A 47,719-nucleotide genomic window follows, 5' to 3' on the forward strand; every position below is an offset into this window, starting at 1 on the left:
GATATTGTGGATATGAATTGGGGTGCGACAAGTTCTACTATAAACGCATTACTCGCGTGAAATGTAGGGGTTTGAAATTACAAACCTAACTTTGTAACTTAGTGATGGGAACGAGGAAACCATGTATTCCGAAACCATCCCGACAATACTCCTGCGTGCGTTGTAATAGACAGATTACAAGGTGCGAAGCACAGGTGGAGTCGGCAGAACGAAGGCTGTAGCCACTCGAAAGAGAAGGTATGCCAACGGATATGCCGGACGGCTGAAAAACTGACTATGGTGAGAATGTCTATAAAGGACTGACGAACTGCTGAATGTACGGGCCTAGATGAAAGAACATATGGAAACATATGTGCTAACAATATGTTAGTGTGGGTGGCGACGAGTACAAATCCCAGTTAGGAAACTCGCTATACCGGACTATGGCGGTATCCAGCCCACAGGTTCATAAGCAGCACCTAAGGTCAGAATGCATAGCTAAAGTTACAAGGTACTTGGAAAGCAAGGAACGTCGTAAAATGGGCTGTCATCCCTAGACGGTTGCTATAAGATTTAGTCTGAAAGGCATTTATCCTTGTGAGGGTAGGGGCACGACCTGTGAACTTCCTGTAATGGGAAAGGAGGAACAGCCCCGAGTCTATTTAAACAAACATTCATTTTCCAAAAGTGAATTGCACCGATCAGGTAGGAATGTGGGAAACATCTTTCCAGAAAGGAGAGATGCCACAGTGCAAACACTACGATATTGGGACTACTATGGCATGACGGAGACCTTTACAGAATTATACGATAGGGCTTCTCGCAAGGAATCATTCTCAAATCTTTACGATATCATCACTACAAGAGAAAATATCCTGTTAGCCCATCGAACAATTAAATCCAACAAAGGCTCTAAAACTGCCGGCACAGATGGCAAAACAATCGATGACATTAAGGTGCTGACTGACGGGGAAATCGTGTCATTCATACAGCAAAAACTATTGAATTATCAACCTAAGAAAGTTAGACGAGTACTTATTCCCAAACCAAATGGTAAACAGAGACCGCTTGGTATTCCATGCATTATCGACCGAGTTATCCAACAATGCTTTAAGCAGGTTCTTGAACCTATCGCAGAAGCTCACTTCTACAAGCATAGTTATGGGTTTAGACCATTGCGTTCAACTCATCACGCATTAGCAAGAGTGCAGACTCTTATTAATAAGGGGACTTTACACTATGTAGTTGATGTAGATATAACTGGTTTCTTTGATAATGTGAATCACGCATTGCTCATAAAGCAGTTATGGAATATGGGGATACAAGATAGAAAAGTCTTGCGTATCATCAGTAAAATGATGAAGGCTGAAATCGAGGGAGAAGGTATTCCCCCTAAAGGGACACCGCAAGGAGGTATCTTATCTCCTCTGTTATCCAACATTGTGCTGAATGATCTTGATCAATGGATAGCTGGACAATGGGAGAACTTCAAAACAAATCATCAATATAGCCATAACTACGTGAAATATATACCTCTTAGAAAAACAGGTTTAAAAGAAGGTTTCATCGTACGTTACGCTGATGATTTTAAAGTTCTTTGTCGTAACTGGAAAACAGCTCAAAAGTGGTATCATGCCGTAAGACTTTACCTAAAAGATCGTCTTAAACTTGATATTTCGCCAGAAAAATCACAAATCGTAAACTTGAGAAAACGAAAATCTGAGTTCCTTGGTTTTACGATCTGGGCAGCGAAAAAAGGAAAGCGTCGGGTAGCGTACACAGGGATTAATCATAAAAAGAAATTACAGATTAAAGAAGAGGCTAAAAAACGGATTAGACACATTCAAAAGATGCCTATAGCCCTGAACGCCTATCTTTTCAATAGTTTTGTTTTAGGAATACATAATTACTTTAGCAGAGCAACCCATGTTAGTTCTGATTTCTCAGAACTTGCCTACGATCTGCGTGCTTTCATTTTTAATCGTCTTAAAGGCAAAAGATATGAACGTCCTGTAAGACCGCCACCGACCTATTCAAAATTTTATAAGAGCACTTATAGAACATTCAAAATAGGCGGTGTGTATCTATATCCCTTGGCAGATATAAAAACGGTAAACAATTTCAACTTTAGTCCAAACCTAACACCGTTCACGTACGAAGGTAGGGAACTGATACACAAGAAACTGAGACCAGATGTACAAACAGAGATAACTAAACTAATGAAGTCTCATATTCTTGGTCGAAGTTTAGAATATATGGATAATCGGATAAGCAGATACAGCATGAGAATGGGCAGGTGCGAAATAACAGGAACATTCTTATGCGCAGAGGATGTTCACTGCCATCACTATCTTCCGATTTATCTTAATGGAGACGACAAATTCAATAATTTGCGTATCCTTCACAAAGACGTTCACAGACTGATTCATGCAACCCATGCAGAGACGATTGCAACACTCATATCCAGACTGGATTTGACTGAAAGCATGGTCAATACAATCAATCAATATCGGAATATGTGTAACTTGGAACCTATGAATTAATAGTTTAAATAGATGGAGCGCCGTATGAGGTGAAAGTCTCACGTACGGTGCGGAGTGGGGGAACAGCTGGAGATTACTTCAAAAGCTTACCTATCACTACAGCTTGCTTTCCGTCAGCAGAAAAAGAGCAAAGCGCATACAGGTCGCTATTATTGGGTAGGGACGCGTAATATTGATGGATACGTAAGAGGGAATGAATCACGTTACACGCTGCCAATCAAGCGAGGGAGCCATCCGAATGATGGCTTCAAAAATGTAACCGTCAAGCCAGGCTATCATTTTAAGTTTGATCTCATGACGAAGGGCAATATGTTTGGACCTAACGATTCCATTCGCATTACACCAACGTTTGAGTTCGTGAGTCGTGATGGCAAGCGTCGTCAAGACGTGGATTTGTATTACCACGCGCCAGATCGAAACTTTGTAAGGGTAGGCTCTTCATTTGATACGATTGAGCGGGAAATTACTTTAAATGAAAGGCTCCGCAATCTTCATCCGCTGCAAATCGAACAGACGGGACGTGCTTTTTATCAGTTATATCGTCATCAGCTTTCTCAAGGTGAGCAGGTATTTATGCAGCAATGGTTAAGGCAGGTCGATCGTCCAACGAAAACGGGTGGATTTAGTCATATGAAGATACCAGGTGAGCTCCGCTTATTCAGAGGGCCGACTCAGTTACCGAATGGCGTAAATCCATATCGGGCCTATGCTGCTGAACAACAATGGTATGGTGAGTTTGGCATTCCATCGAAAATATACGTTGTACAGAAAGGATTTCCACTGCACCGACAATTTTCGTTTAGAGAAGATGCTTCATTTTTCTTGAAAGACGGCTATATTATTGTAAATTTCAATGTGGAAACCATTCGTGAAGGGCGGATGAATGACCCGCATCTGCAGTACATACATGCTCCATTATCGAATCAATGGCGGCGGGAAGGTTTCGTGCATAGCGTCACTGATCCATATGGTGCCACATTCCATCTAAAGGATGGCGATATTCTACTCTACGACGCAGCTCAGTCCTCGCGTGATGATTATCGTGTTAGGGGTACTCATTAATGGGGATCTCTAACCAGCAGTCACTTTTTGTTTTAAAAAGTTAAACTTTTATGCTAGGCAGTGCCTGTTAACTGTCACTCTTGAGTAAGCTGCATACAATAGCAGAATGTGCATATATAGGAACGTGTACATGCGTTATTGCATGTACACGGATATATGCATATAAGGAGATGATGGCGTGAGAGTTCGAAGCCGTGGCAAGGGACGACGTTCACCGTTAATCGGAGTTGTATTATTGTTTATGCTGATCGTATGGCCATCTTATCAAATTTATAATTTACTGCATGCAAATCAAAAATCAGTAGCAGTTGAGCGTCTGTTGTATGAAGCTGCGTATTTAAATGTACAGATGCTGGAGGGGGCTATGAGAGAAGCTCAAGCTTCCTTGACGGCTTCGGGTTGGAATGAGTGGAAGACGAATGCGTACGCTGCCCAGTATGTACATGAACGGTTGCGACAAGCTACTGGGGAGGATCGTGTACCAGAACTAGTTGTCTTCGAAAAAATGGTGGACTTGATCACCGTCGTTCAAATTAATGGAGATCGTCAATTGAAGGAGCAGGAGCGTAAACAAATTGCTGATGCAGCTGCAGCTATGCCAACATTTGTGGAACGGTATGGTCAATTTATGACAGAACAAGGGAAAGTGCTGTCATCTAAAGCGGAAGAATTGGAAGCATTAGCGTCACAAATACTTTTGGAAGTGTCGGAATCAGACACAGAAATGTCGAATCCAGAACCAGATAAAGGACATGAATAGCAGGTATAGGGTAAAGATTGTCGTGGAAACGTAAACAATGGAATCATTTTCAAACATTCTTCATATTTAGCGCTATAGTTAGGCAGGAACTATGCTATAATCATTATGATTTCAACTATGTTCTAAATACGTGTAAAGCAGGTGAATACCCCATGCATCTTGTTGTCGTCGGAATGAACTACCGAACGGCGCCTGTCGAAATTCGAGAGAAATTCGCGATACCGGAGTCACAATTACAAGAGGCTGTTCAACAGCTCAGATATACGAAGAGTGTTCTGGAATGTGTAGTTGTATCCACGTGCAACCGTATGGAGATGTATGTTGTGGTGGATCGGCTTCATATGTGCGGTCATTTTATCCGCAGTTTCATGGAGCAGTGGTTTGGATTACCTAGACAGCAATTTACGCCTTATTTATATATATATGAAGATGATCAGGCTGTGGAGCATTTGTTCCGTGTTACATCAGGACTTGATTCTATGATCGTAGGAGAGACTCAGATCCTCGGTCAAGTTAAGCATGCGTTCTTGTTTGCGCAGGAGCAAGGTACAACCGGAACATGCTTTAATTATTTGTTCAAGCAGGCGGTTACATTCGCTAAACGCGTCCAGTCTGAGACCAATATAAACGACAATGTTGTGTCGGTTAGCTATGCAGCTGTAGAGCTTGGTAAACGTATATATGGCTCCTTCAAAGGGAAAAATGTACTAATTATCGGAGCAGGGGAAATGAGTGAGTTGACGGCGAAGCATCTGCACAGCAACGGTGCTGCTCGCGTTATGGTTGCCAACCGAACGAGAGAGCGGGCAGAAGAACTAGCAGGGCAATTTAATGGTACTGCTGGCACACTTCAAGATATGGAGCGCTTCCTATTAGAGGCTGATGTCGTTATCAGTTCAACAGGGGCTGCAGGATATGTTTTGAATGCTTCTGATGTTGATAAAGTGCTTAAACAGCGTCGTTCACGACCATTGTTCTTGATCGATATAGCCGTGCCAAGGGATCTTGATCCTGCGATCAGTGACTTACCGAACGTGTTCTTGTATGACATCGATGACTTGGAAGGTATCGTTCAGAGCAATATGGAGATACGTAAGCGTGAAGGCGAGAAGATAGAATCACTTATTGCAGCTGAGATGGATCAATACCATCAGTGGCAGAAGATGCTTGGTGTTACTCCACTTATTCGCTCACTGCAATTCAAAGCAGAGAAGATTCATCAGGAGACATTGGACAGCATGTTCAATAAGCTGCCGGAATTGTCTGAACATGAAGCCAAAGTGATTCGTCGTCTTACGAAGAGTATGCTCAATCAAATGATGCATGATCCGATTCTTCAGATCAAAGAGCTTGCTGCGCAGAAGAAGAGTGAGGAAGCATTACAGTTATTTACCCAATTATTTGCTCTTGAAGACAATGTGTCACACCCGGGTAAGGAACCTAACACTTCTTCTTCAGCTAAATCATTGAATCGCAATCGTACGGATCAGCGTGAATCTGCAGATGATCCTGAGCGTGTCACATCTGGATTGTCATGGGCAGCCGTCACATGGTAAGCGATGGAAGACGGGGGGCGACAGGCTGCAATGATTACAAGTAATTGGATTTACGATGCGATCATTTACACATATGCCCTGAGCCTTCTGTTTTATTTCTCTGACTTCGTTGATATTAATCGGAGAGCGAAGCGGATGGGCACAGGGCTTCTTATATTTGTTTGGGTGCTGCAAACGATATTTCTTGTGATTCGGATGATTAACCATCGGGACGTACCGATATTTACAACCTTTGAATTCATGTTTTTATTTTCATGGATACTCGTTACCGCTTCCTTAGTTATAAGTCGATTTTTTCATATTGAATTTATCGTCTTCTTCGTAAATTTAATTGGCTTTGCTTTACTTATTGTTAACATGCTGAATGATCCTACATCTTCTACTGCTTTATTGGAGTGGGAAATGATGGGCAATATTTTATCGCTGCATATCTTTTTGGCGGCATGTGGCTTTGCAGCACTAACGGTAAGCGGTATTTATGCGGGGATGTACATATTCCTCCATCATCGACTCAAGTCTCGCAAATGGTCGAATGCTGTTCGACGACTGCCGAGCTTGGAGCGAATGCAGCGTTCATCGTTAACCGCATCTGTCATCGGTGTACCACTATTTCTATTATCTCTTTCCGTAGCTGTAGTGTCTGTGATGTTGGGTGAGCGGCATGAGCTTCTCCTTGATATTAAAGTATGGTTTACACTATTCTCACTAGGATTGTACAGCTATTATTTCTATAAGCGTCACAGAGGAAAAATGACTGGGCTTCACATTGCTTGGTTGAATCTTATCTGCTACGGTACGATGTTGTTGAATTACGCACTGAATAGCTTGTCAGGATTTCATCGCTGGATGGGAGTGTGACAGATGGGCCAGCCGCTTGAGTACCCGCAATATGCAATTATGTTAAACATGAAAGAGAAACGTAGTGTCGTCGTTGGAGGCGGCATCGTTGCGACGCGTAAGGTGAAGCAGTTGCTGGATAGCGGCGCCGAAGTTATGGTTGTCAGCCCTACGCTGACGCCAGCACTTCGGCGTTTGTTGCAAGAAGGGGCGATTTGCGTGCAACTGCGTGACTATGAACGTATAGATTTGCATGATGCCATGCTCGTATTTGCCGCAACCGATGATGAAAGTGTGAATTTGCAAATTGCTGAGGATGCGCGAGCAATACGTGGACTAGTTAACGTTGCTCATGCTCCCCATCTATCTGATTTTACGAATCCAGGTGTTCTCAGGTATGGTCCTATTCAAATAAATGTATCCACAGGTGGAGCGAGCCCGACTTTAACAAGGCATATTGTCGACAAAGTTGATCGTATCATTGATGATCGTCTTGGCATACTTGCTGAGTGCTTGCTCGAGTCAAGATTGGCAGCACAGCGCACAATTGCCAACGAGACTTTTCGTCATGAAATGTTAAGACGATTTGGAGATGTATGTTGGGAAGCGTGGGAGCGGCAGCAGCCTTTTCCAGAATGGGAGACTTGGTTTCATGAAACATTTCCGCTGCGAACGGCAAGCGAGGAGGAATAGACGACATGAGAGTAATTAGAGTAGGCACAAGACAAAGCGCATTGGCACTTACACAGACAGGACATGTCATATCGGCATTGGAACGCATTTGCCGTGAAGAAGGGCTTCCTTATACATTTGAGACACATAAGATCGTTACGAAAGGCGATCAAATTCTCGACGTTACACTATCCAAAGTTGGCGGTAAAGGCTTGTTCGTCAAGGAGATTGAGCAGGCGCTGTTTGATGATCATATAGATATGGCTGTACATAGTATGAAAGATATGCCGTATGCATTGCCTGAAGGGCTTTGTATCGGTGCGGTGCCGAAACGAGAGGATCCGAGAGATTGTCTTATTATGAAAGAAGGGACAAGCTTAGCTGACTTGCCGCACGGTGCAAAAGTGGGGACGAGTAGTTTACGTCGTTCCTGCCAGCTGCAAGGGAACCGTCCTGATTTGAACATCGAGTCTTTGCGAGGCAATATTGATACGCGACTGAAGAAGTTGGAGAGTGAAGGCTTCGATGCGATCGTGTTAGCTGCGGCGGGACTGCATCGCATGGAGTGGCAATCCAAGATTACGGCGTATTTACCAACAGACGTATGTATACCAGCTGTTGGACAAGGGGCGCTTGCTATCGAGTGTCGTAGTGAAGATGAAGATTTGCTGCGGCTATTGCGCCATTATCATTGTGAGGATACGTCGCTCACGGTTCGCGCTGAACGAGCATTTCTAGGTAGGTTAAATGGTGGGTGCCAAGTTCCTATCGGAGCTTATGCGACTCAAGATGATGCAGGAGTGCTTACGCTGGTCGGACTCGTTGGAACACCTGACGGAGAAATGATGTTGAGCGATACGTTGACAGGGACGGACGCTGAGGCGTTGGGTGTTGCTGTCGCTGAGCGTTTATTAGAACGAGGAGCTGAACCAATACTGGCACGTTGGAAAGGTTGATCACTGTGGGAGAGCACGGGAAACGTAGCGGGAAAGTGTACTTAGTAGGTGCAGGGCCAGGAGATGCAGGATTAATTACAGTCAAAGGAATGCGCTGCCTGCAAGAAGCGGATGTTATCGTATATGATCGTTTGGCTAGTCCACGTTTGCTTCAAATGAGCAGGCACGATGCACGTCGAATTTATGTAGGTAAGCTGCCTGATCGCCATGCGATGAAGCAGCCTGAAATTAACCAACTGCTCGTAACACTGGCGCAAGAAGGGCTTAATGTGTGTCGACTTAAGGGAGGGGATCCTTGTGTATTCGGACGTGCGGCGGAAGAGGCTGCACTGTTGAAAGTACATGGCATTTCATATGAAGTCGTTCCAGGTGTTACTTCAGCTGTAGCTGTGCCAGCCTATGCAGGTATTCCAGTTACACATCGTGACTGGGCGTCCTCTTTCTGTGTCATAACAGGTCACGAGACTCCTGATAAACTGGAGGCTCGTGTGGAGTGGGAGAAGCTTTCAGCTGCGGCCGATACACTATTGTTCCTGATGGGGGTTGCCAACATTAGCACGATTGCGGAGCAGCTTATGCGCTGCGGTCGTTCTGGTGATACACCAGTTGCTTTAATACGTTGGGGAACTCGCTCTGAGCAAGCAACGATTGTTGCTACTTTAGCAACAGTGGTCGATGAAGTTGAGCGAACTGGCTTTAGTTCCCCGGCTATCATAGTTGTGGGTGATGTCGTGCGTGTACGTGAACAAATGGCATGGGTTGAGCAGCTGCCGCTATTCGGACAGCGTATTCTCGTTACTCGTGCTCGTGAGCAATCCCAATCGTTTGTGCGCATGATTGAAGAAGCAGGGGGAGAGCCTTATGAGCTTCCTGTCATTCAAACGATCATGCCTACTACGGAAGCAGATAACCAATTGATCGAGCAAACGATGACACGATTGAGCGATTATCAATGGCTCGTGCTTACAAGTGAAAATGGGGTTCGCTACTGGATGGAGCATATGAAACGTACTCGTACCGATATGCGCCAATTAGCGCATGCGCGTATTGTGGCAGTAGGTCCCAAAACGGCAGAAGTAATGTCTGACTTCGGAATCGTACCTGATTTGGTTGCAGAGCAGTTTAGCCAAGAAGGTGTGTGGGATGTAATGCAGCCTCTAATCCAAAAAGGGGAGAGAGTATTGCTTGCACGCGGGGATTTAGCTAGAACATGGTTGGCAGAGCAGCTTCGTGAAGCTGGCGTTCATACCGATGAACTGACCACTTACCAAACCATTTTGCCTCAATATGAGGATGCTCATATTTTAGAGATGTTTGAAGAAGGCGGTATACAAATCGTACCTTTTACAAGCGCTTCGACAGTAACGAACTTGCTTCGGATGATGAAGCAATTGGGAGCTGAAGACCCAGTTCAACTTGTCAACCGTGCTCGTATTGTGTGCATAGGAAATGTTACTGCGGAGACAGCACGTGAAGCTGGTATTCGTGTAGATGCCGTGGCGCAGTCCTCTACAACGGATGGAGTGTTAGATACGATTGTGTCGCTTGTTAGTGAAGGTTGCCAACATACGACGGCCGTGAATTCGTAACGATGTTATTTTCCATATTTAATATAGATCTAAGTGCAAGGTGTAGTTTATAAGCATTTAAGAGGAGGAACACATCATGGCTTATCCCACAGTACGCCTTCGCCGTTTGCGCAAAACGGCAGGCATTCGTAGTCTTGTTCGTGAAACGATATTGACGGTTGATGATTTCATTATGCCGATATTTGTAACGCACGGTGAAGGGATTAAGAGCCCAATTGGTTCCATGCCAGGGGTATATCATTTTTCATTGGACAAGCTGGATGAAGAAGCAGATGCGATCGTTGAGCTTGGCTTGAAGTCTGTCATCGTCTTTGGTGTGCCAAGTGAGAAAGATGAAGTCGGCAGTTCTGGATATGATAGCAATGGTATCGTGCAACAGGCGATTCGTCGCTTGAAAGCGAGACATCCTGAGCTGGTTGTTATCGCAGATACTTGTTTATGTCAGTTTACGGATCATGGTCATTGCGGAATGGTGCATGTTCATGAAGTGAATGGACAAACGATTGGAGAAGTAGATAATGATGCTTCTTTGGCTCTACTAGCGAAAACGGCTGTATCTCAAGTTGAAGCTGGGGCTGACATCATTGCTCCTTCAAATATGATGGATGGATTCGTAGCGGCAATTCGTCAAGGCTTGGATGAAGCGGGTTACACGGATGTGCCGATCATGTCATATTCGGTGAAATATGCATCTGCTTTCTATGGTCCGTTCCGTGATGCAGCTCATTCTACTCCACAGTTTGGAGATCGCAAGACGTATCAAATGGACCCGGCTAATGCCCGCGAAGCTTTGCGTGAGGCAGAGGCAGATGTGGCAGAAGGCGCTGACATGTTGATGGTGAAGCCAGCACTTGCTTACATGGATATTATACGCACATTGAAAGAGCAGTACGACTTGCCGGTTGTTGCTTACAACGTTAGTGGTGAATACTCCATGGTGAAGGCTGCGGCGCTGCAAGGCTGGATCGATGAGCGTGCTGTCGTATCAGAGATGCTGTTGGGCATGAAGCGTGCAGGAGCGGATCTTATTATTACGTATTTTGCTAAAGATATGGCAAGTTGGTTGAAATCATAAGACGACGGGAGTGGATAGTATGGCAGTTAATGTGCAACCGCGCCGTGACGAACAATCACGAGCCGTATTTGAACAGTCGAAGCAATATATTCCGGGCGGTGTAAACAGTCCTGTACGTGCATTCAAGTCAGTTGGACTAACGCCGATGGTGATGGAGCGTGGGGAAGGATCCCGCGTATTTGATATCGATGGGAATTCATTTATTGATTATGTAGGTTCATGGGGGCCTCTTATTCTTGGCCATGCCCACCCAGAAGTCATTGAGGCTATTCAGCGCACAGCTGCGAAAGGAACGAGCTTCGGGGCACCAACTGAGCTAGAGTTGCTAATGGCGAAGACCGTATGCGAGCGAGTTCCATCTGTAGATATTGTACGTATGGTCAACTCCGGAACAGAAGCGACCATGAGTGCCATTCGATTGGCGCGTGGCGTAACGAAGCGCAGCAAAATTGTTAAGTTTGAAGGTTCTTATCATGGGCATGCTGACAGCTTGCTAATTAAGGCAGGCTCTGGTGTTGCAACATTGGGTTTGCCAGATAGCCCTGGTGTTCCTGAAAGTATCGCAGCGAATACAATTACAGTGCCATATAACGATATGGAATCTGTTAAGCTCGCTTTTGAAAAATTCGGAGAAGAGATTGCTTGCATCATCGTAGAGCCTATTGCAGGGAATATGGGAGTAGTTCCACCTCAGCCAGGCTTCTTGGAAGGATTGCGCGAGATTACGACGCGATATGGCAGCTTGCTTATTTTTGATGAAGTAATGACTGGCTTCCGCGTTCACTATCAATGCGCTCAAGGACGTTTTGGCATTTTGCCTGACTTGACTTGCTTTGGTAAAGTCATTGGCGGTGGTCTTCCTGTTGGTGCGTATGGCGGCCGTAGAGATCTAATGGAGCAAGTTGCTCCAGTTGGTCCAATTTATCAAGCGGGTACTTTGAGTGGTAATCCACTGGCAATGGCAGCAGGTTATACAACTTTGTCTTTATTGACGCCAGACGTATATGAGCAGCTAGAGACGAAGTCTGCTCGCTTGCAAGCTGGATTAGAACAGAATGCAAAAGAACTTGGCTTGCCGATTGTCATTAATCGTGTTGGATCTATGGTGTGTCCTTTCTTTACGGATCAGCCGGTTATTAACTATGACACAGCGAAGCAATCTGACTTGAACATGTTTAATCGCTATTTCGGTGCGCTGCTTGATAGAGGGATAAGTGTAGCTCCTTCTCAATTCGAGGGGATGTTCGTGTCGGCTGTGCATACGGATGAAGATATAGATTACACGATTGAGGCGCAATATGATGCCTTGAAAGCAATCGTTGGATAAGGAAGAAATCGATGCAGCAGTATTGGGCAAGACGAGGTGAATGGCTGGAGATGACGCCTGGCCGTTCCTTGATTCGTCAAGAACAACAATTAGAAGACTGGTTGAGGCACACCTTAGGTGTGCCTCAACATTTATTATCGGCTTGGAAGCATTCAGAGGGTTTAAAAGTAGCTGGTGACCGTTTGCGGATGCGTGTATTTGCTGACGAGCCATGCGACTACGAAGCTGCTGATGGACCAGCAGAAATTTTGTATGAGGATGATGCATGTTTAGTCGCTTATAAGCCAGCGGGTATGGCTGTTCATCCGACGACCCCAGAGCAGCATGCTGCAAGACAAACGCTTGCGCATGCAGTTGCATGCCATTACGCTTGGACGGGTATTGAGGCAAGGATAAGGCATATTCATCGATTAGATACCGATACGTCCGGTCCTGTCTTATATGCCAAAACGGCGCTTTCTCATGCAATCTTGGATGAAGCGATGCGGCATAAAGCAATAGACAGGCAGTATGCAGCAGTCGTCCAAGGAAAGGTAGCTTCTTTGCAAGGAACTATTGATGCTCCAATCGGAAAAGACCGTCATCATCGCGGTCGGCGTCGAGTAACGGATAACGGTGATCATGCGGTCACTCATTATGAAGTAGTTAGGCGTACCGACTCGCTGAGCCTTGTTCGTTGTACATTGGAAACAGGACGTACTCATCAAATTCGCGTTCACATGAGTCACATTGGTCATCCATTGGCAGGTGATGTTTTATATGGAGGTGGAGCGCAGCATATCCGGCGTCAAGCGCTGCATGGTGAACTTCTTAAATTCCATCACCCATTTGGTGGCGACTATATTCAAGTTCAAGCTCCTATGCCGTCGGACATGGCGCATTTGTGTCAAAAAATATAGTCATGCTCTTCCCATTCCGCCCATATGATTAAAGTAGGGAACGGAGTCTGACCTGTTCGTGCGTGCCAAGCGTCTCATGCAGCAGATGCGGCATAACAGGACATGGAACGGACGACAGGATCAACCGCGGAAGGAGGAGCAGACTGTGTATGATGAAACGTATGGTTTAAGATTTGATATTTACGAGCGCGTACACTTATCAGATGAAGTTGTTGGTATTGATCAGCTCGAAGAGGTGGAGTTGACTCCGCATATTCAAATTATTCCGTCTGGCGAGCAAGTTACCGTAAGAGGGAGCCTGCTGCTATCCGGAGCTTATGTCGGCATAACGGAAAATGAACACAATCAATCGTTGGAGCATTGGATTCCTGTAGAAATTACGCTCCCGCTCAGTCGTGTTCGCAGCTTGGAGGAAATTCATGTAGACATTGAGCATTTTGATGTGGATTTGCTTTCCACTCGATCATTAAACATTACGGGAGTTCTTTCTCTAAAAGGCATCTATTTAGACAATCAAGAGGTGCCCGCATGGCAGCAGGAACAATTTACAGTTGAATATGAATCAACAAGGAAAGCAAGTGATGAACCAGAGTGGTTGCGAGATTATGGCCAACCTGCCCAGCAATCTCAGCAGGATAATAACCTAACATCAGACATCTCTTCCTATAATTACGATGGGGAAATTGCTGCAATCTCGTCGTTCGAGCAAGATTCCGCATCTTCAGCGCCTTCGCCTTATTCAGAATCGGTCACATCTGGAGAAAATCCGTCGCAATGGGTAGATGACAGCAGTATTAATCCAACGGCAGCTAACTGGTCTTGGTCAGGACAGGGAGGCGGCATTCAAGCGGGGAGTTCTGCTGCCCAGCAGAGAGAACAGCCATCTGAATTGAACCCTGTAACAGGGTCGGAATCGACCTGGACCTGGGATCAGTCTCCATGGGGAAATACCTCTGTAGCAACTCAGGATCAGGCAGCGAGTCAGCATGAAGCTAACTATGGCATTCATGATGCAGCATATACAGAGGAAGCTGCGAGAGAGCAGGAGTCTGAGCAAGCTGCACTTGAAGAGCTGATTGTGTCCAGTGGTAGTGAGCAGTCGGAGTTACATACGAGCTCGCAATTGGACAATGAATTGGAAGAACGAGATCTGGTTGAGGCAGAAGAGCAGCTCCATCCTGAGAAAAAAGAGATGAAAGTGGCTATTGGCAGCAGTAGTCCAAGTTCGAATGGAGAAGTGTCGCAAGGATTAGGATTCAGCACGCTGCTGCATTCGAGCAAGCAAGCGCGTGATAAAGAGCGAGAAGTAGAAGAGCGTCAAGCCAAGGAAGAGGCTGCTCAGCTGGCTCAAAAAACATCAGGTGATGATGTACACTGGCAGTCATTGTTCTTGAACCAACTGCATGAGGAATCCAGTTTCCGCAAAGTCCGTTTATGTATTGTACAACGGCAGGATACGTTAGATTCCATCGCTGAGCGATATCAGCTGAATGCAAGGGAGATCGCGTTGTACAATCGACTCCCAGAAGCAATCGTAACGGAAGGTCAAGTTATTTATATCCCATCCTAAATTGCTGTACAGGGACTTATGCACGAGTCGGCTTAGGTTATAATCTGTACGATATGCACACAAAAAAGCCTCCAATCACTCATGGGATTGATCCCATGAAGTGGTTGGAGGTTTTTCCGTGTTCAATATACATCGAGTAAAAAGCCAACATAGATGAGAAATAAACTAAAGAGCAAAAATACATCTAGCCCTGTCGGTAGTATGAGCGTTCGTACAAATTGTAAGCAAATGAGAGGAAATAAGCAGCTTCTTACGGAATATCGAACTTTACACCACCAACGTTCCATATTTAACATTTTGAGTACCCCCTTAAAATGAGTGTTCAAAAGGGAGTTTTTGAACAACCCGTATAGTACATGTTATGAAAGAGTAAAAACAGGATATGACTATAGATAATCGATTATGGTACAACTATTGACTCGCTTATCGTGTCGAAGTAAAATAAAGGGTAAATGTTTGATACATTCTAACGTTCCATTAACATAAGCGAAATAAAACATTGAGCGGGAAGAGTAAACGACAGAAGCCTTTCAGAGAGCAGTGAATTACGGTGGAAGAACTGCAAGGAACCTAACGTTGAAGTCGCCCGGGAGTTGTCTATTTGAACGCGATGGTTATAAAGCTGCGCTCATTTTTTCTATACAGATGAGTTGGCGAGCCCAGTAGCAAGTTGCGCTAGAATAGAACGGTAGCAGCCGTTATGTGCGAATGAAGTGCCGCATAAGCACGATCTGGATCATACTGACCTTTCATAGTTGAGGGATAGAGTGTGTAAATGATGAGATCGATGCATGTATTTATGCGGAATGAAGGTGGTACCACGGAAGTTAACCTTTCGTCCTTTTTAGGCGAAGGGTTTTTTTTGTGTCTTTATGCCATTCGCCCGTTAATTGGAATACGTCAGATTCATTATGATAGTAATCAATGCAGTATCACATATTTGGAGGGATTATGTATGTCTGAAGCAAACGAACAGTTATCTATGCCTACAACGTATGATCCGAAGGCAGCAGAGCAGAAATGGTATGACTACTGGATGAAAGGCGGCTACTTCCAAGCAGGCCGTCTACCCGATGCAGAGCCTTATACAATTGTAATTCCGCCGCCAAACGTTACTGGTATGCTTCATATCGGTCATGGGCTTGACTTTACGCTGCAAGATATTTTGATTCGTACGAAGCGTATGCAAGGGTACGATGCATTGTGGCTTCCAGGTTCTGATCATGCTGGTATCGCGACGCAGACGAAAGTAGAGCAGCAATTACGTGAAGAAGGATTATCTCGTTATGACCTTGGTCGCGAGAAGTTCCTAGAGAAAGTATGGGATTGGAAACATCTCTATGCGGATAACATCCGTAATCAGTGGAAGAAGATGGGTCTATCCTTGGATTACTCCCGTGAGCGTTTCACATTGGACGAAGGTTTGTCTGATGCAGTACGTGAAGTGTTTGTTAAGTTGTATGAAAAAGGTCTTATTTACCGCGGTAAATATATTATTAACTGGGATCCAGCGGCGCGTACAGCGTTGTCGGATATCGAGGTTGAATATAAAGAGGTACAAGGTAACTTGTATCATCTAAAATATCCACTTGCGGACGGAAGTGGTTCTATTACGGTAGCCACAACTCGTCCAGAGACGATGCTAGGTGATACAGCGGTAGCTGTGCATCCTAAAGATGAACGCTACAAAGACATGATTGGCAAAATGATCTTGCTTCCAATCGTCAACCGTGAAATCCCAATCGTAGCGGATGATTACGTTGATAAGGAATTCGGAAGCGGTGCGGTTAAGATTACACCAGCTCATGATCCGAATGACTTCGAGATCGGTCTGCGCCACGACTTGCCACAAATTATCGTAATGGATGAGTCTGGTGTTATGAATGATCAAGCAGGTCCTTATGAGAGCTTGGATCGTTTCGAATGCCGCAAACAAATCGTCAAAGATTTGCAAGAGCAAGGCGTGCTCATTCGCATTGAAGAGCATGTGCATCAAGTTGGTCACAGTGAGCGCAGTGGCGCTGTTGTTGAACCTTACTTGTCCACACAGTGGTTCGTTAAGATGAAGCCATTGGCAGAGCGTGCGATTGAGGCGCAGAAATCTGGCAAAGGTATTAACTTTGTACCGGATCGATTCGAGAAAATTTATTTGCACTGGATCGAAAATATACGTGACTGGTGTATTTCCCGTCAGTTGTGGTGGGGACATCGTATTCCAGCATGGTTCTGCGAAGAGTGTAACCATATGCACGTTGCCCGTGAAGAAGTTCATGCATGTGAAAAGTGCAGCAGCACGAAGTTGAGACAAGATGAGGACGTATTGGACACATGGTTCAGCTCCGGGTTGTGGCCATTTTCCACATTGGGCTGGCCTGATGCGAACAGCGAAGACTTCAAACGTTACTATCCTACGAATGTTCTTGTTACAGGTTACGATATCATTTACTTCTGGGTAGCGCGTATGATCTTTACGGCGCTTGAATTTACAGATCAGACGCCATTCAAAGATGTGCTTATTCATGGTTTGGTGCGCGATTCTGAAGGACGTAAAATGTCCAAGTCGCTTGGCAATGGTGTAGATCCGCTTGAAGTTATTGAGCGTTATGGCGCTGATGCGATGCGTTACATGATCTCTACAAGCAGCACGCCTGGTCAGGATTTGCGTTTCCGTTGGGAACGTGTAGAGCAAGCTCGTAACTTTGCGAATAAAATTTGGAATGCTTCGCGCTTTGCGCTTATGAATCTAGAAGGCTTTACGTATGATGACATCGATATTAGCGGTGAGCTTGGAACAGCGGATCGTTGGATCTTGCATCGCATGAACGAGACTTCTCGTGAGATTACTCGTCTAATTGATGCATACGAGTTTGGTGAAACAGGACGATTGCTGTACAACTTCATCTGGGATGATCTTTGTGATTGGTATATCGAATTTGCGAAGATTAGCCTATATGGTCAAGATGCAGCTCAGAAGAAAAAGACACAATCCGTGCTTGCTTATGTACTCGATCGTACAATGCGCATGATCCATCCGTTCATGCCTTACATTTCAGAAGAAATTTGGCAGCACCTTCCGCATGAAGGCGAGACAGTTACGCTTGCTGCTTGGCCGAAATACGACAGTGCACTTGAAGCGCCAGAGGCTGTTCAAGAAATGACGCTATTGATGGATATGATTCGTGCTGTACGTAATATCCGTGCTGAAGTAAATGTACCGATGAGCAAAAAAGTAGAGCTAGTTGTTAAGCCTGCTGATGAGCGTACCTATAACAGCATTAAACGTAACCTTGAATATGTAGAGCGTTTCTGTGGTACATCCAACCTGACGGTAAAATTGGATTGTGCTGCTCCAGATAAAGCAATGAGTGCAATTGTAACAGGAGTAGAGATGTACTTGCCGCTTGCTGGGCTTATTGATATCGAACAAGAGATTGCACGTCTGAACAAAGAGCGCGAGCATCTTAACAAAGAAGTTGAGCGTGTGGAGAAGAAGCTTGCGAACCAAGGATTTATGGCTAAAGCTCCTGCAAACGTTGTAGAAGAAGAGCGAGCTAAAATGGAAGACTATCGCGAGAAGCGTGATAAAGTAATTGCTCGTATTCAAGAACTGCAAGAAGTATAAGCAGCAGTAACAATTGCAGTGAAGGATTAGGGATGAATATAGAGTCGAACCAAAAATTTACTCAACGTATTCAAGTCCAGCTTAAGCGATCCGATATAATCGATAGCCAGCCGAGTTCTATTGTAAATAGGACTCGGCTGCCACATGACATATGAATAAGGGATGGGAACAATGTCTGCAACAAGTGAAGCTGAAGTGTTTACACCATTTGAACGAGTGGAGCAAGCCGTAGATTGGATTAATTCTTTGATCCCAGTAGGGATTCGCCCAGGACTTGAACGCATTGAATCCATGATGGAACAGCTAGGTCAGCCGCAACGAAGACTGAAGTTCATTCATGTGGCAGGAACGAACGGGAAAGGTTCTACCTGTGCGTTGCTGACAAGTGTATTGCTTAAAGCTGGTTACGATGTGGGTACGTTCACATCTCCTTATATTGAGAAGTTTACGAACCGCTTCAAATATAATAATGAAGATATTCCAGATGAGACGTTAGTGTCGATTGTCAATCAGCTGCGACCTATTGTCGAAGAGATGGCTGCAACACCGCTCGGATCACCGACCATGTTCGAAGTGTCTACAGCGGTTGCGATCGTATATTATGCCACAGTTGCTTACCCAGATGTAGTTGTATGGGAAACGGGGCTCGGTGGTCGATTAGATGTGACGAATATTGTTACCCCTATCGTATCAGTAATTACAAACGTTGGTCACGATCACATGGATATTCTCGGCGATTCGTTGGAGAAGATCGCTAGTGAGAAGGCAGGCATTATTAAACCTGGTGTACCTGTAATAACAGCAGTTGAGCAGCCGGAAGCATTGGCCATTATCCGCCAAACTGCTGCAGAGCGTCGCAGTACGCTTTATACGATGAATGAGCAATTTAAATATTCTTCCGTGCATTCGATTGAAAATGAGCAGACCTTTGCGTTTACAGGCCCGTTTCGCAATTTGGAGCATGTATCCATTACAATGAATGGAGCGCATCAATTGAAAAACGCTTCTGTCGCGTTAATGGTCGTTGAAGTGCTTCGTCAATATATGGCTTTCATTGTCGACGATGAGCCTTTGTTAGAAGGATTAAATCGCGCCGCTTGGCCAGGACGTCTTGAAATGGTCAGTCTTGAGCCTCGTATTTTACTCGATGGAGCGCATAATCCAGAGGGAGCAGAGACACTTGCTCAAGCATTGAAGGACACGTACCGATACAAGAAGTGTCATATTATGATGGGAATGCTTTCTACTAAGCATCATCGTGATGTACTGCGTCATATACTACCTTTAGCGACTACGCTAATTGTGACTGAGCCTGACTTCCGTAAGAAGCAGGATGCGGAGGCGTTGGCAGGTTTGGCTCGTGAAATGCTGCAGCAGGAGAGCAATAAGCCTGAAATAATTGTTGAGCCAGATTGGCATAAGGCTCTGGAACGCCTAAAAGGAATGACGGCAAAGGACGATCTGGCCGTCGTGACAGGAACTTTATATTTGATCTCAGATGTACGCTCGTACATTCTATATAACAAAGAATCTGAAAAAGGCTGGTGAGTGTGTTTGAAGACAATGGAGCATATCCATTTTATCGGCATTGGGGGCTACGGCATGAGTGCCATTGCTCGAGTAATGCTGGAAATGGGATACACGGTCACCGGATCGGATGTTGCTAAGCAAGAGCTTACAGATAAGTTAGAGAAAAAGGGAGCTGCGATTCATATCGGCCATGACGAACGTTATGTGCAAGGGGCAGATGTGGTCGTATATTCTACGGCTTGTCCAAAAGATAATGTTGAGCGTGTAGCGGCTAAAGAACGGAATATCCCTGTTATACATCGCTCGGAAATGCTGGCGCGCTTGTTGAATGCCAAAAAAGGCATTGCGGTTGCAGGTGCTCATGGCAAAACGACGACGTCTTCTATGATCGCACTAGTGTTGGAGCGCTGTGGTGTTGATCCTACTTTTATCATTGGTGGAGAAGTTACCAACCTCGGCACGAATGCGAAGGCAGGTAGTAGCGATTACGTTGTGGCAGAGGCAGATGAAAGCGATGGTACGTTCCTGGCTTATTACCCGAATATTGCTGTAGTGACCAATATTGAGGCGGATCACTTAGAGAACTACGGCGGGGATTTTGAGCGCTTGAAGCAAGCGTATGTTCAATTTTTGAGCCAAGTAGAGGCATCTGGAGCGGCTGTATTATGCTCAGATGATCCTATCGTTAAAGAAATGATCCCAGCAGTTCGATCCAATATTGTTACTTATGGAGTAGAGCAAGGTGCTGACTATCAAGCGGTAGATATCGAAGCTGACGATCGCCAAATGTTCTTTACTGTTAAACGTGGAGAGCAAGTGCTAGGTCGCGTGGAGTTGTCTGTACCTGGTCAACACAATGTGTTGAACGCGATGGCTACACTCGTTGTATGTATGCAAGCTGGCGTGCCGTTCGAAGAGGCTGCTGCTGCGATAACTGAATTTACAGGGGCAAAGCGCCGTTATCAAATAATCGGTCAAGCAAATGATATTACCGTCGTTGATGACTACGCACATCATCCGACTGAAATTGAAGCGACGCTGTTGGCTGCTAAAGCTTCAGGTAAGCGCATTGTTGCTGTATTCCAGCCACAACGTTATTCTCGAACGTATTTCTTGTTCGATCAATTCAGCCGTGCTTTTGGTGGAGCTGATGAGGTTATTATCACAGATATTTATTCTCCTGCTGGAGAGAAGCAGATCGAAGGAGTTAATTCTTCGAAACTTACAGAAAATATCCGTGAACTATCCAACTCTAATGTTCATTACATTCCTACGAAGGAAGAAGTGGTTCAGCATTTGCAACAATCCGTTAAGCCTGGCGACATCGTATTAACGATGGGAGCAGGGGATATTTGGCGAGTAGCTGTCCAACTGGCTGATTTTATTAAACAAAGCAAGTAGCACGTCCTCATAAAGTTGATAACTGCGTCATTTTCTTACGAGAAAGTGGCGCAGTTTTTTGATTCATTAATGATCCGTAGAGGTGTAACATGCTGCAATGGCTGCGCAATAGAATTGAACTGTGGAAAGACTATCCGCTGCATGATGGTTATGTAGTAGGTGGTCGTTATCGGATTGAGCATTGTATTGGTATGGGGAGTTATGGTATTACCTATAAAGCGAAAGACCTAGAAACAGATAAGGTCTACCTACTTAAGCAGCACAAGCCTAGTAAAGGGAAACTTGGGGCTAAGTTGTTAAAGAAAGAAGCAAAGCATTTGAATTTGATTCAACATTCTCATATTCCAAGGTGTATTCATACGTGGGAGGAGAAAGGGAGAAGCTTCCTCGTCATGGACTTCATAGAAGGTTCTAATGTAGAGCAACTGCTGGACGGTGGGCACTCCACCTTCTCTGAATTGGAGGCGCTGGAAGTTATTAAGCGTATTGCGGCACTTATTGCAGATGTTCATCGAGCAGGCTTGGTTCATATGGACGTTCGTATTCCAAATGTTCTAATACAGGGTGGGGAAGTGTATTTGATAGACTTTGGCCTTTCTCGTCAGTATAGTGAATGGCCGGTAAATTCCGATCAACAAGACAATGTTGACAGTATCTCTCTATTGTTTGCTGCTGGAAATAGTCAAGGGGATAATTTTAAACAAAGAATGAGACGCATACATCCAAGTAGTGACTGGTATGCACTTGGGCATTTTCTCCTATTTTTACTTTACTCCACCTATGAGGCTGATGAAGAGCAAGAGGAGCGATGCTGGACAGAAGAGTTGGACATGCATGCAGAGACAAAGGCATTGCTACAGATGCTGTTGATCGCATCCGATACTTTTGATGATACGGCATACTTGGTACAAATTGAAAAATCATATGCTGCTATTAAATCATCCTATTCATAGCAACTTTTTAGCTAATAAGTGCATATTAGATATAGGATATGAAAACACCGCCAGAAATCATTCTAGCGGTGTTTTCTATACGAGAAGCTAAGCGCTTGCTCATAAATGGAATGAGTTTAGATGATAAGTCTAGTTCTCCTAGCGCTGGCAACGTACACGGTCTGTTCTTGCTGCTAACTAGAAAAGTAGCTGCTGAAGCTTCTGGAGCTCTTCTTATAGTGCTTATGACCGTACTTGTGAGATTTATGCGTGTGAGTTGGTGTGTAATACTTGCGCTTTTTGTAGGCAGAGCTGCTGCTGTAATACACACGATGAGACGATTTCTTGCCCATTAAGGAGTAAAGAAAGCGTTTGATCATTTGTTTAATCACAATAAGTACCTCCTCTAAGATGGTAGGGTCGTTATTCTTTACGTTTATCTTTATGAAATACTACGTGCTGAAGAACAGTCCGTTTCTTTATTTTATACGAACCTTGTACAGTTGTCTCTAACTCTATCTATTTTTACTAGATTGCTGCGTTGGTCGTTCTATTTCATATCAATCTATCATATATCTTGAAGTAACAACGACTTGAAGAAGGATGGTGGAGAGGATGGAACGGTCAAGTAAGATGACATTCCGTTTTAGCGAGCATTCTAATGATCAGTCTAATGATCAATCTAGTGGACAGCCTGTTACGGATAATGATATACAGTTTTTAGACAAGCAAGGTTCGCAATCAGGAGTGGAATGGAGTGAGTGGATTTCTTTTCCCAAAGAAGAGGGGAAATCTACTTATGTGCCAGTCGTAGTGGAAAAAGAGAAGGATGACGAACAAGAGGAAGATAAAGAAATCGAACAGTTGGAACGCATCATTCGAGATAGTGGCCAAGATACGAAAGTTATAGATATTCAGCTAGAACCATCTCTTCCTGACCCTGCGGGTCACTCTTCTACGACGGAAGGAGATTGGGTGTGGTCTTCGGCTATGGCAACTTCAGGACATGTATCTGTATCTGACCAAATTGAGCATAGCCAACCGCGGTCCAGCTCCGACGATCAAGTGGATGAAATAACGATTGATCATTGGCAAGCTTCTCATCGTACTCGTACCTCTGCTTGGAAGCTAATTGCCTCTATTGCGGGTGCGATTGCAACTGGAGCAACATTTGGATTCATTGCATTGTCTTTATTTACAGGAGAAGTGCGAGTGCCTGAAGTGAATCCAGCTATTCCTGCTATGGGAGCCTTGGAGGAGCAAAGTGCGAATAGGGCTGGTTCGAATGATGCTAATGAAGCATCTAAGCTGTCTGAGGAGATTACAAACGGTGCAACAGCTAGTGGAGGTACATCAGTAGCGGTCAACATCCCTGCAAGGTCGGTTTACGTGCTTCAATATGGGGTATTTAAACAAGCAGAAGGTGCAAAAGCTGCTGCTGCGGAGTTAAATGAGCTTGGTTTGGCTGGAGTAGATGTACAGCTTGGTGGAGAAGGGCAGCACAGAGTATATGCTGCTGTAGCTAGCAAGCGAGAGGAAGCTATGCTGTTAAGCGATGCGATGAAGAACAAGCAACTGCAAATGTATGTGAGCAGCATCGAGCGTGCAGAGCTGAAACAGCTTGCCTTTACTGGTGATGGAAAACAGATCGAGGGGTTCATCCGGTCTTCGGATGCTGTACAAGACTGGTTGTTGACCCAGTCCGTAACCGCTATTCAAGCAACGGGTCTATCTTCTGGAAAGGCTAATGCTTTCGATAAGGCCGCCATGGATAAACTTCGAAACGAACACTTGAAATGGACGCAAGCTGGAGAGCTGATTCAGAAAGGTCAGAACGTTGAGGCAGAAAAGACGTGGATCAAGATGGTCCAAGCTATGAACACAGCGATCAGTGCGGTGAATGAGTATAATAAGTACGCAGCTTCGTCACAGCTATGGAATATACAACAATCGTTGATCCAATATTCTTTACTAGAACAACAGTGGCTTAAGCAGCTTCAAGCCTGATATACTTATAGAGAATTCGAGTTGTTTAAAAGAATGTTGATCGGATTCGAAAGACAGGATAAGATGGGTAAGACTGGTCGTTTGTCAACTGGCAGAAGAGAACGTATAATAAAGAAAGGTGTCAAAAAATGGAGAACACATTAGACAATCCTCATGACTATCCACTTCTCGTACTTGCATCGACATCTCCGCGCAGGCAAGAGCTTATACATACGCTCCAATTGCCTGTTGAGATTGAGCCGAGTAATGAGGACGAGACAGTAGACATCCATTGGGCACCATATGAGACGGTTGAGCAATTAGCGTTGCGCAAGGCATCTTCTGTTGCACGAGCGCGCCGTGCTCGCGGTGAGGGCGGCCTCGTAATAGGTGCGGATACAATCGTCGTCTTGAGAGATACGATTCTAGGGAAGCCTGAGAATGAAGCGGATGCATTCCGCATGTTGTCTTCACTTCAGAACGAAGTGCATGAAGTGTACACCGGAGTTGCTATTATCGACACATTGACAGGTGTAGAACACGTTCAGCACCGTAAGACAGCCGTATGGATGAGACCGCTGAAGCCAGAGCAGATAACTCGTTATATCGCATCAGGAGAACCGATGGACAAGGCAGGTTCGTACGGCATTCAAGGATTAGGTGCTGCATTCGTTGATCGCATTGAAGGATGTTACTTCAACGTTGTCGGTTTGCCGATTTCTTTGCTTGCTGATATGTTGAAGGTGTACGGCATCGAGAAGCCTTAAAGTAGCAGGAAGATCACGCTCAAATAGGTGCTGCTGGCATAATGTGATGCAAAGTAATTGAACATGAAATGCTGACACATGTTGTGAGCGGAGGAGGAAAACAATTGTCCCAAGCACCTATGCTTCGTGACCTTCCCCTCGAAGACCGACCTAGAGAGCGCATGATACGATCGGGGGCTGAGGCGTTAAGTCACGCCGAGCTGTTAGCTATTTTACTTCGTACAGGAACACGCGATGAATCAGCGTTATTGTTGGCTCAGCGCATATTGAATCGAACAGGAAGTCTGAGTCGCCTTGGGGATATGTCTGTGCATGAACTTACGCAAATACGAGGGATTGGGCCTGCGAAGGCGGTTCAACTTAGAGCTAGCTTGGAACTGGGCCGTCGTATGGCACAAACACGTTCAACAGAAGACCCCTTTATCAGACGACCACAAGATGCTGCTGATATGGTTATGGAGACGATGCGGCATTATAAACGAGAGCATTTTATGTGTCTATACTTAAATACGAAGAATAGAGTGTTAGCTCAAGAGACGATATCAATTGGAACACTTGACGCTTCACTCGTTCATCCACGCGAAGTATTTCGCGCTGCAATGAAGTATGGGTGTGCCTCTATCATATGCTTGCATAACCATCCGAGCGGAGATCCTACACCTAGCCAAGAGGACATCCTTGTTACCCGCAGACTGATGGAAGCGGGGGAACTTATTGGCATTGAGGTGCTGGATCATCTTGTCATCGGAGATAATCGCTATGTAAGTTTGAAGGAACAGGGGTACATGTAATATAATAGGTAAGATTGAAGGAACTATAAAGGAGATTTGACAGCATGTTTGGTGGTTTTACGAAAGATTTAGGGATTGATTTGGGAACTGCAAATACACTCGTATACGTACGTGGAAAAGGTGTAGTCGTACGCGAGCCATCTGTTGTCGCCATTCGTACTGACTCCAAAACGATTGAAGCAGTAGGTGAAGCAGCGAAGAAGATGATTGGTCGTACACCGGGTAATATTCGTGCGATCCGTCCGATGAAAGACGGCGTAATCGCTGATTTTGATACAACTGCAACAATGATTAAATATTTTATTCGTCAAGCTCAGAAGCAGCGTTCGCTGTTTCCGCGCCATCCTAACGTAATGGTATGTGTGCCATCTGGCATTACGGCTGTAGAACAACGCGCGGTTGAAGATGCAACGAAGCAAGCTGGTGCGCGTGAAGCTTACACAATTGAAGAGCCATTTGCAGCAGCAATCGGTGCAGATCTTCCAGTATGGGAGCCTACGGGCAGCATGGTTGTTGATATCGGTGGTGGTACAACTGAAGTTGCTGTCATTTCCCTTGGCGGTATCGTGACAAGCCGTTCCGTGCGTGTAGCTGGTGACGAGATGGATGAAGCAATCATTCAATATATTAAGCGTCAATACAATCTTATGATTGGTGAGCGTACGGCTGAACAATTGAAAATGGATATTGGTTCTGCTATGCCGACAGAAGAGAAAGATTCTATCGAGATTCGCGGACGTGATTTGCTGACTGGTTTGCCAAAGACTTTGTCTATTACAGGTGAAGAGATTACAGAAGCGCTTTCCGATACAGTTAGCTCCATTATTGAGGCAGTGAAGGTAACACTTGAGAAGTGTCCACCAGAACTTGCAGCAGATATTATGGACCGTGGTATCGTACTTACAGGTGGTGGAGCATTGCTTCGCAACTTGGACAAGCTGCTTGCACGTGAGACAGGCATGCCAGTAATTGTGGCAGAGAATCCACTTGATTGTGTAGCTATCGGTACTGGGCGCGCATTGGATAACATTCATCTTTTCAAATCGCGCAGCAGCTCGGCACTTCGTTCTAAGCGATAAGCAGAGGTTAGTTCCGCGTGAGGGGTCCGGGTCAAATGTTATTTGGCTCGGACCTCTATGTGCATGAACAAGGTAACGAAACGGCATTACGATGAGAAGGTGTTAACACTGTTTAAGCTATTGGGTAATAAGCGATTGTTTATTTTGATGCTCGGACTTATTTTATTTATTGCATTAATGGGCTTTTCCTTGGGGAATAGAGGGAAGCTGACATGGGCGGAGAAGTTCGTTCACGATACGTCGTCATTTGTACAGCAGTTGTTTTATCGCCCGACTGCGGCTGTATCTGCATTTTTTGAAAATGTAAGCAATCTGAGTGAAACTTATGAAGAGAACGAACGCTTGAAAACTGCTTATGCCCATTATATTCGTGATAAAGCAGAATACAATCGCGTAAAGGCAGATAATGAGCGTTACAAGAAGCTATTGGAATTCACAGAACATCAGAAGGCTCAAAATCGCCCGTACGAATACCGAATTGCCCAAGTGACAGGGCTTAATGTGGCTGACCCTTTTAATCAGTCGCTTAACATTAATTTGGGCAGCAAAAACGGTGTTCAAAAGGGAATGCCTGTTATCGCAGTTGAAGGTGTTGTCGGTGTTATTAGCCATGTTTCTGAGTTCTCGTCCTCTGTACAATTGCTAACGAATATCGATGAGAAATCAAGAGCAATTGCAGTAACGGTGCAAGGCAAAGAAAATAAGTCCTTCGGTATGATAGAATCCTATGATCATAGCAACAATACGTTTCTTATGACACGTATCGAGGAAAATGATCCTTTAGATGAAGGCGATGTCATCGTTTCTTCTGGACTTGGTGGCAAGTTCCCAGCCGGTCTTATTATCGGAAAAGTAATAAAGCGTCAGGTTGGAGACATTGGATTGACACATACGGCAGTAATTGAACCAGCAGCTACGTATCAGGATTGGCGTGAACTGTTCGTTGTGATTCCACCGAATAAGGAGAATGGCAGTCAGGAGAATGGACAATGAATCGAAATTGGATGATTCTTTTTCTGTTAATTCTCTTCTTTATTGAAGGATCGGTAGTCCCGCATCTCATACCAGACGGTTGGTATGGACGTGTCGTCGTCCAATTCGTATTCGTGGTGGTGCTGTTTCACGGTGTGTATGCACATCGACATACGGCGCTCTTAATGGGACTTGGCTTTGGATTATTGCACGATATCGTATATTATGGTCAAATCATTGGGCCGCATTCTTTTACGATGGGACTGTTAGGTTATCTAGCTGGCACTATGTTTAACGTACGACATAAGACGATGGTTATGATGCTATTCGTTGTACTTATAGGGAGCTTCTTATATCAAACGATTATTTATGGTATATATACGCTGTTTAGCTTGAGTCATTTCACCTATCAGCAAGCACTGCTGGATTATATAATTCCAAGCATGTTTGTTCAGCTTATATTTGCGCTTATTGTTTATGTGCCGCTGCGAAAATGGTTCGACATGATTCAGGGTAACAATAAGAAAGATTCGGAAGAAGCATAGAGAGCCGTCTCGGACACTAGCTCTGAGGCGGCTTTTGCCCTTTATATGTGGGGGTATGCTAATCGCAATATGCGATGGCGATTAGAGGTTTTTACTTGGTCATGCAGGACTTCTCTCGTTCATCACGAAATAGAATCTTGTTGGGAGGGACGAACGATGACGACCAAGTCACTAATAACGATAAAAGGCGTAAAAGACGGTCTCGTGTTCCTGCTTGACGATCAATGTGAATTCACAGACTTGTTGCGTGATTTGCGTGACAAGCTTGAGCATACACCTCATTTTTTCAACGGACCAATTGTGTATGTCGATGTCAAGCTGGGGGCTCGCTCGATCACAGAAGAGCAAAAGTCGGAAATATTGGACATATTGAAAATGAAGGGGAATTTGCTCATTCGCTCCTTGCAATCAGATGACAAAGTAGAGAAGCAGCCTGATTATCAGGTACATACGTTGACTGGTATTGTTAGATCTGGTCAAGTGCTCCGTCATCAAGGAAATCTGTTATTTCTAGGCGATGTCAATCCCGGGGGAATGATTATATGTACTGGGGACATTTACGTGTGCGGCGCTCTTCGAGGTACGGTGCATGCTGGGGCAGAAGGCGACCATAATGCGATTATAACCGCTTCTTTATTTTCGCCTACACAGCTTCGCATCGCTGATGTCATTAGCCGCCCTCCAGATGAATGGGGTGTGACGCAGACGCAAATGGAAGTTGCTTATGTGGATAATGGACAAATGCAAATTGACAAAATCACCAATCTTCAGCGAATTCGACAGGACCTCAAAATGTTCAAAGGAGTGTAGTTGCATGGGAGAGGCAATTGTCGTTACATCAGGAAAAGGGGGCGTTGGTAAGACGACGACGTCTGCCAATCTTGGAACTGCCCTGGCGCTGTTAGGGAAAAAAGTATGTATGGTCGATACCGATATCGGTCTTCGCAATTTAGATGTTGTAATGGGACTGGAAAATCGGATTATTTATGATATTTGTGATGTGGCTGAAGGGCGTTGTCGCTTGAATCAAGCTCTTGTCAAAGACAAGCGCTTTGAAGAGTTGTATATGCTGCCAGCTGCTCAAACGAAAGACAAGCATGCCGTATCTCCAGAACAAATTAAAGATATTATTTTGGAGTTGAAGAAAGACTTCGAGTATATCATTATTGATTGTCCGGCAGGTATAGAACAAGGTTTCAAAAATGCTATTGCAGGTGCTGATCGTGCAATCGTTGTCACGACACCTGAAAATGCGGCCGTGAGAGATGCAGACCGAATTATCGGTTTGCTGGAGAGTGCGAGCTTGTCTGCGCCGCGTCTCGTTGTTAATCGTATACGTCCGAACATGGTTCGGAGTGGTGATATGCTTGATATCGAAGATATTTTGCAAGTGTTGAATATTGAACTCATTGGAATTGTTCCTGATGATGAACACGTCATTAAGGCAGCGAACATGGGCGAACCGACAGTGATGAATCCGGATTCTAAAGCATCATTGGCGTATCGTAATATTGCTCGACGCATACTTGGCGATACTGTGCCGTTAATGCCTATGGACCAGAAGAAGAGCGTGCTTACTCGCATGAAGAAGTTTCTCGGAATGGGATGATTGACTGTTGCTGAATAAACTGAAGCGCATCGATTGGATGATTGTTGCTATTTTAGTTGTTTTCGCGGTAATAAGTCCGTTTATTGTTTATAGCGCATCCATTGATGCGCCTAGAGTTTCTGGTGAGGATCTTGGATTCAAGACAGTTGTCTTCTTTGTTTTAGGATTTATCGTGATGTTCGCAGTAACATTGCTTGACTATCGTCTATTGCTCAGAACATGGGTGGTATCGTTTGGAATCACGGTATTGCTATTAATTGGGATCTATTTTTTTGGTGTTGAAAAGAATGGTGCAAAAGGGTGGTATCAACTAGGGAGTCAAACCTTTCAGCCTGCTGAGTTGGCCAAGATCGCACTGATCATTGCGCTCGCTCAATTACTAGGCAAGCGTGAAGGAGAGCCGTTAGGGTTTATAAAGGATCTTCTTCCGATAGGACTTGTGATGCTGATCCCGTTTGGACTTGTAGTAGCTCAGCCTGACTTGGGAAATGCGCTAATCTTTATCGTTATATTTATAGGTATGCTGTGGATTGGCGGTATGAAATATCGGCATATGTTAATTGGTACAGCGATTGTAGGGACTTTAGCTGCTGTCGTAATTGTACTTTTTACACAATTCAACCCTCAAGTGAAGACATTCTTTGTGGATACATTGAGCCAAAAGCATTGGTATGACAGAATAAATACGTTTATAAATCCAGAAGAAGCCACTCCAGATGAATCCCATCAATCGAAATACGCGCTTATTGCTATAGGTTCTGGTGGTCTGTCTGGAGATGGGTACTTGCAAGGGGAGTTAAAAAGTCGTAATTTTATTCCTTATACGTATTCGGACGCTGTTTTTGTTGTCATAGGAGAAGAATTCGGCTTCCAAGGTGGAGCGTTGCTGCTATTATTGTATTTCTTCCTTATTTATCGGATGATATTAATCGCGTTTCAATGTTATGACTTGCGGGGATCCTATATAATCATTGGTATTGTTTCCATGTTTGTATTTCAAATCTTCCAGAATGTTGGAATGATGATCGGTCTTATGCCGATCACAGGAATTACGCTTCCGTTTATTAGTTACGGAGGTACATCTCTTATTTTAAATATGATAAGTATGGGTGTAGTACTCAGTGTTAGGATTCATCAAGAAAAGTATCAGCTTGATCCTGATTGAGTAGGGTGAAGGATGATTGAAGAAGTTTTGGAATAGGATGATTGACTGTTGTTGAATAAATTGAAGCGCATCGATTGGATGATTGTTGCGATACTAGGTGTTTTTGCGGTAATAAGCCCTTTTATTGTATACAGCTCCACAGTTGGAACAAAGTTTGAACCAGCTAATTTTGAAATAAAGACAATCGTATTCTACGCAATCGGATTCGTAGTCATGTTTGCCGTTACCTTATTTGACTATCGTTTGCTGCTTAAGGGCTGGATCATATGGATGGTTATCACGGTTCTTCTTCTTATAGGTCTCTATTTTTTTGCTGACGTCACTATGGGGGCAAAAGGATGGTATAAATTTGGAGGACTATCATTCCAGCCAGCTGAATTAGCCAAAATTGTATTGATTCTCTCTTTGGCACAGCTGCTCGGCAAGCGTGAAGGTGAGCCGCTCGGATTTGTTAAAGATTTACTCCCGATTGCTTGTGTAATGGTCATTCCATTCGGTCTTATTGTAGCTCAGCCTGATTTAGGGAATGCGATGATATTGATCGTTATCTTTATTGGGATGCTGTGGATAGGTGGCATGAAGTATCGGCATATGTTTGTTGGAACAGCGATTGTCGGTGCTCTCATTGCAATCGTAGTTGTGTTGTTTACGCAATTCGGTCCGCAAGTTGAGAGTTTCTTCAAAGATACGCTCGGTCAAAATCACTGGTATGAACGTATTAATACATTTATCAATCCAGAGTCAGCGAGTAAAGACGAATCCCATCAATCGAGATATGCATTAATTGCTATTGGTTCCGGTGGTTTAACTGGTGATGGGTATTTACAAGGAGAGCTGAAAAGTCGTAACTTTATTCCGCTTACCTATTCTGATGCTATCTTCGTCGTTATTGGTGAGGAATTTGGCTTTCAGGGAGGGGCCTTGCTGTTACTGCTCTATTTCTTCCTTATTTATCGTATGATTCTCATTGCTTTCCAGTGTTATGATTTGAGGGGATCGTACATTATTATTGGTATAGTCTCCATGTTTGTATTTCAAATCTTCCAAAATATTGGGATGATGATCGGTCTTATGCCGATTACAGGAATTACACTGCCGTTTATTAGTTACGGTGGAACGTCGCTCATTTTGAATATGGTCTGTATTGGCTTAGTGTTGAGCGTGCGGATTCATCAAGAGAAATACCAATTAGATGAATAATGTCGAGTCACATCATTATGTAAGTCATGTTTACTTATCCACCTCGTGATTCTAGCAAGGAAGCGTTACGTTCCCTTGTTAGGCAGCGAGGTGTTTTTTTGTATTGTATTAGCTTTCTAATTTGAATTGTTACAAGGGCTTGTTCATATCAATATCCTGCTCATCATACATATGTAGCATATGAATAATTTGAGTAGGGAAGGGATACGGATGAAGGATGATATTCGTCGCCGCCGAGAAGCGCGCATTAAGGAACTGACACTACGGGATATTCAGGGCCATAACATGAGCGGGGATACGAAGGAGTCTGTCCCTTCGTCGGTGATTGCACCGCCGTCCTATTACCATTACAGCAGTCCTGCACAGGACAAGGGTGTTGCGCTAACTGTTGAGTACAATGAGCGCGACCCGGAGCAAGTATGGAGAGATGCTAAGCAGGCATGGGCAGGACGCTATGGTTGGAAAGAAAGCGAGCGAACGAACGGTTCCTCAACCTTTATGAGAACCTTTTTCATACAGCTTGGTTGTACGATCGTGCTGTGTGTGGCTGTGACAGGCTTGATGAAGTGGAAACCCCCTTTTTTAGACAGTACAAGGAGCTATGTCGCTTCAGCTATGTCAGAGAATATGGATTTCCAATCAATAGCAGTGTGGGTGGAAGCAACATTTGGGGGTTCTCCCGCGTTTATACCTATATGGAAAGATCACACACCAGCAGCTAAAGAAGCTCAGGCTAAGCTTGGTTTTCAAATACCGATGGCGGGAAATGTTATACAGCCATTTGCTCTTAGCTTGCAAGGAATTGAGTTGCGAGCGGAGGAAGGCGGAGCGAATGTAGCAAGTGTAGCTGTGGGTCGGGTGGTACGAGTGATTGAAGATCCGCAAGCTGGGTCATCGATTGTTATTCAGCATGCGAATCAATATATGTCTTACTATGAACGATTAGAAGAATGCTTCGTGAAGAAGGATGATTGGGTAGAGGCAGGGCAGGAGATTGGCCGTATGCCGAACATGTCATCATCAGGCACGATTTCAGGATTATTTTTTGCGCTTAAGAAAGATGGGCAGTTTGTGGATCCAGCGGAAGTGATGAGCTTTGATTAGGTGGAAGGGGACGACCTATTCCTTACACCCGCTGTTGATTATGCTGCTGGCTCTGTCTGCAATTACCGGTCATTTGTTGGAACTGTTGACGTTAGTTGTCATTGTAGCGGTTCATGAAGCGGGGCATGTCATTGCGGCGAAGTGCTTCGGCTGGTCTATCGTTGACGTAAAGCTGCTGCCTTTTGGTGGAGTAGCTGAGACGGAGGATGGGGCATTGTCACCTTCGTGGCAAGAGATCATTGTAGCTGCTGCGGGGCCTTTGCAAAATGTACTTATGATCGGATTGTCACTGTGGTTTCAATATATGGGGTGGTGGAGCGAATCTTGGTCCACTTATTTTATTGAGGCCAATCTTATCATTGGCGGCTTCAACTTACTACCAATCCCACCACTTGATGGTGGGCGGATATTGCAGGCTCTATGTGCCTATGGACTCAGTTATCATTTTACACTCCGGTTAGGGGCTTGGATTGGTATTGTAGGTAGTGTTTTGCTTGGTTTGTTCGCGTTACTGCCATTGTTAGAGCAATCGGCCATTAATATGAATTTGCTGGTGCTCGGATTATTTTTACTGTGGACAAACATAATGGAATGCAGGCATGTTCCGTATCGATTTTTTCGGTTTCTCGTACACCGTGCCAAGCGACTTCGTGAATGGGAAATGAGCACGCATATAGGAAGGCCGATAGTTGCATCGTCAGAGCGTGGTCTTGTAGATATCATGCAGCGCTTTCGCAGAAACAGCTATCATATGATATACGTGATTGACGAGCATGGCCGTATTCAACGAGTAATACCAGAGCAGCAATTAATAGATGCTTTTTTTCAACATTGGCAGGACGAATCGTAGTCATGTGCGCTAGTACGCAGGTAGTGTGCTGTAGTTGCAGCACAATTCAAAATGTGAAGAATGTCTAGGTGAGAAACTTACGAGCGAATAGTCGAAAACTAGGGGTACGTTTGAATGGAATTATATAATTTTTTAGATCGAGTTATGCACCGACATGTTCATCGTTTCTCGCTTCATGTTACAATAAGAGGTGACGCGCTTGAGTAGAGGTGAAGCTATGAAACGAATGATCGTTCACTGTGGAGAACAGTCAACTCAGATGGCATTGCTAGAAGATGGCCGTCTGGTAGAGTTTGCAGTAGAGCGTGCAGCGGGTGTTAGGCTCGTTGGAAGCTTTTACAAAGGCCGCGTTGTTAATGTTCTTCCGGGTATGCAGGCAGCTTTTGTAGATATTGGGCAGAAGAAGAACGCTTTTTTATATGTTGATGATTGTTTGCATCCGCATTTAGAGAAGCAGCCGAAGGAGAAGCCTCCTATAACGAGCTTGCTGCGTGTAGGGCAAGAATTAATTGTACAAGTGATGAAAGAGCCTTTTGGTGGGAAAGGTGCTCGTGTTACGAAGCATTATTCATTGCCGGGGCGCCACTTAGTCTTTATGCCACAAGCAGACTATATTGGTGTATCAAAGAAGATTGAGCGGGAATCAGAACGCAATCGACTGAAGCAACTTGCTGAAGCGCTTCGAGCAAATGAAGAAGGTATCATTATTCGAACCGTGTCACATGGGGAGTCGGTTGAAAGTCTCGCTCAAGATATGGAAACGTTACGTCAGCAATGGAAAGCGATTGAGCAAGCAGCTTCTGCTGTAAGTGCACCCGCTCTTCTCCATCAGGATGTATCGATGGCTGAACGAATGATACGGGACGCGTTCACTCACAATGTAGATGAGCTTGTAATCGACGATCGAAAGCAAGCGGAGTTAATAAAGTCATTCGTATGTACGTTTGATGCTGAGTTGGTTAAGCGTGTAATGGTCTACCAAGACCGCGAACCGATTTTTCGCAAATTCCATATTGAAGGTCAGCTAGATAAGACGTTCCAACGAAAAACGTGGCTCCAAAGCGGTGGATATCTTGTATGGGATCAAACAGAAGCTTTGACGGTAGTAGACGTGAACACGGGTAAATATACGGGCACAAGCGATCTTGAGGACACCGTATTTTTTACAAATATGGAGGCGGCAGAAGAGATTGCCCGCCTGATTCGCTTAAGAGATATTGGTGGCATTATTATTGTTGACTTTATTGATATGGATTCAGACGATAATCGTAAGCGTGTACTTGAGCAATTGGAACGAACGATTCGGAAGGATCGTACCAAATGTTTAGTCGTTGGTTGGACAAAGCTTGGCTTGCTTGAGATTACTCGTAAAAAAGTACGAGAGCAAGTAATGAGCCGCTTATATACACCTTGTCCGACTTGTGAGGGTACAGGCAAAAGGGTTCCGGAATTTCAGCAATTGTGACTAATGATTGGGTATAGGAATGTAAATGTAATCGCACGTTGATTTTTGAGTGCGTGTATGTTAGAATCATCAGGTATGTGTCTAGTATTCGTTTCTGCACACATGCTGTAACCGCACGGAACAGGTCATAAGTATGGTTTACTCCATCACCTGGTATGGCGAGTCTGAGACATGAGGAGGTGCAACACAATGTACGCAATTATCGAAACAGGTGGTAAGCAGTACAAAGTTCAACAAGGTGATGTTCTTTACATTGAGAAGTTGAACACTGCTGAAGGTGAGAGCTTCACATTCGACCGTGTATTGGCAGTATCTAACGAGGGTGGTCTCGTAACAGGTGCTCCATTGGTAGAAGGTGCTGCTGTTACGGCTAAAGTTGAGAAGCATGGAAAAGGCGCGAAAATTATCGTGTACAAGTACAAAGCTAAGAAAAACTACCGTCGTAAGCAAGGTCACCGTCAACCTTACACTAAGGTTACAATCGAAAGCATCAAAGCATAAGAGGTGTAGCGAATGATTCGCGTCACCATTTACCGGAATTCTGAAGGACTCATCGAGCGTTTCGCCATTAAGGGACATGCCAATTATGCTCCGCATGGAGAGGATATTGTATGTGCTGGCGTATCTGCGGTTTCGGTCGGAGTAGTGAATGCTATTGAAGCATTGACGGGCGTTGCGTTGGAGTGCCAGATGAAGGACGGATTCCTGAACGGCACTGTGCCGGTTCTGAATGACGCTCATTGCTCGGAGCAAGTTCAATTGCTGTTGGAGTCGATGGTCGTCAGTCTGAATACGATGGAAGATTCATACGGTTCGTATATTCAGATAAAAGAAAATAATTCAAGAAGGAGGTAGACAACATGTTGAAATTAAACCTTCAGTTATTCGCATCCAAGAAAGGTGTAGGTTCCACGAAGAATGGTCGTGATTCCCATTCCAAACGTCTTGGTGTTAAGCGTGCCGATGGTCAAACTGTTACAGGTGGTAGCATCTTGGTGCGCCAACGTGGAACAAAGATTCATCCAGGCAACAACGTTGGTATCGGTAAAGACGACACACTCTTCGCTAAGATCGAGGGTGTTGTTAAGTTCGAACGTTGGGGTCGTGACCGCAAGAAAGTGAGCGTCTACCCAGTTAACGTTGCACCAGTTGCAGCTGCTGTGGAAGTGTAATAGACGTCATGTGAAACCCTCGGCTTAGGCCGAGGGTTTTTTGATTCATTTCTTGCCTTCTTTCGCGTTTGTTCGACCAGAATCGCTTTGGACGACTTTCTGAACTCATGCTATACTATGGGGTGGGAGTGTGCATTTATTTGGGAATGGAGCGAGGGTGAACGATGAGGGGAAGCCGACTTTGGGTGTTTGCGTGCAGCGCTTGTGCATTCATTTGCGCAGTGGTATTGGCATGGGGAGCTTTATATTTGCCGTGGCGTATATTCGCTGTCATACTACTCATCCTAAGTTTAGCGGCGGGTTGTTTGATTATGCTGCGTGAACAGCGACATCAACATGAGCGTGCTCTTCATATGGCCCATCAATCTGCGCTTGAATTAATGAATCATCAGCGGCATGATTGGATGAATGAACTGCAATTGCTATACGGATATGTTCGATTGAATCGAACGGAGCAGTTGCGTTTATGTGTAGAAGGCATTAAGGGCAAAATGATCGAAGAAGGGCGTATTGCTAAACTAGGAATACCGGAACTAACGTTATTTTTGCTTCATGTTCGCGTATCAGGACATGCAATGCCTGTGTACGTACACCTTCCCAGACAGATTGATTTGACAGACGTAGGCTTGTTGATGGAAGGACGAGCATTGACGGATATGATTAAAGAGGGAGTTCAAGTTATGCGCTTAGCACCAAAGGCGAGTGCAGATGCGGCAACTCCACTTCAATTTATGATAGATATTCGTTCAGATAGTGCGCTTGGTGTTCGATTTTTATATGAAGGACAGCTGCTTCAACCGGACGATGTGAGAACTCAACTTGACAGGCTGGCAGCTGAGCATGGCGTGCGGCTGGAGCAGGTGCCGACGAGTGAGCTACAAGCTGGTGCTTCGATATTTGAATGGATTGTACCATGCAAGGCAAGGGATTAGAGAGGTGAAACTTCATGTTTGTAGATAAGGCTAAAATATATGTAAAAGGCGGAGACGGCGGAGATGGACTCGTCGCGTTTCGTCGTGAGAAATACGTACCAAATGGAGGACCAGCAGGTGGAGATGGCGGGCGCGGTGGCGACGTTATTTTCCGTGTTGATGAGGGTTTGCGGACGTTGGTAGACTTCCGCTATCAGAAGCATTTCAAAGCTCCTCGTGGAATTAAAGGACGTAATAAAAGTCAGCATGGCGCAAATGCAGAGCACATGATCGTACGCGTTCCTCCTGGAACTGTTGTTGTAGATGATGATACTCAGGAAGTAATTGCAGATTTGACCCGTCATGGGCAGCAAGTTGTTGTTGCGAAGGGCGGACGCGGTGGTCGTGGTAATACACGCTTCGCTACTCCTACAAATCCTGCGCCTGAGCTTGCTGAGAACGGTGAAGAAGGAAAAGAACGTTGGGTGGTCCTTGAGCTTAAAGTAATGGCAGATGTAGGTCTTGTTGGTTTCCCGAGTGTGGGTAAATCCACATTGCTGTCAGTTGTTACTTCTGCTAAGCCGAAGATTGGTGCCTATCACTTTACAACGATTACACCGAACCTAGGTTTAGTGAATATGGGTGATGGCCAAAGCTTTGTTATGGCGGATTTGCCAGGTCTTATTGAAGGTGCGCACACAGGCGTTGGACTTGGTCATGAATTCCTGCGTCACGTTGAACGTACACGTGTTATTGTTCATGTAGTCGATATGGCAGGGACAGAGGGCCGTGACCCATTCGAGGATTGGGTTAAGATCAATGATGAGCTGAAGCTGTACAACGAGAAGTTGGCAGAACGACCGCAAATTGTAGCTGCTAATAAGATGGACATGCCTGAGGCAGAAGAGTATTTGGCTGCATTCCGCACACAATTAGCAGAAGTAAGACCAGATATCGAGATTATGCCTATTTCTTCTTTGACACGTGAAGGTATTCAAGAATTGATGTACAAGGCGATAGAAGTGTTGGATCAATTGCCTGAAGAAATCGAAGTGGAAGAAGTTGCTCAAGTTCAAGAGCGTAAGATCTATCGCTTTGATAAAAAAGGTGATGAGCCGCAGTTCACAATTCGACGTGAGAATGAAACGTATGTGGTGGAGAGCGAAGCGATTGAGCGTATGATGAAGCGTATGCAAATGAATACGCACGATGCGATTTTACGTTTTGCAAACACGCTGCGTAAAATGGGTGTTGACGATGCGCTTCGTAAGCGCGGTGCAAAGGATGGCACGATTATCCGAATCGCTGATTTCGAATTTGAGTTTGTAGAAGGTAGTAGCTACTATTAATAAGAAGAACAAGTCGTATGGCGTTATTGCGTCATACGACTTTTTTTGTTTTAACTTTTTACATAAGTAAGAAAATATTGAGATTGATATGATGGACATCGTGTATAATAAGATTCAACTTTTGACATGAACCTATTGTTTTTGCGGCGCTTATTCGCTATAATGTCCTCTATAGTTAAACAATAGTCTCTATATGGAGGACGGTCATGGCAGAACGGTATTATTTAGTTCGTGAGGATATACTGCCTGAAGCAGTAGTGAAAACCGTAAGAGCGAAACAATTGCTGGCGGCTGGAGAGGTAAAGACGGTACATGAAGCGGCGGAGCGAGTCGATTTGAGTCGTAGTGCTTTCTATAAATATAAAGATGGTATTTTTCCGTTGAATCAATTGGAGCGCGAGCGGATTGTCACGGTTTCATTGGATTTAGAAGATCGTGCAGGAATTTTGTCCAAAGTACTTGGCTCCGTAGCTACATTTGAGGGGAATGTACTTACTATTCACCAGACGATACCGCTACAAGGTATGGCTAACGTAGTGTTGTCCATTGAAACAGCATTAATTGCTGAGAATTTTGGACAAATGATGGATACGCTTCGAGATATACCTGGAGTGAAGCGAGTTGTTCTTATTGGTCAAGGTTAGGGATGTAGGGATACAATTGCACACATAAGAAGGGGAGGAACAAAGATGAAACCAATACAGGTAGGCTTATTAGGATTAGGAACAGTTGGAACTGGTGTTGTAAGAATTATAGAAGGGCATCAGGAAGATTTGATGAGTCAAGTTGGTTCTCCCATTCAAGTTCGTAAAGTACTCGTAAAGGATATGCATAAGCAGCGTCACTTAAATATTCAACCCGAGCTTATGACGGAAGATGCTTCAGAAGTGGTGTTTGACCCAGAGATTGATGTTGTTGTTGAAGTGATGGGAGGCATTGAGCCTACCAAACAGCTCATTCTTGATGCTTTGGAACAAGGTAAGCATGTTGTAACGGCCAACAAGGATTTGATGGCGCTTCATGGACCTGAAATATTAGAAAAAGCACGTGCGAACAATTGCGATGTATTTTACGAAGCGAGTGTAGCAGGTGGTATTCCGATTATTCGTACCTTAATGGAAGGCTTCTCTTCAGACCGCATTAAGAAGATTATGGGTATCGTAAATGGAACTACAAACTACATTTTAACGAAGATGAGCCAAGAGGGCGCAGCTTATCAGGACGTGCTTAAAGAAGCACAGGCACTAGGCTATGCAGAATCTGACCCTACTTCAGATGTAGAAGGGCTGGATGCGGCTCGCAAGATGGCGATTCTTGCTACGTTAGGGTTCCATGCGACGGTAGGTCTTGAAGATGTTGAAGTGAAAGGTATATCTAGCATTTCTAAAGAGGATATTGGTTATGCGAAGCGACTTGGGTATGAAATGAAGCTGCTAGGTATTGCGGAAAGACAAGATGATCAAATTAGTGTTGTTGTACAACCTACGATGGTAAAGACTTCTCATCCGCTTGCTTCCGTAAATGGTGTATTTAATGCAGTGTATGTGTATGGCGAAGCTGTGGGAGAGACGATGTTTTACGGTCCTGGTGCCGGCGAGATGCCTACGGCCACTTCGGTTGTAGCTGACTTGGTAGCTGTTGTGAAGAACCTTCGTATTGGTGTCAATGGCAAGCAAGGTCACCATGCTTATCGTACTAAGAAGCTCAAGACAGACGACCAGATTCATTATAAGAATTTTATTCTTTTGGATGTTCATGATCGTGCAGGAGTATTGGCCAGAATTACGCAAGTATTTGCAGAATTCGGTGTGAGCTTAGAGTCTGTTGTGCAGCAGCCGAATCCGAACAATCCTGATGCTGAAATTATCATTATTACACATGAAGCAAGCCAAGCAAGCATGAAAAAAGTGCTGGATCATTTTATGAGCTTGGATGTTATAAAGGAAATTAAGAGTGCATATCGCGTTGAGGGCTAATCATTCATTCCAGCGTACGGAATAGAGATGGAGGAGAGAACGATGAGATATATGGGACTGTTAGAAACGTATAAAGCGTACCTTCCGATTGGGGAAGCAACTCCGATGATTACACTTCATGAGGGAAATACACCTTTGATTCGAGCGGAAAACCTATCGGAACAACTAGGGTTGAATCTGTATTTTAAGTATGAAGGATTGAACCCTACCGGTTCTTTTAAAGATCGCGGTATGGTTATGGCAGTTGCGAAGGCGATGGAAGAGGGTAGCCGTACGATTATGTGTGCCTCTACAGGTAACACTTCTGCGGCAGCTGCTGCTTATGCGGCACGTGGCGGTTTGAATTGTATCGTTCTTATTCCGAATAACAATATTGCGCTTGGTAAAATGGCTCAGGCTATGATTTATGGTGCAAAAGTAATCGCGATAGAGGGCAACTTCGATCGTGCACTAGAAATTGTTCGTGACATTACGGCTAAGCATCCTATTACGTTAGTGAACTCTGTTAACCCTTATCGTATTGAGGGTCAGAAGACTGCTGCGTTTGAGGTGTGTGAGCAGCTTGGAGAGGCTCCGGATTACTTAGCAATTCCCGTAGGTAACGCAGGGAACATCTCTGCCTATTGGAAAGGTTTTAAGCAATACTATGAAGCTGGTAAAGTGGATAAGCTGCCTAAAATGATTGGTTTTGAGGCAGAAGGAGCGATGGCGATTGTAAAAGGTGAGCCGATTCTAGAGCCTGAAACGGTTGCGACGGCTATACGTATTGGTAATCCGGCAAGTTGGAAAACGGCGGTTGAAGCCTCTGAGCAATCAGAAGGTCAAATTAACTATGTAACAGACGAGCAGATTCTATCCGCTTATCAATTGCTTGCTGCATCAGAGGGTGTGTTTGCAGAGCCGGCTTCTGCGGCATCCTTGGCTGGAGTTATTAAATTGCATCAGGAAGGTTATTTCCAGGGCGGAGAATCTGTCGTTTGCGTGCTGACGGGGAATGGCTTAAAAGACCCGAATATTGCGATAAAAACGGCTGCTGTCGAACCACTTGTTGTTCCGGATTCGGAAGAGGCGGTTATGGATGCGATTCGTAAGCTAGAAGGGTGAATAACAGATGATGCAGCAAAACGGTGTGCTAGTAAAAGTTCCTGCAAGTACAGCTAACTTGGGGCCTGGCTTTGATACATTAGGTATGGCTCTTTCTTTATACACTTGGATTGGTATGAGGCCTGCTGAGACAACGGTTGTACGTATGTTTGGCCCTGAATTAGGTGGTTTGCCGGCGGATGAAACAAACCTTATCGTTCAAGTGGCCAAGCGGGTATTTATCGAAGCGGGAATAGAGTTTTGTCCGCTCGAAATCGATGTATATAGTGAAATTCCTCTGACGAGGGGTCTCGGGAGTAGTGCTTCTGCGATTGTGGGGGCGCTCGTAGCCGCTAATGCATTATTAAACTCGCCGTTGTCAAATCAACAATTGTTCGATATGGCATCTGCTTGGGAGCGTCATCCAGATAATGTTGGTGCATCCTTATTCGGTGGGATTGTCGTGGCTTCTTGGGATGGCAAACAGGCAAGGCATGTGAGATTAGAGCCGCATAGAAGTTTGGGCGCAGTTGTAGCGATTCCTAAATTCCATTTAGAGACGAAAGCTGCCCGTGGAGTTCTACCTGAGCAAGTTTCAATGGCGGATGCAGTACACAATGTAAGTCATTCTTCATTGCTGGTTGCTGCTTTATCAACGGGGCAGTTTGAGTTGTTGTATGATGCGATGCAAGATCGACTTCATCAGCCGTATCGTATGTCGCTAGTTCCTGGTATGAAGCGGGTGTTGGAGGAATCTCGGAAGTATGGTGCCTATGGTGTTGCTTTAAGCGGCGCAGGTCCAACGATATTGGCGCTCGTTAATCAGCTGCAAAGCAACGATGAATTGATTGCCTTTATGAATGATACGCTGCAACAATGTGGTGTTGAGGCAGATGTGTTCTTGTTAGAGCCTAGCTCAGTCGGTGCGGTATGCTTGGAAGGATCGGCGGATGATATTCATAGTTTGATACCTGAGATTTACCGGTCTGGTTTAACCGCAGAAGTATAGGTACTTGAATGTGAAGGAGTAAGTGAAGTATGGCTCGTATTGCTTTGTTGCCGCAAGGATCCGTGTCTCATGAAGCTGCGGTTCATCTGCTTGGCGATCATCATCAATATCATCATTTCAAGCTTATTTCTGAAGTATTTATGGCTGTTGTGAATAAAGAGGCGGACTATGCTGTTATTCCGATTGAGAATACAATAGAAGGTTCAGTTAATTTGCATCTGGATTGGATTGTTCATGAGGTTGATTTGCCGTTTCAAGCGGAGTGGGTGTATCCGTCTATTCAACATCTGATAGGAAGAGGTGTTGAGGGAGGAGAAGATTATTCTTCTATTAATAGGGTGCTGTCACACCCTGTTGCGATGGCGCAGTGTCAGCAATTTTTACGTAAATACTTGCCGCATGCGATCCAAGAGCACGTTAGCAGCACTTCTGAAGCGGTTAGGCTTGTAAAAGTTAACCCTGAGGAGAATTGGGCAGCAATCGGAACTCGATTAGGTGCGCAAACATTTGACCTAAATGTACTTGCCAGTGAGGTCATGGATCATCATAATAATTATACAAGGTTTATTCTGTTAGGATCCCAACCGATTGAGTTGGCGGAAACGAGGACGCATAAGACGACTATCTTGGTGACGCTACCAGAGGATTTTCCAGGTGCTTTGCATCAGGTGCTGTCGGCTTTCGCTTGGAGACGAATTAACTTGTCTCGAATTGAATCGCGTCCCACTAAACGTCAGCTCGGAAATTATTATTTTTATATCGATTTGCAAATGGCTCTAGATTCTGTGTTGCTTCCTTCTGCTTTTGCAGAAATCGAAGCGCTTGGCTGCCACGTTCGCATTCTAGGTACATATCCAACCTATGCGTATTCAATCAGTCAACAAGAAGAGCCTCATCATTCGGAGGTGTAAGCATGACGCAGTGGATTTATTTAGACGGCGAATTTGTTACTAAAGAAGAGGCAAAAATATCGGTATACGACCATGGCTTTTTATATGGTGATGGTATATTTGAAGGTATCCGCATTTATGACGGTAATATTTTTAAATGTCATGAGCATTTAGTTCGATTGTACGACTCTGCTAAGTCGATTATGCTGAACATCCCTCTCACCATTGAAGAAATGCAGGATGCTTTGGTAGAAACGATTCGCCGCAACGGGCTGCGTGACGGTTATATTCGTCTTATTGTATCTCGTGGAGCGGGCAATCTTGGCTTAGATCCGAATCGTTGTCCAAAAGCGAGTGTTATAATCATTGTTGAACAGCTGGCTATTTATCCAGAAGAAGCCTACAAAAATGGTTTGCGTGCGGTATCGGTTGCAGAGCGTCGTAACATTCCAGATGCATTGAATCCGAAGATTAAATCTTTGAACTATTTGAACAATATACTAGTTAAGATAAAAGCCAACCTAGCTGATGTAGGCGAAGCGATCATGCTTAATGCACAAGGCTATGTTACAGAGGGTTCGGGAGATAACATCTTTATTATAAAAAAAGGGGTAGTATATACTCCGCCGTGCTACTTGGGAGCCCTGGAGGGAATCACACGTAATGCGATCATTGATATTTGTCAGGAGCAGGGCTTTACTGTAAAGGAAGAACCGTTCTCAATGCATGATGTTTATGTTGCTGACGAAGTATTCTTCACAGGAACAGCTGCGGAAGTTATTGCGGCACGTGAGATTGATGGTCGTATTGTAGGGAATGGACAGGCTGGGCCAATTACGCTTCAGTTGTTGGACAAATTCCGTCAAATCGTAACGCAGGATGGCGTTAAAATATACGAATCTTAATTGAGCAGGAAGCTTTCTCCGAAGAGGAGGGGGCTTCTTTTTTTGTAATCTAAAATATGGGTGATAGGATGGCTTGTTTATTGTGGAGATTATATGTTAGTTGAAAAAAATGATGTCAAATGCCTAGTTCTTGCATAGGATGTATAAATGACTACGCGGGCGATTGTCCCGTGCTACGAGGATGATTCCCTTAGGAGGTACCGCGCGTGAAAATTCATATTATTAAAAAGGGCGAAACATTGTACGCTCTCTCCAAAAAATACGGGGTATCTTTGGATCAGCTTATCGCCCTAAATCCACAATTAACTGATCCAAATCAAGTTCAAGTTGGTATGAAAATTAGAGTTCCTTCTACTCCTGTTTCTACTGGAGGCTATGAAATTGTCCATAAGCATGTAGTTAAGGAAGCGGACACACTATGGAAATTGGCTAAAGCTTGGGGTGTGCCACTTCAGGCCTTGATAGCTGCCAATCCGCAGTTGAAAAATCCGAATGTACTTCTTATTGGGCAAGTAGTTAATATTCCTAAACTAACTGTGAATGAATCGAGTGGGCCAAGTGCGAGTGCAGGTTGGGGGGCGAATGCAGCGAATGCTGGTGTTGTACCTCTTTCAAAAGCTGAGCTGACTAAACCAATACCGCCGCAACCACCAGTACAACCACCAGTACAACCGCCTATACAACCACCTATTCTGCCGGAGAATAAATTGCAGCCGCAAGCGAAGCAGCCACTACCAGCTCAACCACAACCACAAGCTCAAGTAAAACCTCCATTGCAATCTCAATCTCAACCAAAGCCACAGCCGCAGTCACAAATTAAGCCGCAAACCGAGCAGCTAATAGCTACAACTCCTTTGCCGAATCCAACATCCGTTAAACCTTCGACAGGCAATGTGAGTCCTGTTAAGCCGACGACAAAAGGTGAAGTGCCGAACTTCGTTCCTTCACCTGCAAGTTATGGTAACTTCTCAGCAAACATGCCCAATGTAGAACCTTATCCTAATTCTTTTGCTCCTAACCATGTAGGGCAATTGCAAAGCAATGCACAATGGCAGTCTCAAGAAGTTGGTGGGACGCAGTCGACTTCGCAGCCTAACTTGTATCCAAACGTACCTCAATATGAAGGGTTCTGTTCTCCGGACATATCACCTTATATGAATTTCTGTAATCCGTATCCACCTCATCTTTATGGTAGTCATCATTGTAATCCTTGTGCCTATCCATCTTATGGTGGGGCCTCACTGCCGTTCGTGCCTTATCAGACTTCGTACGCGGATGGAATCAATTCTTTCTGGGGAAATGATCAAGTAGCTTATTCACAAAATGCGAACTATGGCCCAGCTTCTGTACCTCCAGGAGTGAATGCGAATTATGGTCCAGCATCAGTATTGCCAGATGTTAATGCGAATTATGGTCCAACGTCAGTGTTGCCAGGTGGTAATGCAAACTATGGTCCGGTATCTGTATCTCCAGAAGTTAATGCTAATTATGGGCTGTCATCTATGTCGCCAATACCTAATCAGAATTTTTCGCCGAGTGTTGCCGGTGAGGTGTGGGATAAAAAAGTAAACGAACAGGTTGCGAATGCAGAATCTTACGCGTTCCCGCAAGCGCAGTATAGTAATATGCCATATGCTACTCAAGAATATAGTGCTTATGGAGCTTCTCCGTATGGTGACTATAGCGTTTTTTGTCATCAATGCGGAACTCCTTATAGAGCGGATGCTTCTGTGCAGGATAGCAGTTGGTTGGCACAGTGGGGAGATGTAAGTCCAGTTTTAGGAGAAGAGAATGAAACTACGCAGAAGTCGGAAGATGTTCCGGCTAATATAAATGATAATGTTTCTTCAATTAAAGGGAAGAAGAAGAGTAAGGATCAGCGTAAAAATGTAAACGCACGTAACAACAAAGAGTCTGATTCTTATACGCAGGTTAATGGAAGCCATAAAGGTAAAAGTATGCCGTGGATTAACGGTTAATAAAAGGTGAATGAAATAAGCTGCGACAACGCCTAAAAGTGAGCTGTCGTGGCTTATTTTTCCTGTTGTCAAAGTTGGGTCAGCGTGATATATTTTAATTCCGCCACTGAGAGGTGCGGTTGAGACAAGCTAAATAGAAACAAACTGAAGTTAAGTTCAAAACGAAGCTTCAAAAAAGTTTTAAAAAAAGCTTGACTCGATTAGAACGAAATGATATATTATAAGAGTTGCTGCTGAGAAATGCGGCGAACGAAAGTGAAGGAAAACGAGTCGATAAGACGAGTAATCTGGAGCGAAACTGTTCTTTGAAAACTGAACAACGAGTGAAACGTTTGATATAAGAAATTCAGCAATGAATTTCGTCAGCATTACAAATGAGCAAGTCAAACACTTTTATGGAGAGTTTGATCCTGGCTCAGGACGAACGCTGGCGGCGTGCCTAATACATGCAAGTCGAGCGGGGTTGATGGAGTGCTTGCACTCCTGATGCCTAGCGGCGGACGGGTGAGTAACACGTAGGCAACCTGCCTGTAAGACTGGGATAACTACCGGAAACGGTAGCTAATACCGGATAGGCTTTTTCCTCACCTGAGGGAGAAGAG

Annotated in this window: 42 protein-coding genes, 1 rRNA gene and 2 other annotated features; of the genes, 42 read left to right on the top strand and 1 reads right to left on the bottom strand. The window is 44.6% G+C overall.

Features of this window, described 5'->3' with window-relative positions; genetic code table 11:
* Nucleotides 1–728: 728 nt before the first annotated feature.
* From ltrA to H580_RS0113335, 16 genes are all read left to right on the top strand, one after another.
* A complete protein-coding gene (gene ltrA / locus H580_RS0113260; RefSeq protein ID WP_028594674.1) occupies nt 729–2,522 on the top strand; it encodes a group II intron reverse transcriptase/maturase in 1,794 nt (597 codons plus the stop codon).
* Nucleotides 2,523–2,576: 54 nt separating this feature from the next.
* Nucleotides 2,577–3,584 (top strand): hypothetical protein, encoded by a 1,008-nt coding sequence (locus H580_RS0113265; protein ID WP_028595229.1) that lies wholly within the window; start codon nt 2,577–2,579, stop codon nt 3,582–3,584.
* Nucleotides 3,585–3,762: 178 nt separating this feature from the next.
* Nucleotides 3,763–4,344, top strand: a complete 582-nt coding sequence (locus H580_RS0113270; RefSeq protein WP_028595230.1) for a hypothetical protein — start codon at nt 3,763–3,765, stop codon at nt 4,342–4,344.
* A gap of 152 nt (nt 4,345–4,496) precedes the next feature.
* On the top strand, nt 4,497–5,900 hold the full coding sequence (gene hemA / locus H580_RS0113275; RefSeq protein ID WP_028595231.1) for a glutamyl-tRNA reductase: 1,404 nt from the start codon (nt 4,497–4,499) through the stop codon (nt 5,898–5,900).
* Between the two features lie 30 nt (nt 5,901–5,930).
* Nucleotides 5,931–6,758, top strand: coding sequence for a cytochrome C assembly family protein (locus tag H580_RS0113280; protein WP_028595232.1), 828 nt, complete (start codon nt 5,931–5,933; stop codon nt 6,756–6,758).
* Nucleotides 6,759–6,761: 3 nt separating this feature from the next.
* On the top strand, nt 6,762–7,430 hold the full coding sequence (locus tag H580_RS24190; protein WP_051217450.1) for a precorrin-2 dehydrogenase/sirohydrochlorin ferrochelatase family protein: 669 nt from the start codon (nt 6,762–6,764) through the stop codon (nt 7,428–7,430).
* A gap of 5 nt (nt 7,431–7,435) precedes the next feature.
* Nucleotides 7,436–8,365 carry a hydroxymethylbilane synthase gene (gene hemC / locus H580_RS0113290; protein WP_028595233.1) on the top strand — a complete coding sequence of 310 codons (930 nt, stop codon included), beginning with the start codon at nt 7,436–7,438 and terminating at the stop codon, nt 8,363–8,365.
* 5 nt (nt 8,366–8,370) lie between these two features.
* Nucleotides 8,371–9,954, top strand: coding sequence for a uroporphyrinogen-III C-methyltransferase (gene cobA / locus H580_RS0113295; RefSeq protein ID WP_028595234.1), 1,584 nt, complete (start codon nt 8,371–8,373; stop codon nt 9,952–9,954).
* A gap of 76 nt (nt 9,955–10,030) precedes the next feature.
* On the top strand, nt 10,031–11,029 hold the full coding sequence (gene hemB, locus H580_RS0113300; protein WP_028595235.1) for a porphobilinogen synthase: 999 nt from the start codon (nt 10,031–10,033) through the stop codon (nt 11,027–11,029).
* A gap of 19 nt (nt 11,030–11,048) precedes the next feature.
* A complete protein-coding gene (gene hemL / locus H580_RS0113305) occupies nt 11,049–12,356 on the top strand; it encodes a glutamate-1-semialdehyde 2,1-aminomutase (protein ID WP_028595236.1) in 1,308 nt (435 codons plus the stop codon).
* Between the two features lie 11 nt (nt 12,357–12,367).
* Nucleotides 12,368–13,255, top strand: a complete 888-nt coding sequence (locus tag H580_RS0113310) for an RluA family pseudouridine synthase (RefSeq protein ID WP_028595237.1) — start codon at nt 12,368–12,370, stop codon at nt 13,253–13,255.
* Nucleotides 13,256–13,313: 58 nt separating this feature from the next.
* A complete protein-coding gene (locus H580_RS0113315; protein ID WP_245583562.1) occupies nt 13,314–14,825 on the top strand; it encodes a LysM peptidoglycan-binding domain-containing protein in 1,512 nt (503 codons plus the stop codon).
* A 490-nt stretch (nt 14,826–15,315) separates the two neighbouring features.
* Nucleotides 15,316–15,671: a binding site (T-box leader), on the top strand.
* Nucleotides 15,672–15,780: 109 nt separating this feature from the next.
* Nucleotides 15,781–18,447 carry a valine--tRNA ligase gene (locus H580_RS0113320; RefSeq protein WP_028595239.1) on the top strand — a complete coding sequence of 889 codons (2,667 nt, stop codon included), beginning with the start codon at nt 15,781–15,783 and terminating at the stop codon, nt 18,445–18,447.
* 171 nt (nt 18,448–18,618) lie between these two features.
* Nucleotides 18,619–19,995: a bifunctional folylpolyglutamate synthase/dihydrofolate synthase gene (locus tag H580_RS0113325; RefSeq protein WP_028595240.1), complete on the top strand. Its 1,377-nt coding sequence runs from the start codon at nt 18,619–18,621 to the stop codon at nt 19,993–19,995.
* Nucleotides 19,996–20,001: 6 nt separating this feature from the next.
* A complete protein-coding gene (gene murC, locus H580_RS0113330; RefSeq protein ID WP_028595241.1) occupies nt 20,002–21,378 on the top strand; it encodes a UDP-N-acetylmuramate--L-alanine ligase in 1,377 nt (458 codons plus the stop codon).
* 89 nt (nt 21,379–21,467) lie between these two features.
* On the top strand, nt 21,468–22,331 hold the full coding sequence (locus tag H580_RS0113335) for a serine/threonine protein kinase (protein ID WP_028595242.1): 864 nt from the start codon (nt 21,468–21,470) through the stop codon (nt 22,329–22,331).
* A 173-nt stretch (nt 22,332–22,504) separates the two neighbouring features.
* Here H580_RS0113335 and H580_RS26400 read toward each other — a convergent pair whose 3' ends face one another.
* Nucleotides 22,505–22,702 (bottom strand): hypothetical protein, encoded by a 198-nt coding sequence (locus tag H580_RS26400; RefSeq protein WP_245583563.1) that lies wholly within the window; start codon nt 22,700–22,702, stop codon nt 22,505–22,507.
* Between the two features lie 223 nt (nt 22,703–22,925).
* Here H580_RS26400 and H580_RS24195 point away from each other — a divergent pair, with 223 nt between their 5' ends.
* From H580_RS24195 to H580_RS0113470, 26 genes are all read left to right on the top strand, one after another.
* Nucleotides 22,926–24,317, top strand: a complete 1,392-nt coding sequence (locus tag H580_RS24195; RefSeq protein ID WP_051217451.1) for an SPOR domain-containing protein — start codon at nt 22,926–22,928, stop codon at nt 24,315–24,317.
* A gap of 128 nt (nt 24,318–24,445) precedes the next feature.
* Nucleotides 24,446–25,063 (top strand): Maf family protein, encoded by a 618-nt coding sequence (locus H580_RS0113350; protein ID WP_028595244.1) that lies wholly within the window; start codon nt 24,446–24,448, stop codon nt 25,061–25,063.
* A 104-nt stretch (nt 25,064–25,167) separates the two neighbouring features.
* Nucleotides 25,168–25,854, top strand: a complete 687-nt coding sequence (gene radC / locus H580_RS0113355) for a RadC family protein (protein WP_028595245.1) — start codon at nt 25,168–25,170, stop codon at nt 25,852–25,854.
* Between the two features lie 44 nt (nt 25,855–25,898).
* Nucleotides 25,899–26,933, top strand: a complete 1,035-nt coding sequence (locus H580_RS0113360) for a rod shape-determining protein (RefSeq protein WP_028595246.1) — start codon at nt 25,899–25,901, stop codon at nt 26,931–26,933.
* Between the two features lie 63 nt (nt 26,934–26,996).
* Nucleotides 26,997–27,926 carry a rod shape-determining protein MreC gene (gene mreC, locus H580_RS0113365; protein WP_211224408.1) on the top strand — a complete coding sequence of 310 codons (930 nt, stop codon included), beginning with the start codon at nt 26,997–26,999 and terminating at the stop codon, nt 27,924–27,926.
* Entirely contained in the window at nt 27,923–28,450 is a 528-nt protein-coding gene (gene mreD / locus H580_RS0113370) for a rod shape-determining protein MreD (RefSeq protein WP_028595248.1), read from the top strand. The genes mreC and mreD overlap by 4 nt, the downstream gene beginning before the upstream one ends.
* Nucleotides 28,451–28,606: 156 nt before the next feature.
* Nucleotides 28,607–29,260 carry a septum site-determining protein MinC gene (minC, locus tag H580_RS0113375; protein ID WP_028595249.1) on the top strand — a complete coding sequence of 218 codons (654 nt, stop codon included), beginning with the start codon at nt 28,607–28,609 and terminating at the stop codon, nt 29,258–29,260.
* 4 nt (nt 29,261–29,264) lie between these two features.
* The gene (gene minD / locus H580_RS0113380) at nt 29,265–30,059 is read left to right on the top strand and encodes a septum site-determining protein MinD (protein WP_028595250.1); all 795 of its coding nucleotides are present in this window, start codon (nt 29,265–29,267) and stop codon (nt 30,057–30,059) included.
* Nucleotides 30,060–30,066: 7 nt separating this feature from the next.
* The gene (locus H580_RS0113385) at nt 30,067–31,224 is read left to right on the top strand and encodes an FtsW/RodA/SpoVE family cell cycle protein (RefSeq protein ID WP_028595251.1); all 1,158 of its coding nucleotides are present in this window, start codon (nt 30,067–30,069) and stop codon (nt 31,222–31,224) included.
* A gap of 48 nt (nt 31,225–31,272) precedes the next feature.
* Nucleotides 31,273–32,424 carry an FtsW/RodA/SpoVE family cell cycle protein gene (locus tag H580_RS0113390; protein WP_028595252.1) on the top strand — a complete coding sequence of 384 codons (1,152 nt, stop codon included), beginning with the start codon at nt 31,273–31,275 and terminating at the stop codon, nt 32,422–32,424.
* Nucleotides 32,425–32,634: 210 nt separating this feature from the next.
* A complete protein-coding gene (locus tag H580_RS0113395) occupies nt 32,635–33,528 on the top strand; it encodes a M23 family metallopeptidase (protein WP_028595253.1) in 894 nt (297 codons plus the stop codon).
* Complete coding sequence (locus H580_RS0113400; RefSeq protein ID WP_028595254.1) at nt 33,521–34,378, top strand: M50 family metallopeptidase; 858 nt, start codon at nt 33,521–33,523, stop codon at nt 34,376–34,378. Before H580_RS0113395 ends, H580_RS0113400 begins: the two co-directional genes overlap by 8 nt.
* Before the next feature lie 217 nt (nt 34,379–34,595).
* A complete protein-coding gene (locus H580_RS24200; protein ID WP_036605227.1) occupies nt 34,596–35,843 on the top strand; it encodes an Rne/Rng family ribonuclease in 1,248 nt (415 codons plus the stop codon).
* Nucleotides 35,844–35,942: 99 nt separating this feature from the next.
* Nucleotides 35,943–36,019, top strand: a sequence feature (ribosomal protein L21 leader region).
* Nucleotides 36,020–36,032: 13 nt separating this feature from the next.
* A complete protein-coding gene (rplU, locus tag H580_RS0113410; RefSeq protein ID WP_028595255.1) occupies nt 36,033–36,344 on the top strand; it encodes a 50S ribosomal protein L21 in 312 nt (103 codons plus the stop codon).
* 12 nt (nt 36,345–36,356) lie between these two features.
* Nucleotides 36,357–36,698 carry a ribosomal-processing cysteine protease Prp gene (locus H580_RS0113415; protein WP_028595256.1) on the top strand — a complete coding sequence of 114 codons (342 nt, stop codon included), beginning with the start codon at nt 36,357–36,359 and terminating at the stop codon, nt 36,696–36,698.
* Nucleotides 36,699–36,703: 5 nt separating this feature from the next.
* Complete coding sequence (gene rpmA, locus H580_RS0113420; RefSeq protein WP_028595257.1) at nt 36,704–37,015, top strand: 50S ribosomal protein L27; 312 nt, start codon at nt 36,704–36,706, stop codon at nt 37,013–37,015.
* Between the two features lie 164 nt (nt 37,016–37,179).
* Nucleotides 37,180–37,947 (top strand): Spo0B domain-containing protein, encoded by a 768-nt coding sequence (locus tag H580_RS0113425; RefSeq protein WP_028595258.1) that lies wholly within the window; start codon nt 37,180–37,182, stop codon nt 37,945–37,947.
* 14 nt (nt 37,948–37,961) lie between these two features.
* Complete coding sequence (gene obgE / locus H580_RS0113430) at nt 37,962–39,275, top strand: GTPase ObgE (protein WP_028595259.1); 1,314 nt, start codon at nt 37,962–37,964, stop codon at nt 39,273–39,275.
* Between the two features lie 206 nt (nt 39,276–39,481).
* Entirely contained in the window at nt 39,482–39,919 is a 438-nt protein-coding gene (locus tag H580_RS0113435) for an ACT domain-containing protein (protein WP_028595260.1), read from the top strand.
* A 45-nt stretch (nt 39,920–39,964) separates the two neighbouring features.
* Nucleotides 39,965–41,251: a homoserine dehydrogenase gene (locus tag H580_RS0113440; protein ID WP_028595261.1), complete on the top strand. Its 1,287-nt coding sequence runs from the start codon at nt 39,965–39,967 to the stop codon at nt 41,249–41,251.
* A gap of 42 nt (nt 41,252–41,293) precedes the next feature.
* Nucleotides 41,294–42,355 (top strand): threonine synthase, encoded by a 1,062-nt coding sequence (gene thrC, locus H580_RS0113445; RefSeq protein WP_028595262.1) that lies wholly within the window; start codon nt 41,294–41,296, stop codon nt 42,353–42,355.
* A gap of 7 nt (nt 42,356–42,362) precedes the next feature.
* Nucleotides 42,363–43,343: a homoserine kinase gene (gene thrB / locus H580_RS0113450; protein ID WP_028595263.1), complete on the top strand. Its 981-nt coding sequence runs from the start codon at nt 42,363–42,365 to the stop codon at nt 43,341–43,343.
* 29 nt (nt 43,344–43,372) lie between these two features.
* On the top strand, nt 43,373–44,254 hold the full coding sequence (pheA, locus tag H580_RS24205) for a prephenate dehydratase (RefSeq protein ID WP_051217454.1): 882 nt from the start codon (nt 43,373–43,375) through the stop codon (nt 44,252–44,254).
* Nucleotides 44,255–44,256: 2 nt separating this feature from the next.
* Nucleotides 44,257–45,138 carry a branched-chain-amino-acid transaminase gene (ilvE, locus tag H580_RS0113460; RefSeq protein ID WP_028595264.1) on the top strand — a complete coding sequence of 294 codons (882 nt, stop codon included), beginning with the start codon at nt 44,257–44,259 and terminating at the stop codon, nt 45,136–45,138.
* A 206-nt stretch (nt 45,139–45,344) separates the two neighbouring features.
* Complete coding sequence (locus tag H580_RS25515; RefSeq protein ID WP_028595265.1) at nt 45,345–47,117, top strand: LysM peptidoglycan-binding domain-containing protein; 1,773 nt, start codon at nt 45,345–45,347, stop codon at nt 47,115–47,117.
* Between the two features lie 392 nt (nt 47,118–47,509).
* Nucleotides 47,510–47,719: ribosomal RNA gene (locus H580_RS0113470) — 16S ribosomal RNA — on the top strand; the annotation flags it as partial.

It is taken from the genome of Paenibacillus assamensis DSM 18201, assembly GCF_000422445.1.
Classification (GTDB): domain Bacteria; phylum Bacillota; class Bacilli; order Paenibacillales; family Paenibacillaceae; genus Paenibacillus_B; species Paenibacillus_B assamensis.

What these genes read in the sequence shown, in the direction of transcription:
- H580_RS0113335 (WP_028595242.1), top strand. Translation starts at nt 21,468, where the DNA reads ATGCTGCAATGGCTGCGCAATAGAATTGAACTGTGGAAAGACTATCCG.
- H580_RS0113325 (WP_028595240.1), top strand. Translation starts at nt 18,619, where the DNA reads ATGTCTGCAACAAGTGAAGCTGAAGTGTTTACACCATTTGAACGAGTG.
- mreC (WP_211224408.1), top strand. Translation starts at nt 26,997, where the DNA reads ATGAACAAGGTAACGAAACGGCATTACGATGAGAAGGTGTTAACACTG.
- pheA (WP_051217454.1), top strand. Translation starts at nt 43,373, where the DNA reads ATGGCTCGTATTGCTTTGTTGCCGCAAGGATCCGTGTCTCATGAAGCT.
- H580_RS0113435 (WP_028595260.1), top strand. Translation starts at nt 39,482, where the DNA reads ATGGCAGAACGGTATTATTTAGTTCGTGAGGATATACTGCCTGAAGCA.
- H580_RS0113415 (WP_028595256.1), top strand. Translation starts at nt 36,357, where the DNA reads ATGATTCGCGTCACCATTTACCGGAATTCTGAAGGACTCATCGAGCGT.
- hemC (WP_028595233.1), top strand. Translation starts at nt 7,436, where the DNA reads ATGAGAGTAATTAGAGTAGGCACAAGACAAAGCGCATTGGCACTTACA.
- mreD (WP_028595248.1), top strand. Translation starts at nt 27,923, where the DNA reads ATGAATCGAAATTGGATGATTCTTTTTCTGTTAATTCTCTTCTTTATT.
- minD (WP_028595250.1), top strand. Translation starts at nt 29,265, where the DNA reads ATGGGAGAGGCAATTGTCGTTACATCAGGAAAAGGGGGCGTTGGTAAG.
- minC (WP_028595249.1), top strand. Translation starts at nt 28,607, where the DNA reads ATGACGACCAAGTCACTAATAACGATAAAAGGCGTAAAAGACGGTCTC.
- H580_RS0113440 (WP_028595261.1), top strand. Translation starts at nt 39,965, where the DNA reads ATGAAACCAATACAGGTAGGCTTATTAGGATTAGGAACAGTTGGAACT.
- H580_RS0113280 (WP_028595232.1), top strand. Translation starts at nt 5,931, where the DNA reads ATGATTACAAGTAATTGGATTTACGATGCGATCATTTACACATATGCC.
- rpmA (WP_028595257.1), top strand. Translation starts at nt 36,704, where the DNA reads ATGTTGAAATTAAACCTTCAGTTATTCGCATCCAAGAAAGGTGTAGGT.
- hemA (WP_028595231.1), top strand. Translation starts at nt 4,497, where the DNA reads ATGCATCTTGTTGTCGTCGGAATGAACTACCGAACGGCGCCTGTCGAA.
- H580_RS0113395 (WP_028595253.1), top strand. Translation starts at nt 32,635, where the DNA reads ATGAAGGATGATATTCGTCGCCGCCGAGAAGCGCGCATTAAGGAACTG.
- thrB (WP_028595263.1), top strand. Translation starts at nt 42,363, where the DNA reads ATGATGCAGCAAAACGGTGTGCTAGTAAAAGTTCCTGCAAGTACAGCT.
- obgE (WP_028595259.1), top strand. Translation starts at nt 37,962, where the DNA reads ATGTTTGTAGATAAGGCTAAAATATATGTAAAAGGCGGAGACGGCGGA.
- hemL (WP_028595236.1), top strand. Translation starts at nt 11,049, where the DNA reads ATGGCAGTTAATGTGCAACCGCGCCGTGACGAACAATCACGAGCCGTA.
- H580_RS0113320 (WP_028595239.1), top strand. Translation starts at nt 15,781, where the DNA reads ATGTCTGAAGCAAACGAACAGTTATCTATGCCTACAACGTATGATCCG.
- H580_RS0113425 (WP_028595258.1), top strand. Translation starts at nt 37,180, where the DNA reads ATGAGGGGAAGCCGACTTTGGGTGTTTGCGTGCAGCGCTTGTGCATTC.
- ilvE (WP_028595264.1), top strand. Translation starts at nt 44,257, where the DNA reads ATGACGCAGTGGATTTATTTAGACGGCGAATTTGTTACTAAAGAAGAG.
- H580_RS24200 (WP_036605227.1), top strand. Translation starts at nt 34,596, where the DNA reads ATGAAACGAATGATCGTTCACTGTGGAGAACAGTCAACTCAGATGGCA.
- H580_RS0113360 (WP_028595246.1), top strand. Translation starts at nt 25,899, where the DNA reads ATGTTTGGTGGTTTTACGAAAGATTTAGGGATTGATTTGGGAACTGCA.
- hemB (WP_028595235.1), top strand. Translation starts at nt 10,031, where the DNA reads ATGGCTTATCCCACAGTACGCCTTCGCCGTTTGCGCAAAACGGCAGGC.
- H580_RS0113310 (WP_028595237.1), top strand. Translation starts at nt 12,368, where the DNA reads ATGCAGCAGTATTGGGCAAGACGAGGTGAATGGCTGGAGATGACGCCT.
- H580_RS24190 (WP_051217450.1), top strand. Translation starts at nt 6,762, where the DNA reads ATGGGCCAGCCGCTTGAGTACCCGCAATATGCAATTATGTTAAACATG.
- rplU (WP_028595255.1), top strand. Translation starts at nt 36,033, where the DNA reads ATGTACGCAATTATCGAAACAGGTGGTAAGCAGTACAAAGTTCAACAA.
- H580_RS0113350 (WP_028595244.1), top strand. Translation starts at nt 24,446, where the DNA reads ATGGAGAACACATTAGACAATCCTCATGACTATCCACTTCTCGTACTT.
- thrC (WP_028595262.1), top strand. Translation starts at nt 41,294, where the DNA reads ATGAGATATATGGGACTGTTAGAAACGTATAAAGCGTACCTTCCGATT.
- H580_RS24195 (WP_051217451.1), top strand. Translation starts at nt 22,926, where the DNA reads ATGGAACGGTCAAGTAAGATGACATTCCGTTTTAGCGAGCATTCTAAT.